General features: G+C 54.4%; 48 protein-coding genes and 5 pseudogenes (1 of these 53 only partly in view). 17 read left to right on the top strand and 36 right to left on the bottom strand.

From position 1 onward, the window contains the following. Nucleotides 1-1,223 precede the first annotated feature (1,223 nt). Nucleotides 1,224-1,508 carry a hypothetical protein gene (locus AC2TDA_RS20690; protein ID WP_480880666.1) on the bottom strand — a complete coding sequence of 95 codons (285 nt, stop codon included), beginning with the start codon at nt 1,506-1,508 and terminating at the stop codon, nt 1,224-1,226. 569 nt (nt 1,509-2,077) lie between these two features. On the opposite strand from AC2TDA_RS20690, the gene AC2TDA_RS20685 reads away from it, so the two are divergent. Continuing rightward, nucleotides 2,078-2,557, top strand: a complete 480-nt coding sequence (locus AC2TDA_RS20685) for a luciferase domain-containing protein (protein ID WP_480880665.1) — start codon at nt 2,078-2,080, stop codon at nt 2,555-2,557. On the opposite strand, the pseudogene AC2TDA_RS20680 reads toward AC2TDA_RS20685, so the two are convergent. From AC2TDA_RS20680 to AC2TDA_RS20655, 6 genes and pseudogenes are all read right to left on the bottom strand, one after another. Next, nucleotides 2,517-3,227, bottom strand: a pseudogene (locus AC2TDA_RS20680) (IS6 family transposase). The gene AC2TDA_RS20685 and the pseudogene AC2TDA_RS20680 sit on opposite strands and share 41 nt — an antisense overlap. A 146-nt stretch (nt 3,228-3,373) precedes the next feature. After that, nucleotides 3,374-3,892 carry a DUF3299 domain-containing protein gene (locus AC2TDA_RS20675; RefSeq protein ID WP_480880663.1) on the bottom strand — a complete coding sequence of 173 codons (519 nt, stop codon included), beginning with the start codon at nt 3,890-3,892 and terminating at the stop codon, nt 3,374-3,376. Further along, nucleotides 3,889-4,971: a hypothetical protein gene (locus AC2TDA_RS20670; protein WP_480880662.1), complete on the bottom strand. Its 1,083-nt coding sequence runs from the start codon at nt 4,969-4,971 to the stop codon at nt 3,889-3,891. Before AC2TDA_RS20670 ends, AC2TDA_RS20675 begins: the two co-directional genes overlap by 4 nt. A 35-nt stretch (nt 4,972-5,006) precedes the next feature. After that, nucleotides 5,007-6,260 carry an ABC transporter permease gene (locus AC2TDA_RS20665; protein WP_480880661.1) on the bottom strand — a complete coding sequence of 418 codons (1,254 nt, stop codon included), beginning with the start codon at nt 6,258-6,260 and terminating at the stop codon, nt 5,007-5,009. Continuing rightward, nucleotides 6,257-6,982 carry an ABC transporter ATP-binding protein gene (locus AC2TDA_RS20660; RefSeq protein ID WP_480880658.1) on the bottom strand — a complete coding sequence of 242 codons (726 nt, stop codon included), beginning with the start codon at nt 6,980-6,982 and terminating at the stop codon, nt 6,257-6,259. The genes AC2TDA_RS20665 and AC2TDA_RS20660 overlap by 4 nt, the downstream gene beginning before the upstream one ends. Nucleotides 6,983-6,984: 2 nt before the next feature. After that, nucleotides 6,985-7,551, bottom strand: a complete 567-nt coding sequence (locus AC2TDA_RS20655; RefSeq protein WP_480880657.1) for a DUF2796 domain-containing protein — start codon at nt 7,549-7,551, stop codon at nt 6,985-6,987. Nucleotides 7,552-8,168: 617 nt separating this feature from the next. Here AC2TDA_RS20655 and AC2TDA_RS20650 point away from each other — a divergent pair. The 3 genes and pseudogenes from AC2TDA_RS20650 (at nt 8,169) to AC2TDA_RS20640 (ending at nt 9,791) form a co-directional block, all read left to right on the top strand. Next, complete coding sequence (locus tag AC2TDA_RS20650; RefSeq protein ID WP_480880655.1) at nt 8,169-8,345, top strand: hypothetical protein; 177 nt, start codon at nt 8,169-8,171, stop codon at nt 8,343-8,345. 113 nt (nt 8,346-8,458) lie between these two features. After that, nucleotides 8,459-9,055, top strand: a complete 597-nt coding sequence (locus AC2TDA_RS20645) for a dienelactone hydrolase family protein (protein WP_480880653.1) — start codon at nt 8,459-8,461, stop codon at nt 9,053-9,055. Nucleotides 9,056-9,066: 11 nt separating this feature from the next. Beyond that, a pseudogene (locus AC2TDA_RS20640) lies at nt 9,067-9,791 on the top strand (DUF1194 domain-containing protein). Between the two features lie 386 nt (nt 9,792-10,177). Here the strand turns inward: AC2TDA_RS20640 and AC2TDA_RS20635 are convergent. Next, nucleotides 10,178-11,221 carry an AraC family transcriptional regulator gene (locus AC2TDA_RS20635; protein ID WP_480880651.1) on the bottom strand — a complete coding sequence of 348 codons (1,044 nt, stop codon included), beginning with the start codon at nt 11,219-11,221 and terminating at the stop codon, nt 10,178-10,180. A 419-nt stretch (nt 11,222-11,640) separates the two neighbouring features. On the opposite strand from AC2TDA_RS20635, the gene AC2TDA_RS20630 reads away from it, so the two are divergent. Continuing rightward, on the top strand, nt 11,641-16,992 hold the full coding sequence (locus tag AC2TDA_RS20630; protein ID WP_480880650.1) for a hypothetical protein: 5,352 nt from the start codon (nt 11,641-11,643) through the stop codon (nt 16,990-16,992). Nucleotides 16,993-17,357: 365 nt separating this feature from the next. Here AC2TDA_RS20630 and AC2TDA_RS20625 read toward each other — a convergent pair whose 3' ends face one another. From AC2TDA_RS20625 to AC2TDA_RS20605, 5 genes are all read right to left on the bottom strand, one after another. After that, nucleotides 17,358-17,801, bottom strand: coding sequence for a MaoC family dehydratase (locus AC2TDA_RS20625; protein ID WP_480880648.1), 444 nt, complete (start codon nt 17,799-17,801; stop codon nt 17,358-17,360). A gap of 10 nt (nt 17,802-17,811) precedes the next feature. Next, nucleotides 17,812-18,966 (bottom strand): NAD(P)/FAD-dependent oxidoreductase, encoded by a 1,155-nt coding sequence (locus tag AC2TDA_RS20620; protein WP_480880647.1) that lies wholly within the window; start codon nt 18,964-18,966, stop codon nt 17,812-17,814. A gap of 12 nt (nt 18,967-18,978) precedes the next feature. Next, on the bottom strand, nt 18,979-20,214 hold the full coding sequence (locus AC2TDA_RS20615) for an NAD(P)-binding domain-containing protein (protein WP_480880646.1): 1,236 nt from the start codon (nt 20,212-20,214) through the stop codon (nt 18,979-18,981). A 61-nt stretch (nt 20,215-20,275) separates the two neighbouring features. Next, nucleotides 20,276-20,467 carry a hypothetical protein gene (locus tag AC2TDA_RS20610; protein WP_480850459.1) on the bottom strand — a complete coding sequence of 64 codons (192 nt, stop codon included), beginning with the start codon at nt 20,465-20,467 and terminating at the stop codon, nt 20,276-20,278. Nucleotides 20,468-20,503: 36 nt separating this feature from the next. After that, nucleotides 20,504-21,070, bottom strand: coding sequence for an OsmC family protein (locus AC2TDA_RS20605; protein ID WP_480850461.1), 567 nt, complete (start codon nt 21,068-21,070; stop codon nt 20,504-20,506). Between the two features lie 182 nt (nt 21,071-21,252). Here AC2TDA_RS20605 and AC2TDA_RS20600 point away from each other — a divergent pair, with 182 nt between their 5' ends. From AC2TDA_RS20600 to AC2TDA_RS20590, 3 genes are all read left to right on the top strand, one after another. Beyond that, nucleotides 21,253-22,434: an alpha/beta hydrolase gene (locus tag AC2TDA_RS20600; protein ID WP_480880645.1), complete on the top strand. Its 1,182-nt coding sequence runs from the start codon at nt 21,253-21,255 to the stop codon at nt 22,432-22,434. Nucleotides 22,435-22,496: 62 nt separating this feature from the next. Further along, nucleotides 22,497-23,687, top strand: a complete 1,191-nt coding sequence (locus tag AC2TDA_RS20595) for an alpha/beta hydrolase (protein ID WP_480880643.1) — start codon at nt 22,497-22,499, stop codon at nt 23,685-23,687. An 862-nt stretch (nt 23,688-24,549) separates the two neighbouring features. After that, the gene (locus tag AC2TDA_RS20590; RefSeq protein ID WP_480880642.1) at nt 24,550-25,041 is read left to right on the top strand and encodes a hypothetical protein; all 492 of its coding nucleotides are present in this window, start codon (nt 24,550-24,552) and stop codon (nt 25,039-25,041) included. Nucleotides 25,042-25,246: 205 nt separating this feature from the next. On the opposite strand, the gene AC2TDA_RS20585 is transcribed toward AC2TDA_RS20590, so the two are convergent. The 5 genes from AC2TDA_RS20585 to AC2TDA_RS20565 all read right to left on the bottom strand — a co-directional run bounded on the left by AC2TDA_RS20585 (nt 25,247) and on the right by AC2TDA_RS20565 (nt 29,812). Beyond that, nucleotides 25,247-26,233: a zinc-dependent alcohol dehydrogenase family protein gene (locus AC2TDA_RS20585; RefSeq protein WP_480880641.1), complete on the bottom strand. Its 987-nt coding sequence runs from the start codon at nt 26,231-26,233 to the stop codon at nt 25,247-25,249. Nucleotides 26,234-26,316: 83 nt separating this feature from the next. Beyond that, on the bottom strand, nt 26,317-27,162 hold the full coding sequence (locus AC2TDA_RS20580; RefSeq protein WP_480880640.1) for an enoyl-CoA hydratase/isomerase family protein: 846 nt from the start codon (nt 27,160-27,162) through the stop codon (nt 26,317-26,319). 92 nt (nt 27,163-27,254) lie between these two features. Next, nucleotides 27,255-28,043 (bottom strand): SDR family NAD(P)-dependent oxidoreductase, encoded by a 789-nt coding sequence (locus tag AC2TDA_RS20575; protein ID WP_480850474.1) that lies wholly within the window; start codon nt 28,041-28,043, stop codon nt 27,255-27,257. 12 nt (nt 28,044-28,055) lie between these two features. Continuing rightward, a complete protein-coding gene (locus AC2TDA_RS20570) occupies nt 28,056-29,021 on the bottom strand; it encodes an LLM class oxidoreductase (RefSeq protein WP_480880638.1) in 966 nt (321 codons plus the stop codon). A gap of 14 nt (nt 29,022-29,035) precedes the next feature. Next, nucleotides 29,036-29,812, bottom strand: a complete 777-nt coding sequence (locus AC2TDA_RS20565) for a CmcJ/NvfI family oxidoreductase (RefSeq protein ID WP_480880636.1) — start codon at nt 29,810-29,812, stop codon at nt 29,036-29,038. A gap of 107 nt (nt 29,813-29,919) precedes the next feature. On the opposite strand from AC2TDA_RS20565, the gene AC2TDA_RS20560 reads away from it, so the two are divergent. Beyond that, a complete protein-coding gene (locus tag AC2TDA_RS20560) occupies nt 29,920-30,831 on the top strand; it encodes a LysR family transcriptional regulator (RefSeq protein WP_480880635.1) in 912 nt (303 codons plus the stop codon). 922 nt (nt 30,832-31,753) lie between these two features. Here AC2TDA_RS20560 and AC2TDA_RS20555 read toward each other — a convergent pair. The 8 genes and pseudogenes from AC2TDA_RS20555 to aptA all read right to left on the bottom strand — a co-directional run bounded on the left by AC2TDA_RS20555 (nt 31,754) and on the right by aptA (nt 40,214). After that, nucleotides 31,754-32,385 (bottom strand): annotated as a pseudogene (locus AC2TDA_RS20555) (tyrosine-type recombinase/integrase). A gap of 231 nt (nt 32,386-32,616) precedes the next feature. Beyond that, entirely contained in the window at nt 32,617-33,027 is a 411-nt protein-coding gene (locus AC2TDA_RS20550) for a universal stress protein (protein ID WP_171176310.1), read from the bottom strand. Nucleotides 33,028-33,168: 141 nt separating this feature from the next. Further along, nucleotides 33,169-34,461 (bottom strand): TRAP transporter large permease, encoded by a 1,293-nt coding sequence (locus tag AC2TDA_RS20545; RefSeq protein WP_480880634.1) that lies wholly within the window; start codon nt 34,459-34,461, stop codon nt 33,169-33,171. Continuing rightward, nucleotides 34,458-35,072, bottom strand: coding sequence for a TRAP transporter small permease (locus tag AC2TDA_RS20540; protein ID WP_480850485.1), 615 nt, complete (start codon nt 35,070-35,072; stop codon nt 34,458-34,460). The genes AC2TDA_RS20545 and AC2TDA_RS20540 overlap by 4 nt, the downstream gene beginning before the upstream one ends. A gap of 71 nt (nt 35,073-35,143) precedes the next feature. Continuing rightward, nucleotides 35,144-36,133, bottom strand: a complete 990-nt coding sequence (gene dctP, locus AC2TDA_RS20535) for a TRAP transporter substrate-binding protein DctP (protein ID WP_480850497.1) — start codon at nt 36,131-36,133, stop codon at nt 35,144-35,146. A 104-nt stretch (nt 36,134-36,237) separates the two neighbouring features. Continuing rightward, the gene (ald, locus tag AC2TDA_RS20530; RefSeq protein WP_480880633.1) at nt 36,238-37,347 is read right to left on the bottom strand and encodes an alanine dehydrogenase; all 1,110 of its coding nucleotides are present in this window, start codon (nt 37,345-37,347) and stop codon (nt 36,238-36,240) included. A gap of 25 nt (nt 37,348-37,372) precedes the next feature. Beyond that, a complete protein-coding gene (locus AC2TDA_RS20525; RefSeq protein ID WP_480880631.1) occupies nt 37,373-38,884 on the bottom strand; it encodes a CoA-acylating methylmalonate-semialdehyde dehydrogenase in 1,512 nt (503 codons plus the stop codon). Between the two features lie 34 nt (nt 38,885-38,918). Beyond that, nucleotides 38,919-40,214, bottom strand: coding sequence for an omega-aminotransferase AptA (aptA, locus tag AC2TDA_RS20520; RefSeq protein WP_480850499.1), 1,296 nt, complete (start codon nt 40,212-40,214; stop codon nt 38,919-38,921). A gap of 171 nt (nt 40,215-40,385) precedes the next feature. Here aptA and AC2TDA_RS20515 point away from each other — a divergent pair, with 171 nt between their 5' ends. Then, on the top strand, nt 40,386-40,952 hold the full coding sequence (locus AC2TDA_RS20515; RefSeq protein ID WP_480880630.1) for a cupin domain-containing protein: 567 nt from the start codon (nt 40,386-40,388) through the stop codon (nt 40,950-40,952). Nucleotides 40,953-41,214: 262 nt separating this feature from the next. Here AC2TDA_RS20515 and AC2TDA_RS20510 read toward each other — a convergent pair. Both AC2TDA_RS20510 and AC2TDA_RS20505 read right to left on the bottom strand, forming a co-directional pair. Further along, nucleotides 41,215-41,659: pseudogene (locus AC2TDA_RS20510) on the bottom strand (tyrosine-type recombinase/integrase). 332 nt (nt 41,660-41,991) lie between these two features. Continuing rightward, nucleotides 41,992-43,344 carry a serine hydrolase domain-containing protein gene (locus AC2TDA_RS20505; RefSeq protein WP_480880629.1) on the bottom strand — a complete coding sequence of 451 codons (1,353 nt, stop codon included), beginning with the start codon at nt 43,342-43,344 and terminating at the stop codon, nt 41,992-41,994. A gap of 690 nt (nt 43,345-44,034) precedes the next feature. On the opposite strand from AC2TDA_RS20505, the gene AC2TDA_RS20500 reads away from it, so the two are divergent. From AC2TDA_RS20500 to AC2TDA_RS20480, 5 genes are read left to right on the top strand one after another with little or no spacing between them, the layout of a single operon-like run. Then, nucleotides 44,035-44,958: a hypothetical protein gene (locus AC2TDA_RS20500; RefSeq protein WP_480880627.1), complete on the top strand. Its 924-nt coding sequence runs from the start codon at nt 44,035-44,037 to the stop codon at nt 44,956-44,958. Next, nucleotides 44,955-45,830 (top strand): ThiF family adenylyltransferase, encoded by an 876-nt coding sequence (locus AC2TDA_RS20495; RefSeq protein WP_480850506.1) that lies wholly within the window; start codon nt 44,955-44,957, stop codon nt 45,828-45,830. Before AC2TDA_RS20500 ends, AC2TDA_RS20495 begins: the two co-directional genes overlap by 4 nt. Next, complete coding sequence (locus AC2TDA_RS20490; protein ID WP_480880625.1) at nt 45,827-47,011, top strand: hypothetical protein; 1,185 nt, start codon at nt 45,827-45,829, stop codon at nt 47,009-47,011. The genes AC2TDA_RS20495 and AC2TDA_RS20490 overlap by 4 nt, the downstream gene beginning before the upstream one ends. Continuing rightward, the gene (locus AC2TDA_RS20485) at nt 47,008-48,114 is read left to right on the top strand and encodes a hypothetical protein (protein ID WP_480880623.1); all 1,107 of its coding nucleotides are present in this window, start codon (nt 47,008-47,010) and stop codon (nt 48,112-48,114) included. The genes AC2TDA_RS20490 and AC2TDA_RS20485 overlap by 4 nt, the downstream gene beginning before the upstream one ends. Then, nucleotides 48,114-49,088 (top strand): hypothetical protein, encoded by a 975-nt coding sequence (locus AC2TDA_RS20480; RefSeq protein WP_480880622.1) that lies wholly within the window; start codon nt 48,114-48,116, stop codon nt 49,086-49,088. The genes AC2TDA_RS20485 and AC2TDA_RS20480 overlap by 1 nt, the downstream gene beginning before the upstream one ends. Here AC2TDA_RS20480 and AC2TDA_RS20475 read toward each other — a convergent pair. Both AC2TDA_RS20475 and AC2TDA_RS20470 read right to left on the bottom strand, forming a co-directional pair. Next, nucleotides 49,085-49,375 (bottom strand): YiaA/YiaB family inner membrane protein, encoded by a 291-nt coding sequence (locus AC2TDA_RS20475; protein ID WP_170327328.1) that lies wholly within the window; start codon nt 49,373-49,375, stop codon nt 49,085-49,087. The genes AC2TDA_RS20480 and AC2TDA_RS20475 overlap by 4 nt on opposite strands. Before the next feature lie 46 nt (nt 49,376-49,421). Beyond that, complete coding sequence (locus AC2TDA_RS20470; protein ID WP_480850514.1) at nt 49,422-50,123, bottom strand: PspA/IM30 family protein; 702 nt, start codon at nt 50,121-50,123, stop codon at nt 49,422-49,424. A gap of 113 nt (nt 50,124-50,236) precedes the next feature. Between AC2TDA_RS20470 and AC2TDA_RS20465 the strand changes: the two genes are divergently transcribed. Further along, nucleotides 50,237-50,821 carry a TetR/AcrR family transcriptional regulator gene (locus AC2TDA_RS20465; RefSeq protein ID WP_480880621.1) on the top strand — a complete coding sequence of 195 codons (585 nt, stop codon included), beginning with the start codon at nt 50,237-50,239 and terminating at the stop codon, nt 50,819-50,821. Between the two features lie 105 nt (nt 50,822-50,926). Here the strand turns inward: AC2TDA_RS20465 and AC2TDA_RS20460 are convergent. Next, nucleotides 50,927-51,130: pseudogene (locus AC2TDA_RS20460) on the bottom strand (IS5/IS1182 family transposase); the annotation flags it as partial. A 120-nt stretch (nt 51,131-51,250) separates the two neighbouring features. Continuing rightward, nucleotides 51,251-52,147 (bottom strand): LysR substrate-binding domain-containing protein, encoded by an 897-nt coding sequence (locus AC2TDA_RS20455; protein WP_480880619.1) that lies wholly within the window; start codon nt 52,145-52,147, stop codon nt 51,251-51,253. A gap of 72 nt (nt 52,148-52,219) precedes the next feature. On the opposite strand from AC2TDA_RS20455, the gene AC2TDA_RS20450 reads away from it, so the two are divergent. Beyond that, entirely contained in the window at nt 52,220-53,275 is a 1,056-nt protein-coding gene (locus AC2TDA_RS20450; RefSeq protein WP_480880618.1) for a LysR family transcriptional regulator, read from the top strand. A gap of 399 nt (nt 53,276-53,674) precedes the next feature. Here AC2TDA_RS20450 and yghX read toward each other — a convergent pair whose 3' ends face one another. From yghX to AC2TDA_RS20430, 4 genes are all read right to left on the bottom strand, one after another. After that, a complete protein-coding gene (gene yghX / locus AC2TDA_RS20445; protein ID WP_480880617.1) occupies nt 53,675-54,562 on the bottom strand; it encodes a YghX family hydrolase in 888 nt (295 codons plus the stop codon). A gap of 89 nt (nt 54,563-54,651) precedes the next feature. Next, complete coding sequence (locus AC2TDA_RS20440; RefSeq protein WP_480880616.1) at nt 54,652-56,175, bottom strand: malonate--CoA ligase; 1,524 nt, start codon at nt 56,173-56,175, stop codon at nt 54,652-54,654. Beyond that, on the bottom strand, nt 56,172-57,470 hold the full coding sequence (locus AC2TDA_RS20435) for a malonyl-CoA decarboxylase domain-containing protein (protein WP_480850528.1): 1,299 nt from the start codon (nt 57,468-57,470) through the stop codon (nt 56,172-56,174). Before AC2TDA_RS20435 ends, AC2TDA_RS20440 begins: the two co-directional genes overlap by 4 nt. 1 nt (nt 57,471) lies before the next feature. After that, nucleotides 57,472-57,671: the end of a GntR family transcriptional regulator gene (locus tag AC2TDA_RS20430; protein WP_480880615.1), read on the bottom strand. The gene runs 466 nt beyond the window's last position; 200 of the gene's 666 nt are visible here — the last part of the coding sequence; its start codon lies off the right edge, out of view; its stop codon occupies nt 57,472-57,474.

Genomic DNA, 57,671 nt, shown 5'->3' with positions numbered 1-57,671 from the left:
TGGAGCAATTCAGGTTAGGCAGTCAGCGCTTCCACCATGCCTTCAAGCGCGGACAACTTGAGAGAGCGAGGCAGGTGCCACGAGCTTTGATAGTGTGAGATGAGGTGTAACTTTTTCGAAGGGGCTTAAGAGGAGCTACTTGTTAAAATTACAAGAAGGCAGGATTTGTGCTTGACGCCAATTGGTGCTTGGAAGTTAGATATTTGGGTGATGTAAGTCATTGTGTTTATTTGCGCATTGAGTTTGTCCAAATCGACAATAAGATATTGAAAAATAACAAAAGTAGCAATCCTCCTCGGTCCGCCACTTGGTAAATCTGTGTCAGGCGACACATAGTTCTGCCAACAGCGACAGAACCTTGCCATTTTCGCCTTACTTCCTTCATCCAGCACCTAGACCGATTTCAATGATCCTGACTTCCCTTTTGGGAAAATCTGGGCTGATTTGCAGATCAGACGCCGAAGGCGCCTGTTCCTGCTGATCTGCCACGTGGCGAACGCGGATGGAGGCTCTTCCTGAATGAACATATCGGTTTGTGGCCGTAGATGTAGAAACAGCAAATCGACAACACAGCAGTATTTGCCAAGTAGGATTGGCAATGGTGTCACCTGACGGAGATGTTGAGACGATCGATAATCCCATGCAGGTTGACGTTTGGACTTTCGAAGCCTTGTTCAGGGTCGACTAGTATATGCGAATAGATCATAGGTGACGGATCCACGCCCATTTCAATGAGAAACTCCAGAGTTTCGCCCTGGCTCATTTGTATGTCCGAGACTGCAAACGACGGGCATGTACCGCGGTTGGTCGTAATAGTGCTGATGCATACCGACGATGCTTCGTGCAGAGACGATCCGGTTTTCACCGCCAGCGAAGATGTAAGGGCAGCTTGAGACGCAAAACCCACCAGCAAGCACGGCCGTGGGCAGACCGGCGTCGCGAATGCTGCGGCCGATGTCCTGGGCCTCGCCGACTATCCCTCCTGGGCTGTGCAGGGCAATCAGGTCTGGAGCCCAATGAAACCGCCAGCACTACGCATCGACGGCAAGAGGCGCAGCATGTAACTCCAAAAAAATTTCGACTGAAACAGCGATTGAATATGCAACCGCGGCAAAGAACGAGACCGAGCCACTGGCTTCAAGCAAGGACGAAACATCAAGATAGGTATAAATGCCAGACGCGATGGCCAGCACGCCGAGCGCCGCCGGTGTAAAAGTACCAAGCTACGCAAGATGCCCTTCGAGCTCCTTCGCCGTGCGGAGCCCTTTTGCTTCTTCTGCAGTCAGTCGTCCGTTTTTCTCTACCCTAACCGTCCCCATAGTTTCAAAACAACATGTGAGCTCAACGCGTTGCATCCGCTTCTTGTATCCGGCTAAAGGCTTATGATCTTGCGCCAAATCAAGTTTCCATGGCGGCAACGTACGCGCGCCGTGGATATTCCTGCCTTTTCCAAAACAGAGGTGACACATGGACAAAATCTTCACATTGATAAACGCTAAACCTGTCATTCCTGCTTTTGATCCTGCTGTCCAGCCGACCTCAAACTGACGATAACCCTTGACACTTGATGTCTATGCCAATGCAGCGAATGTCGGGAAAGCAGGCTGCGATTGCAGCATCGGAACCCTCGGTTCAACGGCAGGAAAGGGCCGTTCGCTAAACTTTGCAAATTCCGCCATCTGGGCTTCGGCGTCTCCGAGGCAAATTGCAAACCAGTATGACTCCGCGAACATCCATATTGTGATGGGGCGGCGATCTTGTTGGGACACTGATGGCGATTGGTTGAGAATATGCGCCTTTTAAACAGGGCTTTGCCCTCTGCGAGCAGAGCGCGCATTCACCCACGGATTCATCTGCAAAAGGACACACCTTATAGGCCAACCTGGCAAATACTGTTCCTATGCCACCGTGCCATGCCTGCCGATACAAATGGGCGACGGTTGTTGCGGACAGAGTGAGTGGCGGCGAGCCCGCTGAGTTGCCAAACGCCCGAACGAACCGAACGCTCAGGAGGGTAAGGCAGGTCGTCGATTGTGGTTGCTTGCGGTGCTTCAACTTGTGAAAAAGGAAAACACATATGCAGACTTCCCAGAAAATTGCCGCCGTGCTTTTGCTGGGATGCATAGGCGTTTCCTCATTTGCGCAAAGCACGTCATTCCCGGAAAAAAATGCGCTGAGACCGCAAACCACAAATGGTGTTCCCCATGTTCAAATCGGCATTGAGGTCAATTCCGAGATTACCGAAGAACTGCTGCGGCGGGTGGGAGAATTTCCCGGCGTCACATTGGGTGCGACACGGGTCTCATTGCCAGGTGCAACTGGGTTTCATTTGAACCGGGACGTCAAGTTAGCGCGACCCGAGGCTATTGTCGGTGGCCGAGAGTTCGCACATGTACATCCAGATGGAAGTTTGCACGCATCGCTAGACCCGAATATTGCCCGATCAGCCATACAGGCCGGCTGGGGGTATCGCCAAATTGTTGAATGTCCGCCGTGGAAGCCTCTATTTCTTTGGATCAGGCGGTCATTTCTACTGCGTAATCCGCCCACAGGCTGAAGGCGTCGGATCGGGTTTGGCGGTATTGAGCGGCGGAGAGTTTGTGGCGATGTGGACGAAAGATTAGATTGATCTGGCCATGGGCGGAGAGGAATCTCTGAGCTTGTCGGGGCGATTTGAAGCGTCCGGCAATCTTTTCGCGCTGCCGAGTTGGTCTGTGCGAAACTTCAATTGAGTTATTGAGACCCTTATGTGCTCGATGATCCGCGTCTGGCACCAAAGCCTTTATCGGTTTGATGTAACTGCACAATTTGTCGGTGATCACAACGCGAGGTTGACCGAACCGCGCAATTAGCCGGTTCAGAAAACGCTTTGCCGCTCTGGCACTTCGTCTCGGTTGAACAAGAATATCCAGCACGTTCCCGTCCGCATCGATGGCTCGCCAAAGCCTGTGTTTCACGCCGCGGATTGAAATAACGACTTCATCAAGATGCCATTTATCTCGCGGTACCGGTCAGTCGCGCCTGATGCAGGTAGCGAAATGCCGGTCGAAACGATTGACCCAGAGCCGGATTGCTTCCCTGCTTACAAAAACACCCCGCTCCGCAAGCAAGTCTTCGACGTCCGAGGTGCTGAGGTTGAAACGATGATAGGCCCAGACAGCGTATGCGATGATTTCATGAGGGAAGCGAAAGCCTTTCAAACGGGGCATGCAAGTCACTTTGCTCATCGGCAACCGCTATCGCAACAGTGGTGCTGAATCAATTTGGTGATACCCGTCATTATCTTGACGTAACATGCCTCAAATCTGAGATCGCAAACTACGCGATGATCTCTCATATTTCTGGGCTCTATTTGGACCAATCTCCAAACAAGCTAGGAATATGGGTCAATCTTCTCAGCAACCAGCGAGTAGCCTACTTCGGCGAGTTGCGTGCTGGTTGCTGCTGTTCCAAACGTACCGACAACCCAAACCGGTTCAAACATGGATCGGTATTCGTACGGAGTTTCGGTGGTGATGAAAATCAGCTGGTTCGGCGGCGGTGGTGGCACATGTATACAAGCCCCGACATATGGTACCAGAAGCGCCGACTTTATTACTCGGTCTTCAACATCGAGCGGAACAAGGTAGCCGGGGATTCGCACGAGCTTGCCGTTGTATTCTGTGGTCAACTCGGCGGCTGTCTCCTGATCAAAGGGGGTGTTCAATTCACCGTGTTGAACTATGCCTTGCTTGCGCAGCCTTTCCATCGTCGCTCCGCCTGAGCCTGGCACAAGGTCGTCCCAGCCCAATTCGATTGGAGTAGTTTCCGCATGTATCGGGGTCGACATGACAGATAGAAATCCTGCAATTGTTGCCGATTGATACAGGAAATTCCTGCGTGTCTGTGTCATTTGAATACTCCGGTATCCGGTTTTTTACTTTCGATAACGTCCAATGATCCGGCCAAATCATCTGCCAAAGCGACGTATTGGCTCACTACCAGAACATCCAGCGGTGACGCCAACGCCCCATTACGGACAAGGTCCGAAAGAGCGTCGCGTTGTGACCAAACTCCGCGGGCCCCAAACTGCCGCGCAATCGCAGGAGCAAGTTGCGGTGACTGGCGCAAAACCTCCGCGACCGCATCCGCAATTGCTTCACGCATCGACGGGCCGCCAACCTGGCTGTGCAAGGCCAACGCTTCCACCACCGCTTCCTTTGAGGACTCTGGCAATTCCGGGTTGGTCAGATATGTCTGCGCCAGCGAATTTACCTGATCCGTTCCTTCCAATTCGATCAAAGCCGTTGCGTAGGCGCCCGTCAGACTGTTTTCGAACCAAACAGTTTGCTCCAACCCAAACGCCAGTCGCTCGCGAACATCATCTCCACCGCCCAAGCCCAAAAGTAGAATTCGGATTGCTCGAAGGTCACGCTGCGCAGGGTTGTCGAAGTCAGACAGTATCTTGGCCGTTTCAATCCGAAGTTCATGGGAGACCAGGAATCCGTAATCTGCTCGGTCCAACTCTCGAAGTGCAAGCCGCCGGACACCGCTGTCTGGATGGTTGAGATAGGCGGTAAAGGTCTGTAACCTGCTCAGGTCGTCACCAAGTTCCCAATCGGGTAAATGCGTCATGACAGAATTAAGAACAGGGCGCATGTCGTCATCGATAAAGGCAACCCGCAGCCAAGGACCATATGTGCCCTCTCGCGCAAAAAGGACATGCGCGTTGGGATCGACCTGGAGCCGCCTTCGGCTAAGACTATCTACTAAATGAGGTAACTCTATGCCTTCAGCACTTCCTTCGAGGGTTGTGACCACATTGTATCGAAACGGATCGTCCGGATGTTGCCGCGCGAGCACGACTTGTTCGCTTTCGATCAATCGATCAACCATAGTTGGTTGCGGGACGTAGTTGTGAAATCCGCAGGCCCCGGCACCTGAGGCGGCTCCGGCCACAATTACGGAAATCAGTGCGGCTATTCGAGTCATGAGCCCAATTTAGCCGCTTTCGGACTCGTACCAAATCACATTTTTACGGTCATGCCATCTGCCAAGGACATATGGTAAGCCCGTATTGCTGGCAGGAGGCTAACCACGGCAGAAGCTACTACAACCGCGCCCAAAATCAGCAACTCACGAGGAGACAAAAAGGTGATTGGGATGAAAAGGCCAAACGCACTGTCCAACCAAGGCTGCAAAACGGCAAGCCCCAGATAGAGCAGCAACACACCCAGAGCAGTCCCCTGGCAGGCCATCAAGACAGCCTCGATCATCAGCAATCCCATCACCGCCATAGGGCCAGCGCCCATTGCTCGCAGAATAGCCATTTCCCTACGGCGTGCATTCAGTCCGGAAAGAACCATCACCGCCATTCCCAGCAATGCGGTCACGACAACCATCGCTGACACGCCGATCAACGCACGCTCCGCTATGCCTACAATGCCCCAAAGCTCTTGCAGAGCCACACCAGGGAGAATGGCAAGCAGAGGTTCTTCTGGATACTCGTTGATGGCGCGCTGAACCGTGAATATCTGAAGTTTGGAATTTACGCCCAGCATGGCGGCTGTAATCGCCTTTGGCTGCAGATCCATATTCCGGATCACATCGACTGGCGTTGGACTTCCAGGTTTTTGCCCACCGCTTTGCCAGTCAACGTGGATGGCTTCGATAGCCTCCAAGCCCACAATCACAGTGCGATCGACCGGAGTTCCAGTCTTCTCCAAAATGCCTGATATTCGAAAAGGCGTATCCTCGTGTTCGCTGAAAGACGCGATCCCGTGCGCGACAACAATTGGGTCGCCGACCGCATAACCCAACTGTAGGGCTACGTCTGCGCCGACGACGGCGTCGAACAAATCGTTCATTTGCTCGCCTTTGTCGAAAGCAAGTGCGCGGTCGCCTCGGTATCTGTAACGCTCGAAATAATCTGGCGTCGTTCCCATGACGCGAAATTGACGGTGACTGTCACCCAGAGAAATCGGCACCGACCAGGCGATTTCGGGCCGCGAGGCGATATCCTGATAACTTTCCCAAGTCACATTGTTGGTGGCATTGCCAATGCGAAAGACCGAATAAAGAAGCAACTGAACGCCGCCCGAACGCGCTCCCATAATCAGATCGGTGCCCGATATCGTATCCGCGAAACTTGCCCGCGCTCCGGTTCTCAGCTTCTCCACCCCAAGGAACAATACGACGGACAAAGCGATGGCAAAGACCGTCAACCCTACAGTCAGAGCTCGACTTTTCAACGACAGAAAGGCCAACCTGATCAGTGTCATGAAGCGGCCATCCTTCGGGTCGCCGCCACTTCTTCTAGCCGGACCACGCGATCAAATCTTCCCGCCAACCGTTCGTCATGACTGACCATAATCAGGGTGCTACCGCACTGAGACACTTGACCGAAAAGCAAACTCAGAAACTCGTCTTGCGATCCCGCGTCCAACGCCGAAGTCGGCTCGTCTGCAACGATAATTTCAGGATGGCCGATCATTGCCCGCGCCACCGCAACACGCTGCTGCTGCCCCACGGACAAGGCGGAGGCTGGCATACTTGAAATAAGTTCCCCCGGCAGACCCAAAGTCGAGCACAGGGTCGTGGCGTCCTCGCGTGGATGGGCACATCTCTGTCGCCGCTTGGGAGAGAACCGGAGGGGGACCAATATATTGTCCAGTGCGCTGGCATAGGGCAGCAGATTGAACATCTGGAAAATGACACCGATCTGGTCTGCCCGCACACGGTCTCGCTGAGACGAACTCAAAGACGTCAAATCACGTCCCGCAATCCGAACAACCCCTTTCTGCGGCAGCGACACGCCGCATATCAGGCTGAGAAGAGTGGATTTTCCGGCACCGCTTTCTCCTAACAGCAGGATTTTTTCCGCTGTCTCAACACGGAAGTTTTCCACGGACATAGAAAACGTATCTTTGGGCCAGGAGAACGCGACATCCTTCAGACAAACGGCGCAATCGGCAGGTTCCTCTGCATCGGCACCGTTCTTCATGGTCAGAACATGCCCTTCAAATCGAGTGCAGGTGCCTTCCGCTCCACTTCGTGGGCGCTTGCTCCCTTGTCGGTGACGATCTGAACATTCAGTTCGCGGGCGTTGGGGAAACGTTCGAAATAGGCGAATTCGATACGATCGATTTCTTGCGGTGCCGCGCAGGTCAGGGTGTACTCGGCCCGGAATTCCGTGTGCTCCGCGCCTACTTCTTCGGCGTGTTCCTCGGTGCCATGATCGTCTTCGGCATGCTCATCAAGATGATCGCCTATCAAGGAAACATTGGCCGCCGTTACAGAGCACCCAGCACTTTCAGAAAGGACGAACAACTCCAACGGACGCGCCAAATCTGAAACAGCGGTTTCCACCGCCGTGCGATCTTCGGCGCTGTGAGCATGGTGTTCAAATCCAACAATGTCGGCACCCGGTGCTTCCAGCGATATGGCGACTTCGGAGCCCGAAACCGCGATCCCTAAGGTTCCAGCACCATGTTCATGAGCCTCCAGTGAGCGCTGTCGTTCAGCGGATACAGACATGGGAAGACAGGCGGCAACAATAAGCAAGCGTTTCAACGTTCAAGCTCCCATACGTCTGAGATATTGAGGCAATGATCATAAACAAGCGAGCTAACCGGTGCATGTCAAGAAAAGAGGGCTGTGACTACCTTCGCCACAAAAGTCGATTATATTGACAACCTGCTTAATACGGAAGCGGACGTTGACCTTTGGGCGTCTAACGGAAGGTTTGTTGGGTGTCTCGGTTTTCGAAGCCGACAGCAGGGAAGGGGCGGTATGAAATCTCACACGATAATCACGAGTGAATGAACGGTCTGGGCAATCCGCTGTATTGCCGAATATTTCACGCTGCATCCGCGAGGGTTTTCTGCGGTAGTAATAGCCGCGCGGGCAAAAGGCGGCTCCGTTGCGCACAGTGTGACTTCGACCCACCGCATATTTCGCGGACGCAGCGAACGGCAGGAATACGGACTGCAATCGCAGCATTCGTGCATGTGCTGGATGGCGGCATTGGGCCGTCCGCTGTTCCCGAAACAACAAAGATGCTCAACCGCTCAACCGTTGTATTCTGACGCTTTGACAGGATTCAGCGCATCGCAATCGCGTGAAGAATTAATTGGACAAAACACCGGACAGTCGTTGCAATTGAGCCCATTGAAGCCTGGGAGGACGCTATGAACCGTATGACCGCAAAAGACTTTGATCAGGAACTTTTGGATCTCTACGATTTCTACGCGCACGGTAAGATCACGAAACGCGAGTTCCTTGATAAAGCGGGCAAGTTTGCCGTGGGCGGCGTCACGGGGATGGCACTGCTGAGCATGCTCAGTCCGAACTACGCGATGGCGTAACAAGTTTCGTTCAACGATCCAGATATTCTTGCCGATTACATCATGTATCCGTCGCCGAACGGGACAGGAGATGTTCGTGGGTACCTCGTACGCCTTCAAATGCTGAAGGCCGTTTGCCTGCCGTTTTGGTTATCCATGAGTATCGCGGGCTGAATCCGTATATCGAGGACTTAGCTCGACGCTTGGCCAAGGCTGGGTTCATGGCGCTCGCACCTGACGGGCTTACCTCGGACGGCGGATATTCCGGAAACGATGCGGATGGTCGTGAATTGCAGCGGACGGTCGATCGTACTGAGCTCATGAACGACTTCTTCGCTGGATTCGAGCACTTGCTGAACCGCGATGACAGCACTGGCAAAGTGGGTGCGGTCGGATTCTGCTATGGCGGTGGCGTTGTGGGCGCGATCTCGGTTGCCTATCCTGAGCTTGCCTCCGGCGTTCCATTTTATGGCCGTCAACCAGCATCAGCGGATGTGCCCAAGATCCAAGCGCCACTATTGGTGCAAAAGGGCGAGCTGGATGAGCGCATCAACGCGGGTTGGCCGGATTTTGAAGCTGCCCTCAAGGCGAACGACAAAACCTTTGAGTCCTACATCTACCAAGGAGCCAATCACGGGTTCCACAATGATAGCACGCCCAGATATGACGAAGCGCAAGCCGCCCTTGCGTGGGAGCGTACTTTGGGATGGTTCAACGCTTACTTGACGTAGGTAGCGTTTAGATGGTCCAGGTGAGGCGTTGGCTTGGAGCAAGTGCGTTTCTTGCGCTCGTAGGAAATTTCGCTCTTGCTCAGGAAGTTGAACTTGAGCTGGTTCTCTTGGCGGATGCTTCGGGTTCCATCAGCGAAGCTGAGATTGCATTCCAAAGGGACGGCTATGCACAAGCGATTACTGATCCCCGCGTGCTGTCGGCGATAGCAAACTCTGCCTATGGGGCCATAGCAGTGACCTATGTTGAATGGGCCGCAAACTCAGCTGTAGTCGTGGATTGGATGAAGACTGATGGCCCTGAGAGCGCGTCCGAATTTGCCACCGCGCTTGCTGGGACAGGCCGCAATGCCTTTGGTCGAAACGCCATCGCGCGGCTCTGCTCGATGGTAAACAGTTGATCGAGAACAATTCCTTTGATGGCTGGCGCAAAGTCATCGACTTCTCCGGAGATAGCCCAAATAACTTTTCTGGCCCACCTGTAGAAGTGGCTCGGCAAAAAGTGATCGCAGCAGGCATCACGATCAACGCGTTGCCCATCCTGTGCCGCTTTTGCGATACGCCTGTGCGATACCCGGACCTTGGTGCGATCTATGAAGACCTAATTATCGGTGGGTGCGGCGCATTTGTTGTGACCGCAGAGAGCGAAGTAGACCTGGCCCAGGCGATCCGGATCCGGCGTAAACTTATCCTAGAGATTTCCGGAGGCTTTCCAGGTACGAACCTGGCAAGGAAATGACTTCGTGTTCTCAATTCGTGGCCCTTGCGCGTTCAGTGAATGTTGGCAATGCGGGCTGCGACCGCAGCATTGGGCTCCCCAAGCGCAAGGCAGCTTTGGGCCGTCTGCTTAGTTAGTATTTAGCCAGGCTGGGGCATTGCTGCGGCTGCCCCGAAGTCTTTAATGAGCCCTCTTTGACCAATGCTGCGGTATGCCCGAATGGCTGTTTTACCTGTAGCGGCCTGATCTAAGGAAGGGTTTGGCTCATTCTGTTGGTTTAATAAACCGAAATTGCTTGAGCGAAGGTTCTGCACGCATCACATTTTTTCGTTGGCGTCTATTCAAGCTCAATCCTGTGAGCACCCATTAGACTAAGTTATTGCATCACGGTTGCAATGAACTCGCGCTCAAGTGGTATTGTCTTCGAGCGTGTCCCTATATTGCGATGGAGATTGGTTGGTCCAACGTTTGAAGGATCGCCGGAACGCTCTGCCGTCCGAGTACCCCAACAACTGTGCAATTGCATCGAAACTCAGGTCAGGATTGGCGAGAAGCCGTTTGGCGTTTGCTTCACGAACTTCCTCAAGCATTGCCCGTAGTTCTTTGCCGTGCTGGCTGACGAGTCTTTGCAGAGATCTCAGACTGAGGTGCAGGTTTTTTGCAAGAGCCGCGGCGCCATATTCTCCAACGGCGGCGTTCTCGCAAATTGCGTCATGTACTTTCTGCAGGTTCTGGATGCCCAGGTTGGAGAGGCCATTTTCCATATGTACACGCTCCAAATGCAAACGCGCGTATTCATACAAAGGTTTGCTGGAAAGACGGCTTGGCCTGTCCAGCGCGTCACGGGCGATCACCAGTGTATTTCTCGGTTGTTCAAACGTTACTTTTGTGCCGAAAAAATCTTCGTATAGCCCATGCTCCAGCAATGGCTTATGTGCAAATTGGACATCGGTAATTGCGTCGCCAAGGTCAAACCACTCGCACATTGTCCGATACAACAAGGCACAACCGAACTCTCCGGTTGCGCCGTTATCAAGCTCGTCCATCGGGTGATATATCCCGAGGCGAGCATGCGTTGGCGTCTCTTCGAGGGTCAGATGCAAGCGATCCGACAAAACAGATCGAAACTGAACCAGCATTTCCAATGCATCGCGGACCGTTGGAGCGAACTCGACCGCAGAGCTCACATAGCCAAAGATCGAAAATGGCGTAACCCTGGCCAGGTCCAGTGTAAACGGTTCACCCGGCAAAGAGGCCGCCATCATGTTCATAATCTTGGGGAAATCGTCTTCGTTAATCCTGGCATTCGGATTGAGAAATTGAGCCGGGTCTATGCCCAACTCTTCAACGATTTCGGTGACCGGAACTCCGCGCGAAATGGCATAGCCCACCATGTTGGCTGCAGCGGCAGCGATAGTCTTGTGGTTTAGCGGATTGTCTGCTTGCGGCACTTTGAGGGTCTCATTTTTTGAGCAGCACATGCGCTGCGTCGCGTTTTTTTGGATTAGTTGGGGGTCGTTGCCACGACAGGCCAAGGATCGTCTAGAGGCCGGTTTGCGGAATGACAATCATTTGAGCCGAAATTTGGCGCCGTGTGACCCTTCGGTCAACTCGTTCGCCCGAGAGTAACAAATTGGCGCAAACTGTCCGCGTGTTTGCGTGAACTGTCCTTGATACGAAGGGGTTTTGTAAGTCTTACTGCGCGTCAACTCCGAAACGAGTTCACTGAAAAAATAAACTCAAGGGTTGAGGGTGCAGTGCCAATTCAAGGCGAGAAAACGTCATATCCCAATTGTCAGGCGGACCCACAACCGGCGCAAAATGCCGAATTTGAGGCTGTTCAGTAAGCTCAAAATTTAAAAGGTCTTCTGTGAACAACTATAAAAGTAAGCTCGATCCAAAGGTCGTGGCACGTGGCGGGCGTCTTGTGAAATGGAAGGGAAGGGTCGCCAGTATTGCACCATCCCTGTTTCTGACATCAATGTCCCTCAGCATTCTGGATGCGGATTGGGTTGGCGCGGAAGAGATCACGGCGTCGCAAACATCGCAGGCCGTATTTGCCATTGACGAGGACAACAGCGTCACAGCGACAGGCGCGGTCACCGTAACTGCCGGGGCAGTGAGCACGACAGGCGCCGCCGCGCCTGCCGTAATGATCGACACCGACTATTCCAGTGTATTCACAAATGACGGTACGATTTCGATTGCAGGGGGGGCAGAGACAACCCTTTACGGTCTGTTTCTGAACGGCGCATTAGGGTCGACAGGCCAGATCGTGAACAACAGCACGATCACCGTTGACACAAGCAGATCGCCCTTTGCGCGGGCTTTTGGATTTCGATTTGACCAGTCGTTTGGCGGTCAGTTCACAAATTCCGGTACCGTAACTGCGTCTGCTACTTCCACGTCAGCGTACGTGCATGCCTTTGGTGCCTATTTCGATGAAGATGTTCTGGCGACCGGTTTCATCGAAAACACGGGTACTCTCGATGTGTCGGCAAGTGCCGAAACTCAGGCGTTGGCTGCCGGTTTCTTCTTCTTTGAAGAAATGTATGGCGATTTCCTGAATACAAACACGATTTCGGTCAGCGCGAATTCCGCTACTTCCCGGGGAACGGCCTATGGTGTCCGATACAGGCGGGCCGCATTGGGTAACTGGACGAACACGGGCGAAATTATCGCGCAGGCTGAAGGAGCCTCAGGCGCGTTTGCATATGGCGCTTATGTACCGGGACTTTTGACCGGAGATCTGACAAATGCAGGCACAATCACAGCAACTGCCACGGAAAACGTCAGTGAAGAAGCCAAGGCTTACGGTATATATGCCTATAGTGGTGTAACCGGGGACATTGTGAACAGCGGAATTATCGATGTCCGCGCCAACGGTTTCTCCTCGGCCACTGCTGCAGGCTACTTTGCGCTGGGTGTACTGACGGGAGATTTCACCAACTCCGGCACAATTAATGTGGTCGCGCAGGACCAAATTGCCAACGCGGAAGCTTTCGGGTTTTTCACTGGAAACAATGTCGACGGAAACCTCACGAATAGCGGCAACATCAATGTCCGTGGCGATGGGGCTACATCGGCATCCGCCATGGGCTTATATGTTGGGGATTATGTAGCCGGGACTGTCGAAAACAGCGGAACTATCACCGTGAGAGCGACCGATCAATCGAGGGCTGCATCCGCTTTTGGCCTGAATATCGATGGTGACCTCAGAGGAAAGGTGTCAAACAGTGGGGCTATTCAGGTCACTGCCATCTCTGAGGGGGATGGGCGTGCCGTCGGGATCTTAGCTGCTGCCGATCTTAAGGATGGCTTTGAAAATACCAACTCGATTAGCGTAGTCGCAAAATCAAAAGGTGGCCCTGCTACGGCCAATGGCCTTGAGGTCGATGGCGATGCCAGCGGGAACATAACGAACCGTGGAATTATCGGCGCGCAGGCCGATGGAGTGGGCTTTGCATCAGCCAGCGCGGTTAGAATTTCTGACAACTTGAACGGTGATTTCAACAACTCGCGTACGCTTAGTACCATAGCGCTCGGTCAAACCTCCGAAGCGGATGCATATGGTCTGCGTGTCGACGAAGACATGACCGGAAATATCACCAACAGCGGCACCGTATTGGCCTATGCTGATGGTGGATCATCCGCCACGGCAGCTGGTTTCAATATTCGCGGCAGCTTGGATGGCAGCGTCAATAATTCCGGCACAGTCTCAGTTGTTGCGAGAGCAGCATCCGCGGACGCCGATGCTTACGGTCTTTATGTACGACAAGGCGTGGACGGTGGTTTCACGAACAGCGGAACCTTAAGTGCAACTGCAGATGGGTTTTCGTCGGCAGAGGCATACGGGTTGTACATCTTACGCGGTTTTGACGGGAACTTCACAAATTCCGGAGTGATTCAAGTGTCGGCAGCTTCTCAGGCGGACGAAGCCTACGCTTACGGCCTGTATGCAGGCGGCAGCAGCATGGTTGGAGACATTTTGAACGAAGGTGCGATCCACGTCACCGCCAATGGGTTTACGGGTGTGTCCGCTGTCGGCATTCACGTGCCGAATGGGTTGAACGGAGATTTCACTAACTCCGGAACGCTCATCGTCAGCGGGAATGACCAATCGTCAAATGTGAATGCATACGGGCTCCAACTTGATCGTGGGATGACCGGAAACATTGAAAATAGCGGCACGATCGACATAACGGCGAACGCGGCAACCGATGCAGACGCAAGAGCCTTTTTCATCAAGGATAATTTGGATGGCAGTTTCACAAACTCCAACTTGATAACGGTCGACGCGACGGCGACAGGCAGCGAAGCCGAAGCATTTGGTCTTTATGTCGGCGATGAAATGAATGGCAACATCGCGAATAGCGGGGTCATTGATATTCAGGCCGATGGTTACTCTTCCGCAATCGCTGCGGGTATCAGTGCCTTTGACAGGCTGACGGGCGATTTCAGCAACTCGGGTACGATCACTGCGTCTGCCACGGCAGAGGACTCGGAAGCAGATGCTTATGGTCTATGGGCCGACCAAGGCATGACTGGCAATATCGTAAATCAGGGGTCAATTAGCGCTCAGGTGGACGGGTACACATCCTCGACCGCTGCAGGGGTTTTCATTTCTCGCGGTCTTGCAGGGAATTTCGATAACTCCGGCACGATTTCTGCCTCTGCAAATTCGGAGAGTTCTGAGGCCGTATCTTACGGGCTGTTTGTCTCGGACGGCATGACCGGAGATATCTCAAACAGTGGGACAATCGCAGCTCAGGGCACCGGGAGCGAGACAGCCGCCGTTCACGGTGTGTTTGTTGCAGGCGGCCTTGATGGAGCAGTGCAAAATTCCGGAACTGTTGACGTGTCCGCGCAGGGTACAAAGGGTGATGCGTTCGGAATCGGTTTTGCCATCGTCGATGGGGACGCCACCGGAAATGTCGACAATCTCGGCGCCATTTCCGTCTCGGCACGCGGCGGCGACGACGCAACGGCGGCAGGATTTTATTTTGACGACACCCTGATCGGCGATTTAAGGAATTCCGGCCTTATCGCCGTCACAGCCAATGCCGAAACAGACGACGCCGAAGCTTTTGGCGCTTATGTCGGCATCGACCTCGTTGGCAATGTGAATAATAGTGGAAGTATCACGGCCACGGCGTCCGGCGATGAGGATGTCACCGCAGGTGGAATTTACGTCGACAATGATCTTAGCGGAAGGTTCTCCAATTCGGGATCAATCGCTGCAGAAGCCGTTTCCAATGCCGACGATGCCGCAGCCAACGCGCTTTACGTCGGCAGCAATTTTGCAGGCGACGTAATCAATACAGGTTCCATGATTGCTCAGGCAACCGGGGCGCAAAGTGTAGAGGCAAACACAGTATACCTTCGTGGCGAAGTCAAAGGCGTTGTGTCCAATAGCGGATATGTAAACGCGACGGCCAGTTTGAACAATGCCACAAGCAGCGCCATGGCAACTGCGGCGGCGTTCAACATCGAGGATTTGCAAGGCGAATTTACCAACAGTGGAACAATTGCCGCGTCCACAACCGGTGCAGGTAAAGCAAATGCCTATGGGATATATATAAAAAACCGTGACGGGTTCGCTGGGGATACTTCGAACTCTGGCTCGATTTCTGCGCAGGCAGTATCGAGAAACGGAGATGTAAGTGCCAATGCACTGCACCTGAGCGGCGATTTTACCGGTGATTTTGATAATGCTGGCTCGATGACGGCCCGGGCGACCGGGACGCAAAACGTTGTAGCAAACGCCGTCCACCTTGGCGGCGAAGCTTCCGGTGTTGTGTCCAATGCAGGATATTTGAGTGCGCGCGTTGATTTGGACAATGCCACAAGCAGCGCCAGCGCTACTGCCTCAGCAATCCGTATCAACAATTTGCAGGGCGAGTTTGCAAATAGCGGAACGATCGAAGCGACAGCGTCCGGCGGGGCTGGTGCAAGCGCCTATGGTCTCTACATCGAGAACCATGACGGGGTGATTTCGGATGTGGGTGCAATCTCGGCCGCGTCAGACAATGGCGAAGCCTACGCTATCTACCTGGAGACGGGCTCCGGTTCGGTAAATCTGGACACCAATGACACAGTTACAGGTACAATCCGGGTTGCGGATCACGATGTGAATCTGGATGCACAGGGTAGAAGTGCGGCGTTCTATTTCGAGGATGCGGCCCCTGAGAATGGAACGTTCTCCACAACGGTTTCAGACGACCGTTCCGTTTGGTTTGTGCAGGATGAAGGTGGCACAGATCCGGTTTATGCCGCCGTCGATTCCAGCGGGCTGTTCACTTCGCGCGATGTCATTGCGACTTACGGCGAGGCCATCGGCAGCGTTCGTGACGCACTGAGCTACAGTGCAGTGCCGGAAGTTGGCCGAGCCTTGTCTTTCAGTGACACAGAACCCCTCTCTAAGTCCGGTTTCAAGCCCTTTGCTATGATAGACGCCCAAGGGAAACGATTTGAGGATAGTGCCGGGGACAGAACCGACCTTAGTCTGATCAATAGCAGCGCCGGAATTACGGGGCAGCTGGAGAACGGAGTATCCTTGGCGCTAGGACTGGGGGTGTTCTACGCCGATGGCGACAGTGATAATTCAACCTTTGACACAAACACTGTTTACCTGAGCGTAGCCGCCGGACGTCAATTCGGAGACTATCTGGTCGAAGCTGATCTGGGTTTTGGACTTCTTTCAACTGACAGAACTCGAACTATCCTGGGCAGCCCGGACGCGGATGGAGAGTACGACAGCACTCTGCTGACCGTACGCGTCGGCATTGAGCGGGCAATCAATCTTGACGCCGGTGTTGATCTGCTAGGGTTTGGTAATGTTCGATATACCCGACAGGACGATAACAGCTATACCGAAACCGGTTCTGACGTGAATGCTACAGTGGGTGAAGTCACGACAGAAGTGTTGGAGGCGCGGCTTGGGCTAGAAGCTAAGAAGACCATCGCCGGTGCTGGTTCGCTCATTGGTCAAATTGGCGGTGTGCTCCGCCGTGATATGGGGGACTCGACGGCGGACGTTACTGTATTCTCAGATACAAATTCACTGACTTTTGCTGCATCGGATTTTACTGGGGGCAGTCTATTGCTCGGCTACGAAAAGGAGTTTTCGTCTGGAGCAAAATTGGAGCTGACTGCAGAGCAGGAGTTCGGTGACGGAGCTCAAGGACCCCAAGTAAAAGCAGGCTTAAACTGGCAATTCTGAGCGACTCAAAACATGCAGCTAAGCTGATGTCAATTGTTACCGGGAATTCGAAGTAAACCGTGGAGTGTCTGGTTCGTTGCGCAATCTGTGATTTCGCACAGGCCAAAATTTCGCATCCGCGGCGAATGTCTGGAAAGCGGGCTGCGATTGCAGCAATGTAGTCAGCCGCCAGATGTCTCCTTTGGGCCGAATTCGCTGAACCCTACAAACGACACAGCGTTGTTTTATTGTTGAATTTGAGGTTATCGCTGAGCCCTAACTTTCTGTTTTCTGCCATGCACCCAAAAACCCGGTTCGCACAAAAACGACGCAGCTTTTCTGCTAAGCTTCGTTGTTCATGTAACATCCTTTAGAAAATCAACAAATTACCTGCCTTCGCAAATTGCGAGAGTGTACGTCACTGCGGTACCGTCAACACAAGTGTCGCCCAGTGAATCCACTATACAGGTGTTCAACGTGCAAATCGGTTTGTCATCACGTACTTCGATGACTTCGACCCGTGCCTCTATCGTTTCTCCTACGCGCACAGCCTTTTTGAACCGCCAGTTGGTTTCAAGGAACACTGTTCCTGGGCCGGGAAGATTTTCTGCGACAACAGCATTGAGCAGCCCGGTGGTCACACCGCCCTGAACGACCAATCCACCAAGAACGGTCTTTGCAGCTATTTCGCTGTCATAGTGGATTGGGTTCTTGTCGCCGGTCATCTTGGTAAACGCTTCGACATCGCGCATTGAGGTTGTTCTTGCTCTGCCGGTACGTTGCCCCCGTTCAGGCTTACCGTTCATTGTGCCTTTCCATCCGTTCTCCATGATTTTCTCCTCAAGCTGCCTGAGCTGATGGTGTGAGCGACTGTTGCAAGTGGGAAAACTCCGCTTTCATCTCGTCGTTCAAACGCATGTGCAGGCCCTTCAAATGGGCCAGCGTCCAATCGAAGGACGCAATCTCCGCAGTAATCTGAAAAAGGTTAGCAGAAAGTTGGTTGCGCGTGTGTTGGTAATCAGACAGGTCGCCAAAACCATTTGTCACGGCAGTTTCAACAAGGAAATGCGCATCCCGCAACGCATCGGTTATTCCGTGTGCAGTCAACGGGTCTTTGAAGTATCCAGCATCTCCGACCAGTGCCCAACCTGGGCCTGCGCATTGCCGCATGTGTCCCGGCGCGCCCAGGAACCGTTTGGGTTTCTCGACCAACGAACGGTGATCCAACTGTTCCGCCACGTCGGTGTCCCACCGCCGTAATTGGTCGCGAAGACGGGAGAATACGTCAGAACCAAATCTGGCTTTAAAAGCTTGGGGAGGACAGGCAGCAAACAGGCAATGCTGATCATCGGTCGTCGGGATCAATCCTGCCGCTGCATTCACGTCATAAAACCACCGGTAGCCGGAGTTGGGGATGCCATCCACGTATGCGTAGACACAAGCGGAGCGAATGTCCGAGCGGACGGTTTCCTTGGCTCCGACCAGTTTCGCGACGGTCGAGTTTCTGCCGTCCGCGCCAATAACCAGGTCAGCGTTGACCTGATATGTGTTGCCTTCGCGGTCCATCAGAACGACGCCGGTCACACGGTTATCAGGCTTCCTGATAACATCACAGCAGGTGACTGCTGTCCTCAGCTCAACACCCGCTTCTTGTGCGGCATCGCCCAAAACTTTGTCCAGCAGCCAACGACGGGGGGCAAAAAGTCCCTTGTAACCAACATCCGGTTTAAGCGGGATATCGAAGACCTCGTCGCAATAGACGAACTGAGTTGCGTTGACCGCAGGGGTGGACGCCTTGATAGGTCCCAATACCCCCCAATGCGCCATCAGATGGATCGCAGGACGCATAAGGGCATGGGTCGAAAGCGTGTCCTGGATATCAGCTTCCCGGTCCACAAGTAGCACACGCGCTCCTCTACGCGCCAACAGCATTGCGGTCGCGGCTCCTGCCACGCGGGCACCGATTACAATTGCGTCAAAACTCTGCGTTTGCATGACGGTTTCCTTTCACGCGGCCAAAGGTTGATTGAGTTGAATGGAAATCTGTCGCGCCAGCGCTTTTGCGTCTCGTGCCGCGCCGTCGATATGTACCGAACGGCTGGTCCGCAGAAACGGCAGCCCCATAACATACAATCCGTGTTCGACGACGCCGCCTTGGTGTTGGATACGGCCCTTGCGATCGAAAACGGGAAATTGAACAAATCGATGATCAGGGTTGAATCCTGTCGCCCAGATCACGGTGTCGAATTCAGACAGATCGATGGTCAATCTGGGATCAGACGGCACGGTGGTCGGTGCAAAACGCTGAGGTGGCGCGACTATATCGTCGAATCCCCGATCCGAAATCCAGGTATCAATCCTGTCTAAAAGGCGGTTCATTTTCAGATCCGCGGAAGACACGGAATTGAACAATCCACCGGAGAATTGTGCCTTGTTGTCTCGGATATCCATCATGCGCCCGACTAGTTCGACGCCCCGAGCCTGTAGGATATCCAGGTTCAGATCGTTGCGCTCCGGCGTTCCGATCAACGGCAGCGACGGTGTCCTCCGAACTCGGTCGAGATCGTCCACCTTGGTAAAGGGCTCATCAAAAACACGAGCCAGATGCATCCACTGCAGAATGTCGGCGCCGCGATAGGTGCGCGGCAAACGCCCGTGGCTTCCGACGGCCAGGGTTACCTTGCGACCGGACCACGCGAGTTCCTGCGCGATTTGAAGCCCAGATGCCGAAGCCCCCACGACCAAAACGCCACCTGAACGCACCTCGAGCGGACTGCGATAGGTGATCGGGGAAAACTGTTCGATACGATGGGGCAGGGCGCTGGCAAAGGCAGGGACCTTGGGCCGCGCGCAGGCACCGGTCGCGATAACCACGGACTGGCAGCGGATTGGGCCGCGGTTGGTTTCGGTAATGTACCCTTGACCCAGCCGCGACAGGGATTTCACCGATGTGTCTGTAAAAAGCGGCGGCGCATGTCGTGTGACCCAATTGTCGATCTCGGCTGCGAACCGTCGGGCGGTGGCGAATCCGTCGGGATCATCGGGCCCGTGCGCCTGACCGGCGAGGGTATTCATCCAGTTGGGGGTCAACAGGCGTAACGAGTCCCAGCGACGGCTGTGCCAGCTTTCGCCGGCGCGTCCGGCATCCAGAACAAGGTGGTCGATCGAGCGTTTGCTGAGTTCAAAGCTCATGGCAAGGCCGCACTGGCCCGCCCCGATGATCAGGGTGGTTGTCGAATACATTTGGGACCTCACAATGAAGAGGGTTGTGCGAACCCCGGAGCGCGGGGTTCGCTTGAGGGCCTTAAAGAGGGAAACGACCGTCGCGATGACTTAGCGTTGTTGTGGCTTCGCGCAGTTCGCGGAACTGGTGTTGCCCGATATCGTTCAGCATTCGGTCACACAGTACACTTGCAGGGCTGTAGGCCATGGGCGAGCTGGACTGGGTGCCGCTGAATGCAGCAAAGAGGGTTTTCAATGCGGCGATCGTTTTCATTTTAAAATTCCTTTTGAGTATGTGCGGGCACACGTGTCAGGTGACAGATACGCGCACGTTTCCTGGATTTGTGATGATGTCGAACACGGCGGATCGCTTCTGGCTTTGCGCCACGACCGCAGCGATCTCATCCATTGTCGCATCAGCATCGATATCGAAGGCCACTCGGATGCCTTTGAACCCGTTGCGCACCTCAGGGTCTATGCCGAGAATGCCGTAGAGGCTCATGTCGCCCTCCACCTTTGCGACCACTGATCGCAGTTGGATATCCCTGTTCTGGGCAACGGACGCCACACCTGCGCACAGGCAGCTTGCCAGGGCGGACAGAACGATTTCGACCGGGGTTGCGCCCTTGTCTTCGGCGGCAAAACAGGCCGGGTGGTCGGCGTCAAAGGTAAAAGTCTCGGCGTGTTCGTGTTCTTCACCAAGGCCAAAGAACCCCTTGACGGATGATCGGCTATGGACCCCGTTCAGCCATTCGCATTCCGCACGCCATGTGAACTCTGCCGCTGCAGGCATCTCTGTAAGCGCTTCGCGTGCGCTCATCAGTGCCTCGACGTTCACGCCGTTGTTGGCGGCGGGCATTTGTGTTGTCATGTTCATCTTGTTCTCCAATTTGGTTTGGGCCTCATCGCCCTGTGACCACAGACTTACAGACGTGCCGGTTGCGAAGCTTGAGGGGGAGCTTGGGATTTCTTGGGGATTTCTTGGAGAAACCGCCGAGATAAAGGAAATGCGGGGTTTGACGGCCTGACAGACGCGGGCCTTCGCGGTACTGTGGCCGTATGAAACATGTGTTTGACCACTTCATCGCAGACACAGCGACACGGGAATTGTCCGCCGATGGCGAGGCGGTTCCGGTCGAGCCGAAGGTTTTTGACCTGCTGTCTTACCTGATTGCAAACAATGATCGGGTCGTTTCCAAAGACGAGTTGGTCGCCGAGATATGGGAGGGTCGGGCTATCTCGGACGCGGCGGTGTCGAGCGCGCTTTCTGCTGCGCGTCGCGCGCTTGGGGATGACGGGCAGGGGCAAAAATTCCTGAAAACCGTACGCGGTCGCGGGGTTCGGTTTGTCGCTCCGGTCACACAGGTTCCGGGTGAGGCACGCGAACGTGAGGCTGTACCGCCGCAAGAGATAAGGATGTGCCGCAGTAACGATGGTACGCGCATTGCCTATGCTGAAGCCGGCGATGGATCGACTCTGGTCAAGGCGTCAAACTGGCTGACGCATCTTGAGCACGACTGGGAAAGCCCTGTCTGGCGACATTTCTACACTGCACTGACGCAAAACCGTCGCCTCGTTCGTTACGACTCCCGTGGTAATGGCTTGTCCGACCGCGATGTCGCCGACCATTCCTTTGACCGGCAGGTTGAAGACCTAGAGGCGGTCGCCGAAGCGGCGGGCGGTGATCGATTTTCACTGATTGGACTGTGTCAGGGGTGCACATCCGCTGTGGCCTTTGCCGCCAAATATCCGGACAAGGTGGATCGGCTGATCCTGATTGGCGGTTACGTCAAAGGCTGGCGCGCGCGGGGTGATACAGAAGGCTTTGTTCTGCGTAAGTCGGCACATGAGGCGCTGCCGCTATGGTGGGGCAAGGACACTACCGCGCTGAGGGACCTGTTCACGGGTATCTACATGCCCGATGCTCCGTGGGAAAGCCAACGCTGGTTTTCAGACCTTCAGCGCAAAACCGCATCGGCAGAGAGTGCCGCGGCGATGATGTTCTCCGACTGTGATAACGATATCTCTGGCTTGCTGGAACGGGTTAAGGCGCCAACTTTGGTCATTCACGCGGTAGGCGATCTTGCAGCGCCGTATGAGCAAGGTCAGGAGTTGGCAGCCGGTATATCGGGCGCGCGGTTTGTGTCTCTGGAGAGTGCCAACCATATCCTTCCCGAAACAGACGATGAATGGCCGCGCGCTGCTCAGCTTATTGATGACTTTTTGAGTAACCGAACCTGAGCACCCCGGTTTAAAACCCCGGATCAGATGACAAAATAGACCGATGAAGCTAGGGTTTATGCATGAACTACAGCTTCGAAGAATTCACGCTTGATACCGCCGGGCTTGAATTGCGGGTGCGCGGCACGCCGGTATCCATAGAGCCTAAGGTTCTGGAAATCCTAATCTATCTTGTTGAAAACCGGGATCATGTCGTTACGCGGGATGAGCTTGTTGCCTATGTCTGGAACGGGCGCATTGTGTCAGATGCAGCGATATCCAGCGGGATCAGCGCCGCGCGTCGGGCCCTGGGAGACAGTGGAAACGAGCAACGGTTTATTCGCACCTTTCACGGGCGCGGTTTTCGTTTTGCCTATAACGAAGTGTGCGAAGCTACCGGTGAGACGATAACTCGAAACGAACAGCCCGGTACTCAGACAAGTCAGAAGATTCAATTTTGTCATAGTTCCGACGGTACACGCATCGCGTATGCTACAGCGGGCTCCGGCCCTCCGCTGGTCAAGGCAGCCAACTGGCTGAGCCACCTGGAATTTGATTGGGACAGCCCTATCTGGCGACACTTGTTCCAGTTGCTATCACGCGGCAATTCATTTGTTCGATATGATGCGCGTGGCAATGGGCTTTCAGATTGGAATGTTAGCGATCACTCGCTTGAGAGGCAGTTGGAGGACTTCGAAGCCGTTGTTGATGCGGCAAATCTCGACCAGTTTTCCCTGATTGGCTTATCTCAGGGTTCCATTCGAAGCGTCGCCTATGCAGCACGATACCCTGATCGCGTGGATAAACTGATCCTGATTGGGGGATATGCTCAAGGATGGAAGTTACGCGACGATCCTAGTGGCCTTGCCTACAGGCATGCGGCACTTGATATGATCAAGCACTGGTGGGACAAGGAAAATATTGCAATCCGTCAGATGTTTACGAACATGTACATACCTGACGCCCCTCCGGATCTTCAGCAATTGTTCTCGGAAATGCAGCGCCGAATTATTTCCAAAGAAAACGCTGAAATCATGATGAAAGCGATGGCGGATGAAGATATCCGTCCACTTCTTCCAAAAGTTACGGCACCCACTTTGGTAATTCATGCCCGCAATGACACAGCGGCCCCCTATAGTCAGGGATTGGAGCTAGCTGCCGGTATTAGAGGAGCCGAATTTGTTACTCTGGAAACCGCGAACCATCACTTGTTGGCCAGTGACCCCGTTTGGAGACGATGTGAAACTCTAATCAGGGATTTCCTCGATGCATGAATGGTTCGGTGGCCGGTTGGCGATAACTTTGATGCAAAGTTTTGAACGCGACGCTTTTTATCAGCGACTGCATCTGTGCTTAAGCAGCCAGTTCCGCGAATTGACAAAACGGACTGAGCGCATCCATTGCATTCGGAGTTAGGAACGGCAGTTTTTGTACCGCACTGCGTGAGTTCACGGCCATCTCGTTCGCACAGCCGCGGCGAATGGCCGGTGTTGTAAAGCTGAGCCGCGGCAATAACCAGTGCGAAGAATGACAGCTATGGGCCGGGACCGTTTGCCGGCCCAATCGAAGATTGAGAAGTTGCTGCACCGTATCTGATGGCGGCAATGAGCCCAAACTGACTCGCTAACGGCCCAGACTACCCGGTCGTTTTTCGTTTCTGTACTCGGTAACAATCTTGTATCGAGAGACACCGCGCTATTAATATTGGAAATAAGTTATGAAATCGCGAACTACGTTATCCTTAACCAAGAATGGGCAGTTCGAATTGTGGCTCAACGAAGCAGGCCGAGACGAGTTAATTGAACTTCTCCAATCGCTTGACCGAGATGATGAACACTTTCACATAGCGCCAGAAGGTTATGATGGGGACTGTGTTGTTTCAGAAATCCCTTATCGCGATTCAGACCAAGTTCTTTCTTGGGGAAAGGTGTTGTTTCGCCCAGATGAATGGGACCGAGAGTATTTTCCGCACGTAATGGGAGAAAATACCTGAATGGCAGTTTCGTCCGCACAGCAGGCTTTGGGCTGTTAGAACCGGGTCAATGTCCTACTGAATATGTCAGATGACCGCTCTGAGCCCAACCGGTACTCCATTACTACTTCAAGACCGTTGGCTCTCGTATTAGGATGAATTTCATGACAGCAGAAACTGCCCGGACTATCTCGACAAACGTGGATCTTCTCTGCGTTTTGTGTGCGCTAAATGATAGCGGCTATTGGACAGAGAAAGATTTTTCGAACTGGGCGACTAAGGTGTTGATGCGGTCCAAGGACCCTGACTCGTGGCTCATGGATTTCGTCGTGGTTGAGCGCTCGGGCGAGATCGAACTAATATTCCATAAGGCCTTCCTTGATGCCCAAATACTTCTACCCCAATGGGCACATGACTTGTCAGCAGGTTTTGTCATGATGCGGTATGGTAATGGCGACCTTTCCGAAAAACAGGTCAGAGATTTAATCGCCGGCCTGACCGATCCCGTCCCAATTTGCAAGATAACTATTGAGGAAGTCGCCGACATTTGTCTTGAAGACGGTAGACTGCTTTGGCTTCGTGACGAAGCCTCAGCTCTGCTGGGCCAGGTTGAGGCAAGTCTAATTTCGCCTCCCATCCTTACCGTGGTTTCCTAATAACACAGATACCACTCGGAAAGGCAGCAATGTCCGTAAGGCAGACGCTCAGCCAGTTTTGGCGAAGGTCCACCCCGAGCCCAAAGTAACCTATGCTGCAATTAGCACGAAAGTCAGCTAAGCACTGATAGACGGCATCAATTTCAGCTCAAACTGAGTTGGTGCGCATGGTCATTATGCGCGCACCAATCCCAGCCGATTCTTATCACAGCTCCACAACGACTTTTCCGACCGCAGGTCCATTCGTCAGGTGAGCATGAGCTGCGCTGACATCGGCCCAACCAAACCTTTGCTCGTCAACAATTGGTTTAAGCCCGCCCGCATCTACAATGTCGGCCAGTATCCTCAGGATGTCACCATGGCTTTGCCGTCCGACATTGTGCATCATCGGGATCAACATGAAGACGACGTGCAGAGACAGACCTTTGAAATGCACAGGCGTCAAATCAATCTCGACCATCGCGACCGTTGAGGCGACATGGCCATTGAGCTTGGTGGCTTCGAACGAGTTCGTCATGTTCGGCCCACCTACGCTGTCGAAAACCACGTCGAAGCCTACACCAGCGGTATGCTCAGCCACATAGTCCTGGACCTTTTGCGTTGTGAAATCCAGTGGACGCGCCCCGAGGCTCTCGATCATGGCCATCTGATCTGCACCGCGCCCTGTTGCTGACACTTTGGCTCCAAAGTGACGGGCGATTTGGATGGCAATATGACCAACGCCACCAGCACCGCCTTGCACCAGCACGGTCTGCCCTTCGCCAACACCGGCGCGGGTCAGCCCTTCGTAGGCGGTGATGCCGACGAGAGGCAGCGCTGCGGCTTCTGGCATGCTCAGCGTCTTGGGTTTGCGTGCAATCAGACGGGCGTCCGCCTTGATGTACTCTGCCAGAGCACCCGGCAGGTTCATCAATCCGCCGGCGCAGCCGTATACCTCATCGCCTATAGCAAAATCGGTTACACCTTCGCCAATTGCGACGACCGTACCGGCAAAGTCCATGCCAAGCACAGCGGGCAATGTGGGGGACAGGGGCAAGTCTGCGCCCATGCTTCGGATCATAGTGTCGACGGTATTGACACTGGTCGCGGCTACTTTGACGACCACATGTCCTGATGTTGCGACCGGGTCGGGCATTTCGGCAAGCTCGAACGGCGTGTCGGGGCCGAAAGACTTTAGAACCATTGCTTTCATTGGGGTATTCCTTTTTTTGACGAAGTGTCAGGCGCACATCGCAATAGCGCATGCCTGACGAGATCATGGTGTTGGAGCGCGGGTCAGTTTATGTTCTGAACTTGCATCACCAGGTCGCCCCATTTGCGCTGGTTTTCGATGTCGTGTTCCAGGCGCTGTTCATCCGCGATGGCGAAACGTTTGACAGCCGGGGTCTTGCTAGTGGCCTGATAAAGCCAATAGGCTTCGGCCTTCAGCGCCTCATCAATGGGTTTGTCGATGGATTCATAGACCATCTGCTTACAAGCATTGATCGACTCTGCCGGAAATTGTGCTATCCGCTCGGCCAGCGCGGTCACATACGGGCCAATTTCATCCGGCTCCAAAGCCTTGTTGATGGTACCCAAACGCTCTGCATCATCTGCGTCATAGTCTTGCGCGCTCAGAATGATTTCAAGCGCTTTGCCAAGGCCGGTCTGACGCGCCATGCGCGAGGCGCCGCCACCGCAGGGCAGGATGCCCATTCCGACCTCCATCTGCATGAACTTGTACTTTCCCCGCGCAGCAAACCGCATATCGAGCGCCAAGGCCAACTCATGCCCGCCACCGCGTGCAAACCCTTCCAGTTTTGCTATGGTGGCCTGCGGCACCTTGCTGATCCGCTCGCAAACCGACTGCAGATCTAAAAGCTGCGCCTCCTCACGGGATACCGCCTCAGTCGACATGTCCTTCAGCAGTTCGGTGTCGTAGTGGCAGACCCAGATTTCCGGGTTGGCGGATTGAAAGATCACTACCTTGGTGTCGCGATCGCGTTCCAGCCGCATGGCCAGACTGTTGAGGTCGGCCAGCATTTCCTGACCTTGCACGTTCACGGAGCCAAAGTTGAAAGTCACTGTGGCGATGCCGTTTCCAACGGCTACGTCAAAGGATTGAAAGTTCTCGTATTTCATCAGGCAGTCCTTTCTTGGGCCTCGACGCGGCATGCTCGAGGGGTAAGGGAGTGTTAAAGGTGGAAGTGCGTGGCGCTTTAGCGCCGCGCGGGTCAGTTGGTCTGGTTAATCAAACCTCTGATGGTGTTCATGACGCCGGCAGCGTGGCCATTGTCGAGTGCCGCCGCGTGCGGATCTGAGAACGTCCCGCTGTCATTGTCAAAATAGGCTCCCGAAGCATCAGCGAACCGCTCGCCCAGGGCCGCATCAATCAGGATATCAGCGCCTATGTTCATGTCGTTCCCAGCTAAGCCAAAGCCTTCTTTCACCATCTTTGAGGCCAAAAGTGATCCCGGATTCACAGCGAGCATGACCGGCGCATCGGATAGCGATTTGGCCCATTCCCGGGTCCAGATGGTGATTGCCAGCTTGCTTTGTGCGTAGGCTTCCATATCAGCCAGCGGGACATTGCCTTGCATGGCCTTGATGTTTACCGGGGCCTGTGCCGCCGATGAAAGGTTCACGACGCGTCCGTCAGCGGGAATGATGGGAAGTAGCAATTCGGTCAGCAGATATGGCGCAAGCGTGTTCACGACAAAGCGGATGTCCTGCCCATTCGCAAGAACGGTTTGAGGGGCTTTCAGCACACCTGCGTTGTTGATCAACACATCCAGTTTGTCATGTTTGGCCAGTACACTTTCGGCCAGTTCTTGCACCGCATTCAGATCGCTCAGATCAGCAGCATAAGATTCGACATCACCGCCGACTGCGGCCGTTGCAGCCTCCAGTTTGGGCGCACTTCGACCATGCAAGAGCACCTTGTGGCCGTCGGCTGCCAGTTTTTTTGCCGTGAGCAAGCCAATGCCGTCGGTTGATCCTGTGATAAGAATAGTCTTGGTCATTGGTTTAATCCTTTAGGAAAAGTCAGGCAGCAAAGTTTCTGCCAATTGTTCGAGGGTTTCGTCGATGTGTGCTTGATTGAACCTTAGGTTCAGTGCGACGTGATTGACCCCGAGCGTTTTTATTTCACTTAGATAGCTTCGAATAAAATCAGTGCCAGACTGAAAGCCAAGGTGGATCGGGCGCGGAGGCGCGGCGGGATCGGCAACGACATCGACATAAAGCGATTGCATGACAGGCTTATCTGGTTGGCCCGCTGCCTTCACACGCCTCCGGTAGTCCGCGATGACCTGCCCCTGAGCCGCTGCATTGCGCGGATAGGTCATCCAACCGTCTCCGTTCTGCGCCACCCAATCGGGTGTTTGCTGGCTACCGCCGGTAATGAGCATCGGTAGACGGGTACCTTGCGGCTTTGGCAATAGGTCAATTCCGCCAGACAGCGCGCCATGCCCGCTTTCATGCGTGGGATAGTCAGATCCAACCGCGCGGATGTATTCCAAGCTATCGCGGAAACGTGCCCCACGGTCATCATACCTCTGGTTCATCGCAGGGTACTCCTCGGGACGGTCACCGGAAGCAATGCCCAACAGTAGCCGCCCACCCGAGAGCACATCTGCGGTCGATGCGGCCTTGGCGACATGTGCGGGGTGACGCAATGGCAGGATCACACTCGATGTTCCAAGCGCAATCCGATCCGTCGCCGTTGCCAGTGCGCCCAGATAGACAAATGGATCGAAAACTTGCCCGGGGTCACCGAAGCTTGGAACAATGAAGGGTACGTCGCGCAGCCATAGTGCTGCAAACCCGAGATCTTCTGCTCTCCGAGCCGCTTCCAGATGACCACGCAGCGTCGGCTCTGTACCGACTGCGTATGCTTCGAGCGGCAACACAAGGCCAACGCTCAGCCGCCCAGGGCGAAACACCCGGTTGTAGGCCAAATTGATTTGGGCAAAATCAGTAGGCTGCATTTCATCCAACATGTCTCAGGCCCCCTTTAATAACGCACCAAAGTGCGGCTCTCGATGCTTTTGCGAATGGTAGTGACGTTTGGATCCTCGACCATATCGAGCGCGCTGTGCGCAATCGACGGTAGTCCTTGATTGTCATAGATATTGAAGATCGCCACTTCACCCGGCGTCATTTTGGACTGATAGACCCACTTATGGTCGGGATTTCCCACCAGCCCCATGATTTGTCCCTTGCGGTCGGGATAGATCAGGTCCAGTAGAATCCAGTCAGAGGGGTCAACCGATGACGGGCGAACAAAGCCAAGTGGCGCTGAATTGATAGGGTGATCCACAGGCCGCCACACATTAACAAAAGCATAGTGACCTTGCGCCCATTCCGCTGCGGCCTCGGCTCCCAGCAGATCGGTAAGGCGCTGTTCGGCTCCGCCCTTGCTGTAGTCACTGTGGACATTACGCGCGGGTGCGCGCGTTGCATCGGGGTCGTCCATGCGAACTGTGTGATCAAAAACTACAACCTCTCGCGCACCCAGCTTCTCCACAAGCATCGCCGTCAGCTCCGCATCGTATATTGGTTGCCAGACGCTTCCCACAAAGTTTCGGACCTGCGTTTTCAGTGGCGTAAATTCAATGGCATCAGACGCAAATGAGACTGAAGTAGTCGTCGCGCGGTTGTCAGCCAACGCAACAGATGTCGGTGCCAGCTCGGGGGAAATCAGGTTTCCCGCAATCCCACCTGCATCTAGTTCAAAGGCTTGCCGATAGGGCTTGTGAACGTGGTAGTTGACTGTGGCTGTTCGTGTCATTAGCGCCTCCCGCCTAAGCTCTGTTGCGTCCATGAAAAGGATTTAACGCTGACGAAATTGCAGATAAACTGCCGACTTGCGGATTAATAATTCGGGTTTTGAATATAATGGGTCTCGACACAGACGCGCTCCGATTGTTTGTAAAGGCGGCAGAAATGCTGAACATCAGTGCTGCGGGGCGCGCGTTGGGCATGGCCCCAGCCGTTTCCAGCGCAAAACTCGCAAAGTTGGAACAGAGCCTGGGGTCCGAGCTTCTGCACCGCACGACGCGAAAAGTGTCGCTGTCGCTCGAGGGTGCCGATTTCCTGCCCTTCGCCCGCGAGATCATCGCGCAGGAAGAGGCCGCACTTGCTGCACTAGGCAAGCAGAGAACAACCATCAAGGGCACGTTGCGTTTCGCTGCGCCAAGCAGTTTTGCACAGCTCTACATCGCGCCAATCTTGCCTAAGTTCCTTGAACAGCACCCCGACCTCACCCTTGATTTGCGCCTGTCGGATGTGCAGTTCGACTTGATCGAAGGAAGCTATGATTTAGCACTTAGGAACGCGCCACTTGTCGACACCAGCCTGAAGGGCCGCAAACTGGCTGATGACCAGCGTATTCTTTGTGCCGCGCCACACTACTTCGACACGCACGGTGTTCCCGATACACCAGCCGATTTGACAAACCACCATCTGATCGCTTTTCAAGACCGCCAACCGCGGCCACTTACAGGACCGGCAGGCGAGAACGCCATTTTCGATCCCGCATCAGCCAAAGGTCAATTGATTATCGATGACGGTCAATGCCAGGTCCGCGCCACACTAGCCGGGGCCGGTATTTCCTTGAACGCTCTGTGGAGTGTGCATGACCAACTGAAGTCAGGCCGTTTGATACGGGTTCTTCCAAACTTTGAGGCCAGTGAAGACAATGTCTTGTGGCTGATATATCCCAAGTCCAACGTACTGTCCCCCAAAGTGCGGGTGTTCATGGACTTTCTGGTCGCTGAGATTGGCGCAAAGCCTCCTTGGGAAATATGAGCGCAAAGTATAGGTCAAGCGCGCTTTCAGACATCCTGACGCCAAGGTCGGAGACCAGGCGCTAAGCGGACATGCCTTGTCCAATCGCATTAGCCTGGTTTGTCCGCGATCTGAGTTCGCTGACGACAAAACCGTGCACTCGCGGCGAATGTCGGGAAAGCGGGCTGCGACCGCAGAATCTTGACAGTGGGGCGAAGGTCCGGAATGGGCCGTCCTCATCGTAGCTAGGCGGTTCTAACCAACAGGTGCTGCGTTTCTCTCCGATGTCAGCATCGAGCCCCTAGCTGACGCAGCCAAAGGCGCTAAGATCGAGGCAAATTCGATATGAGCACAGAATCGATGTTGTTGAGCTGGAAAACTATATCTGAAATCTATGAGTGTGTGATCAGCGGCAGTTGTTCGTTGGAAGATGCCGACAGATGGGGCTGTTCAGTCATGAACGCCAACGACTTAGGAGACTTAGAGTTTGAACCAGAGAAAGACAAAGCTGACCTGTGGGAAGCTGCAATATTCCTCTTTGGCATTGATCTGCAGTACGCTCCGGGAGAGTATCTCCACTCCGTGGAGCAGGTGTCGCACGTATACGAGCAAAGGTGGAAGTCTAGGTTCGCTTAGTCCGCATAGCTACGTCCATGGCTCCAAAACACTGCATCTCTGATTAATAAAGTCCGCTTCCGGTGCATTGCCGCCGTCACTGAGGCCTAGTGATGCGCTAGCAGCGAAGGTCTGCTTGGTGGCCTCTCTTGCCTTGCCCAACAGATTGCAGGCCCAGCGAATGTCGGCAAGGTCCGCGAACTGTAAACTCGTCGCTTCTGGGATTTTGCACACGCGGCGAATGTCTCCTCTGACGGGCCGCACCGCGGCATTGAATCTCTCCTACGGATGACCGCAATGGGCCGCCAACGAAAGCGGCCCGTAGTATTCAGATTTCAATTGCCTCTGCTATGGCAAGTGCATCCTCAAGCTCAACACCGAGATACCGAACGGTACTGTCCATCTTTGTGTGCTCGAGTAAGAGCTGCACCGCGCGCAGATTGCTCGTCTTTTTGTAAACTTGGGTGACCTTGGTCCGCCGCATTGAATGTGTGCCATAAGCGCTTGCTTCCAAACCTATAGACGTGACCCAATCACGTACGATCCGAGCATACTGGCGCGTTGAAATGTGTAAGCGCTCATGAAAACGCCCTCGCCAAAGGTACTCAGACCCGACCAGGAGCTCGTCTTCCATCCACCTCTCGACTGAGCTCCGAGTTCCTTCAGAAATCTTGAAGCGGACCGGTTTCTGAGTTTTGTTTTGCAGCACCGAAGCCCGCTCTTTGTCTGACCAGAAGCCACGATGTCAATGACTTTCATATTCACCAAGTCACAGCCGCGCAACTTACTGTCGACGGCCATATTGAAGAGAGCGAGGTCGCGATGGTTTTCTGCGAGCTCTAATCTTACTCGAATTGCCCAGACGTGTTTGGGTTTTAACAGCCGTTTCTGACCGACGATGCGTCCCTTATTCCAAGCTGGGCGAAGCGCGCGAATGGCAAGTAAGTTTGGTGTTTCCATAACTGATCCTCCGATCCGCCATGCCCGCCCACAACGACAACCCGACGTTGACGAAAGAGGATATCACAGGATGCCGCGTTGCCGCCGAGGTCGGCTGTGAGCCCTACCTCTCAAATGCCGCAAAGTGAAACTCTTTAAGGTACGCCAAAATTAGACCTAGGTCGCCGTGAGACGTGCTTATCACCGCAGATTTCACAGGGCAAAGTTGCTAACATGTTGCGGGTGCCAGCGTCACAGACGTAGTACATGCACCGAACACTGAGCATGGCGAACAACGAGAGCAGCCGTGGAACCCAAAAAGAACTCTTTCATCCCAGGTTTATGTGAAGCGAGGACGATACAGTCGATGCCATGTTTGTTGGCGTATTCGGTGATTGCGCGACCTGCCGATTGGCTCTCGAGCAGGATAGACGACACGTCGGTCTCACTTGTTAGGCGCTCGGCCAAGCGCGCCTTTGCTTTTTGGAGCGATTTTTCTGCGATCCCTTCATCCATATAGTACATTATCTGTCTATTTGGGGGCTCATGGATATGCGCGGCAGTGATTTTTCCACCTTCGGATACAAGGGCATGTGCCGCCGCAAGCGCGTGTTCACTGATGCCATGCTCCAGAGACAGCGCGACTAGAATATTTTTGTACATTTTAAACCTCCGTATTTAGGTTTTCAGTTTTCTTCTGCGAACTGGCCTCTCCCACTTCATCTTTAGGAGGGCGCTCAGGCACCCCAGCCGTAAGGTTGGGGTGCGTGCTATTTCGTCTTGAGCTTTTGCGCTTTCTTGCCACTACCGGCTGAGCAGGAGATCAGGCAGGAAGAGAGCCAACTCTGGGACAAAAGTCGTCAGCATCAGCGTCGGAAGCCAGGCAAACACTATGAAGATCAAAGTCGGCCACAGCATGCGCGAAACCGGCTCATCGCAGACCTGAGCGCCAAGATAGAGCAGCGGCGCTGTCGGAGGCGTAATGTTTGCCATCCCCAGGTTCACGCCAATCACAGCCGCAAAATGGATCGGATCCATGCCAGTGCTCTGAGCGATAGGCAGCAAGATTGGTGTAGCCAGAAGCAGACCCGAGATGTCGTCCATCAGCATTCCGATCAGGATCATCACGACGTTGATCATCAACAGGATCACAATTGGGTTGTCCGACACGGAATAGACCAAATCCTTGGCCAGCTGGGGGGCGCCCTGCGAAATCAAGTTATCCGACACGATCAGAACCATGAAAATCATGACCATGACCACGCCAATCGTAACGCCTGAGTTCTGGATGGTCTGAGCCAGCGTTTTCCACGTCAGTCCACGATAGAAGTAAATCGCGATCGGGATCGAGTAGACCACGGCGATCCCGGCGGCCTCGGTTGGAGTCATGATGCCGCCATAGATCCCACCCAGAATGATGAGTGGCATCATCAGCGCTGGCCCGGCCAAGCGCGCCTGAACTCCGAACGTCGGCAGAAACGGTTTAGGGCGTTCCGTTAGGTTGATTTCGTCATATTTCCGCAGCATGAACTGATTGACCACAATCAGAAGTGTGATCAGGATGATCGCGGGAATGACCGTGGACAAGAAGCACTTAAGTACGTGCTGTTGCGCCACCCAGCCATACAGGATGTGCGACGAACTCGGTGGGATCAACAGACCTAGTGGACTTGCCGCCACGATCAGAGCCGCTGATTGCCCGCCCGGATAGTTGGCCTTTTTCAGGTGGGGCATCATGATACCGCCGATACAGGTCAGCGTTGCATTTGCACTACCGGAAATGGAGCCGAACACACCGCAGGCCAGCACCCCAGCAGCGCTCAATCCTCCTTTGATATGGCCAATGAACATTTCAGCCAGCGAGACAAGAGGGGCCGCGATTTTACCTTTTTCCATGATGCCACCGGCGATCATGAAGAGTGGGATCGCCAGAAGTACAAGTGAGCGGATACCCGTAGAGCCGGTGGGCAAGTAGCCGGTGATGGATTGATCTCCGACAAGGGCGATGAAAATCAGTACAGATCCGAATGCTACATAAACGCTGACGCCCAACAGGAGCATAAAGCAGACAATAAGGAGACTTCCTCCGATGATCATTGGGTTTCTCCTTTTTGCATTTCTGATCTCAAGGGAAGACCAAGCCCTTTGCGGATATGCACGTACAAATATGCCGCCGTGAACGTTGCCATGAGGCCAAAGGCAATCATGATTGCAATCCGCCAGGTCACAAATGGAATGCGCAGCACCGGCGTTGCGCGCAGTCGCGGGAATGAGAAGTCATCAAGCAGCGAAACGTAGCACGCATACATGAGAAACAGGATCACCAGGACCTCGACGGTCAGGACGACAAAGCCGCGCCACCAGATCAACCGAGGGTTTTGGATCACAATGCCCAGAATGTCCGCGTTGATATGCAGGTTGCGGGCAGAGGCCAGAACAGCGCCTGCAAAAAAACCGATGATGCTGATGCCCAGAAGCCATTCTTCGTAGGCGAAGAGATCGCCACCAAATCCGTACCGGATGACAACAACGGCCCCAAATGTGAAGGCCATCAGAAAGCCGGCAAACATGACGATCTGTCTCATGACAAAGGCCACTGCTTTCAACGGATACCCAATTACAACCGGCAACTCGTCGGTGATTTTTTGCGAGCTCTTCTTCTCTGCGCTTTCTACGATTAGTAGATGCTCAGCTTCTGAAGCAGACATCTTTCTCCCTCCCTTTGTTGAGCCAAAGACCAAAAAAGGGCCAACTGCTTTGCTGGCCCTTCTCTTGGTGTTTATTGTTGCTCTTTCGCGGCCAGCAGGCGGTCAATGATGTCCTGACCGACATTTTGCGCCATCGCGGGCCAAACCGTTTCTTGAACATGAGTGGCCATTGCAGCCTGTTCTTCGTCGCTCAGGCGCAGGATGGTGTAGCCTTTGTCGAGCAGTTTCTGACCGAATACTTCGTCGTTCTCACGGTTGTAGGCAAAGAAGTCCTCGGACGCCTTGGTCATTGCGGCCTGCAACGCGGCACGCTGTTCGTCGTTCAACTTGTCGAGTGTCCGCTGCGACGCATAGAACGTTGTCAGTTCCGAGATCGAGTTGTACTCGACAAAATGGGTGCCAACATCCGACTTGGCGAAGATCGAGTAGGTCGCGGTCTTGGTGCAGCAGATTGCCCCATCGACAATGCCGGCCTGAAGTGCGGGGAAGATGTCGCCCCATGCCATGGTGGTCGCCTGGTAACCCAGTTCTTCGACCATCGACTTCACGACGCTGGAAGACCAGACGCGAATGTTCATGCCTTTGTCGTCAAAAGTATTCCAGTTCTCGGGCTCTTGCGACGAAACGATGCCGATGAACCCTTCAGGATTCTGCGCCATGACGCGGACGCCGTATTCGTCCGTGATCTCCTGAAGGATGGTGTTGAACTCGGAATCCATGTTGAGAAGCGTGCTTTCCATGTCATCCCAGCCGCCTAGCAGGAACGGCATTGACAGGAATTCCAGGCGCGGATCGGTGTCGGCATAGATGAACGCTGATGCCAGGTCGATATTGCCGCGTGCAACATCTTCGAACAGAGCTTCACCAGAACCCAACTGGTTTGCCGGAAAGACTTCTACCGTCAGTCCAACATCCGCAGCTGCAACATCCGCTGCGACCTGTTCCATCATTTTTGTGCCTTGGTGATCGATCGGGAACACGCCAGCAAAGCGCAGTGTCATGTCTTCCGCTGCAGCGGTCGTTGAGAGTGTGGTTGCAGCAAGCAAAGCCGCGCCACCCATCGCGCCGAGAGCGCGGCGGTTAATCTTCGTAATCATAAAGGTTTCCTCCTCAGTGGTGGGGGTCCCGCCGCATTACGCACGGCGGGACATTTCTTTGCTTCAATTCAGCAAAGTTCCGGGGCGATGAACTCGTATCCAAGATCATCGGCCACAGCCTTGTACGTCACCTTCCCGTGAGCCACGTTCAGGCCGTTCATCAGGTGACGATTGTCTGCGAGCGCTTGCTTCCACCCATTGTTGGCAATAGCCAGAGCGTGCGGCAGCGTGACGTTATTGAGCGCATAGGTTGATGTACGGGCGACTGCGCCCGGCATGTTGGCGACACAGTAATGAACAACATCGTCGACAACGTAGGTGGGCTCTGCGTGAGTGGTGGCTTTGGATGTTTCAAAGCAGCCGCCCTGATCGATCGCCACGTCCACGACGACCGCACCGGGTTTCATTTTCGAGATCAACTCGCGCGAGACCAGCTTGGGCGCAGCAGCGCCCGGGATCAGAACCGCGCCAACAACCAGATCCGCATTGGTGACTTCTTCCTCCAGTGCAGCTTTGGTCGAATAGACAACCTTGGCCGAGGCCTCGAAATGGTTTTCCAGCTTCTCCAGAACCGCAGGGTTACGGTCCAGAATGGTCACGTCCGCGTGCAGGCCGACAGCCATCTGAGCCGCGTTGAAACCAACGACGCCACCGCCGATGACAACAACTTTGCCCGGCTTCACGCCGGGCACGCCGCCCAGCAATACGCCCAGACCACCTTTGGCCTTTTCCAACGCGCTGGCCCCGGCCTGGATCGACATGCGACCGGCAACCTGGCTCATCGGTTTTAGCAGGGGCAGACCGCCATTGTCGTCGGTGACGGTCTCATAGGCGATGCAGACCGCGCCCGAATTGACCAGATCTTTGGTCTGCTCTGGATCGGGAGCCAGATGTAAATAGGTATAAAGGATCTGGCCTTCGCGCAGCATGGCGCGCTCAACGGCCTGAGGTTCCTTCACCTTCACGATCATCTCTGCATTGGCAAAGATATCGGCCGCAGTTTCCGCAATCTCGGCGCCCGCCGCACGATAGGCGTCGTCATCTGCGCCAATGCCAGACCCGGCATTGGTTTCAACGATGACGTTGTGGCCATGTGAAACCAGTTCCGCAACGCTTTCGGGGGTCAGGCCGACCCGATATTCATGGTTCTTGATTTCCTTGGGAACACCAATGAACATGTTCTTCACTCCTTGGATCGGATGATCATTTTGCCGTTGGCATGACGAACTCGGCACCTTCGGAGATGCTTTCAGGCCAGCGCTGCATGATGGATTTCTGCTTGGTGTAGAAACGCACACCCTCTTCGCCGTAGGCGTGCATGTCTCCGAACAGGCTCTTCTTCCAGCCGCCAAAGCCGTGCCAGGCCATTGGAACCGGGATCGGAACATTGACGCCGACCATGCCGACCTGAACCTGCTTGCCGAACTCACGCGCTACATTGCCGTCGCGGGTGAACAGCGACACGCCGTTGCCGAACTCGTGGTCGTTGATCAGTTGCAGGCCTTCCGCGAAACTCGAGACGCGGACGCAGGACAGAACCGGGCCGAAGATCTCTTCCTTGTAGATCTTCATGTCGGGGGTGACGTTGTCGAACAGGGTGCCGCCAAGGAAATAGCCTTCCTCGTGGCCTTCGACGGTATAGTCGCGGCCATCGACCAGAAGGTCCGCACCTTCCTCGACGCCAGAGTCGATGTACCCCTTGATCCGGTCCCGCGCGGCGGCGGTGACAATCGGGCCCATCTCGGCGTCCAGCTCAAGACCGTTTTTGACCTTCAAGGTTTCGGCGCGTTCTTTCAGGACCGGCATCAGCTTGTCAGCGGCATCGCCGACCAGCAGGGCAACCGAGATCGCCATGCAGCGCTCTCCGGCCGAGCCATAGGCCGCGCCGATCAGTGCGTCGGCTGCCTTGTTCATGTCGGCGTCCGGCATCACCAGCATGTGGTTCTTTGCGCCACCCAGCGCCTGAACGCGCTTACCGTGCCGCGCACCGACTTCGTAGATGTAGTTGGCAATCGGCGTCGAGCCGACGAAGGAAATGGCTTTGACGTCGTCGTTCTCCAACAGCGCATCCACGGCGACCTTGTCACCCTGAACGACGTTGAACACACCGTCTGGAAAACCGGCCTTCTGCATCAGATCCGCGTACAGCAGGGCGGCTGAGGGATCGGTCGGCGACGGCTTCAGGATAAAGGTATTGCCTGCGGCGATGGCGATCGGGAACATCCACATCGGCACCATGACCGGGAAGTTGAAGGGAGTGATCCCAGCGACAACACCCAACGCCTGACGCGTGGTCCAGTTGTCCATTCCGGTGGAGACTTGCTCCGTGTAATCGCCTTTGAGGAGTTGCGGAATACCGCAGGCAAACTCGATGATATCAATACCGCGCTCAACTTCGCCTTGGGCGTCGGTGAACACCTTGCCGTGCTCGACCGTGATGGCGCGGGCCAACTCGTCCTTATGTTCGCGCACCAAGGCCAGGAAGTTGTTCATCAGACGTGCGCGGCGGATCGGTGGGGTATTTGACCACTTGGGGAACGCGGCTTTGGCAGCGGTCACCGCATCGTTTACTGTCTGTACAGTCGCCAGCGACACCTCGCCGGTTTGCGCTCCGGTTGCCGGGTTGAAAACTGGCTGGGTTTTCTCGCCGGATGTAACTGTGATTTGGCCATTAATGTAGTGGCCGATCAAAGCGATCGGGGATGCATCTTTCATGATGTCAGTCCTTTTTGGGGTTAGTGGTCAGAGGTCATGGCAGGTCAGCCAATACCTCTCCAAGCGTTTGACAGAGGGTCGCTATCTCAGGTTCAGAGATGATCAGCGGTGGCGACAGGGCAATGATGTCGCCAGTGACACGGATCATGATTCCAGCGTCCCAGGCGCGCTTCATGGCGTCATAGCCCCGCGCGCCCGGAGCGCCGTCACGTGGCGCGAGTTCGATAGCTCCGACAAGGCCCAGATTGCGAATATCAATGACATTCGGCAGGCCTTTGAGGCTGTGAAGCTGATCTTCCCAAGGCTGAGAAAGCAGCGCGGCGCGGCGGAACAAATCATTCTGTTTGTAGCTTTCCAGAGTCGCCAGCGCTGCGGCACAAGATACCGGGTTGGCGGAATAGGTGTAGCCATGGAACAGTTCAATCGGCGCATCGGCGTTTTCCATAGCCGATGCATAGATTTTGTCAGAAACGATCACGGCACCCATCGGAATAACGCCGTTGGTCAGGCCTTTGGCGGTGGTGATGATGTCGGGCTTCACATCGAAATACTCCGATGCAGTCGCGGCCCCCAAACGACCAAAGGCGGTGATGACCTCGTCGAAAATCAGCAGAATGCCATGGCGGTCGCAGATTTCTCGTAGCCGCTTCAGATATCCTTTTGGCGGCAGGAGAACACCTGTAGACCCGGCCATCGGCTCAACGATCACGGCTGCAATCGTCGACGCATCGTGAAGCGCAACCAGTCGTTCCAGATCATCCGCCAGTTCCGCACCGTATTCCGGGCAACCGCGTGAGAATGCGTTTTTCTCCAGATCATGTGTGTGACGCAGGTGATCAACGCCAGTCAGAAGCGTGCCGAAATGCATGCGATTCTTGACGATACCGCCAACCGAGATGCCACCAAACCCTGTGCCATGATACCCGCGCTCGCGCCCGATCAGGCGGGTGCGCGCTCCATCGCCGCGCATCCGGTGGTAATGCAGCGCTATCTTGAGCGCCGTATCAACGGACTCGGATCCTGAGTTGGTGAAGAAAGCGTGGTTCATTCCCTCAGGCATCATCGCGGTCAGCTTTGCCGACAACTCAAACGCCTGAGGGTGGGAGAATTGGAAGTTCGGTGCATAATCCAATTCGTGCACCTGTTTCTGCACCGCTTCAACGATCAGCGGATCACGGTGACCTGCGTTGACGCACCATAGCCCAGCGGTACCATCCATGACCTTACGGCCATCGGAACTGGCGTAGTACATCCCTTCGGCCGACTGGATCATTCGGGGTTCGCGAAGGAAATCACGATTGGCCGAAAACGGCATCCAAAACGATGACATTGTGTTGGGTTGATCGAGCACGTCTATTCCTCGTGAAGCAGATTTTCATTTGATGTAAGATACTTGCAGAGTTCACGCTCTCCGCACACCCGGCTTTATGGGAATCTGTAAGTTGTTGAAAAACAGACAGTGCCCGCCTAAAGTGCTTTCGATCAAAAGCAGGAAATCGCGATGGCTGAATCTTCGACATCTGACCTGGAAACTGCTCGACGACTAAGATTGATTCGAACCTCAAAGGGCCTCAGCCAGCGCGAAATGGCCAAGCGCGCTGGAGTAGGTAGCGGGACGATTTCTCAAATTGAAAGCGGTTCGACCCAACCTTCTGTAGCGTTGCTCAAGAAGATTCTCGCGGGCGTTGATATCAATCTTGGATTCTTTTTCAGCTTCGAGCTGAAGAACGAGGACAGCTTCTATTTCCCTCAAAGCAGCATGCGAGATTTGGGATCGCCCGGTGTTTCCTATTTGTTGGTTGCAGGAGAGCGTAGAAACCGAAAGCTGCAGATGCTGATTGAGGAGTACGATGTCGGCGCTGACTCGGGCCGAGCTGAACTGTCGCACGATGGGGAGGAATGTGCGGTTGTGATTGAAGGCCGTCTTGAAGTGACGGTAGATGGCCAGTCCAGGGTGCTAGGCCCCGGAGACGCATACTATTTCTCGAGTATACTGCCACATAAGTTTCGGAATGCTGGAGACACGCCTTGCAAAGTTGTTAGCGCATGTACTCCTTCATCGTTCTGATGATTAGAAAGATCCCTATTCATGTTGTGTCTTTTGGACCGCGGGACAGACCCAGCTGATGATCGTTTCAGACTGAGTTAATCGAATCGACATTCACAAGCTTGTACTAAATGTCGACTTTTTTGCGCTAATTCAGACGCAGGCGGGCCCATTTTAGGTTTCGCGCCCGTAGGGAATGTCTCCTTTGACGGGCCGCACCGCGGCGATGACGCTTGTCGTCCAGTGGCAGCAATGGGCCGCCCGTGAAGGCGGCCCGGAGGCATTAGATTTCAATAGCTTCCGCTATGGCCAAGGCGTCCTCAAGCTCAACACCAAGATACCGAACCGTTCTGTCCATCTCAGTATGACCGTGCAAGAGTTGTACTGCGCGCAGGTTGCCCGTCTTCTTGTAAATCTGGTTGACCTTAGTTCTCCGCATTCCCAATAGACGTCACCCAATCACGTACGATCCGAGCGTACTGGCGGGTGGAGATATGCAGGCGCTCATGAAACCGCCCGGGCCACAGGTATTCTGAACCGATCATGGGTTTGTCTTCCATCCACTTCTCGACAGAGGCGCGCGTCCCTTCAGATATTTCGAAGCGCACGGGTTTCCGCGTTTTGCTTTGCAACACCGTCGCCCGTTCCTTGATCTGGCCAAGGGCCATTACGTCGGCCACTTTCATCGTCACCAAATCACAGCCGCGTAACTTGCTGTCGATTGCCATGTTGAACAACGCGAGATCACGTTGGTTCTCGACCAGCTCTAATCGAACGCGGATCACACAGGCATGCTTTGGTTTCAGCGGTCGCTTCTGACCGATGATACGTCCCTTGTTTCAACCTGGACGAAGCGCACGAATGGCAGGCAAGTTTGGTGTTTCCATGGCTGATCCTCCGATCCGACATGCCCTCCCACAACGGCAACCCGACGTCGCCGAGGGGCGATATCACAGGATGCTGCGTCGCCTCTGAGGTCTGCAAGGAGCCCCAACTTGCCAGTTTTCTGCTCAACGGCGAATGTCGGCTTCCTACGTCCCATCTCACCTTTTGAACCAACTCATCTGAACAGCTGTTGAACGATTTCGCGGGCGTAGGCGTGAACCCAAACCTCTGCTTGGTAAGAGGACGAGTAATAGACCACTACCGTGTCAGTCTCAGGGGACACATAGAGGCACTGACCAGTTCTCCCTGATTTGTACATGTCTCCATCCGGGAAAACAGCATCCCACTGGTAGGAAGCGCCAAAGCCGTCTTCGCCAAAGTCGTTGAGGAGGCGCTTGCTCATGTAGTCTTCGCCATAGATGGCGGGGTCGGCGGCGGCTTGGATCTTTGCGAAGTAGTCCTCTGAGACCACTTGTTCTTCTGCGACAACGTCCCAGCTCGGGGTGAAAAGCATTCCGAAGCGGGCCAGATCACGAAGTCTGGCGGCGAACGCCCCTGGAGAAGAAGGTTCTCCACTGACGGTAAGGCCGAGGACGCCATCACCCTCCATGCCTGCTTGGCTCCAGATGTGTTCGGTTGCGAGATCTTCGAACGGCTTCCCTGTGACCTTCTGCAAGATCAACGTCGTGACGTAGGTGTTGAGAGACGCGTACTCAAAACGACTGCCGGGTTCTACATCAACCTCGACGCGCTTCAGCGCTTCCATGAGTGACAGACCCTCTGGGATATTGGGGTCACCAAAGCCAATGGCGTAAAACAGATTGACTGGGTGGTCCGGAGCGCTACCCAACCGACTTTCGCTGATATCAAGACCGGATCGCTGGTGGAGGACATCAGCCACCTTGATATTAGCCCAAGGTGTGTCTCCGAGTTCAGGTACATATTGGGAAACTGTTTCATCAAGGTTGATGAGACCTTGCTCGTTGGCGATGTGTGCCAGGGTCCCGACCAGTATCTTGGTTGCAGAGGCCCAGAGGTGATTGTCCCAATCGCGTATGCCGACATACTTTTCGAATACGATCTGTCCCTTGTGAACAACGGCGATTGCTTTGAGCCGAGACCTTTCGTCTTGGATCATCTCGTTCAATGTCATCGTGCCGAGAATGGTCGTCGCTCTGACCTCACCAACTTCAGGCATCAGCTGGTAGCTGAGTTCTGAAACCGGTCCATAACGATGCACGATTGCTGTTGGCAGGCTTTCACTAAGGCGAGACGCTGCATAGCTGCCGGCATCGCCGGAGGTGGTCAGAGTTTCTCCGTCATAGGCTTGTCGGTAGGACTGGCTCTGCTTAGCAGAAAAGCCGTCTCGGCCTTCTGTGACAGACTTTAAGTCGGCAGGGATTGTGAAGTCGGAACGCTGCGGCTCGGCTTCTTGCGCGGCTGTAGGGCTAGCTAAGATAGTTAGCCCGAAGAGCAAGGCCAGAAGGGGCCTTACAGGAGAGTGGCGATGACCATTTTGGGTTCTCATAAATGAAGTATCTCCCTCGCAAACCGTCCGTCAAGAAAGCTCTTTCCCACCAGATCGCATAATAAACCAAAGCGGCCATTTGTAGATCACCATTCAACGGCAGCAGTGTCCGCGATCTGAGTTCGCTGACGACAAAACCGTGCACTCGCGGCGAATGTCGGGAAAGCGGGCTGCGACCGCAGAATCTTGACAGAGGGGCGAAGGTCCGGAATGGGTCGTCCTCGATGCTTAATCTCCCGTCACAGGTTTGCATTCTCCACTTTCGCTGATCATCGCGAAGAACCCTGAGCGGAAGTGTCGAAATCTAGCTGCGCCGCACCATGGACTTTCCTGACCGTCGCGGACTACACATTTTTGGCAAATCTTGAAGTATCCAGAACCTAGGGTCAGGACTCGTTCTTATTTCATTGCCAAAACATGACGGTTGCGGCGAGGGCGATTGCGGACAGAAAGTCCTTGGGGCAGCGGATAAAAAAGAACTTGGCGAGCGACAGAAAAGTTAAATGCTGCTGGAATTCACGACTTGCGCTGAAAAGAAAAAAACCTGTTGATGGCGAAGCTATGCGACTTCAGGAAAATTGATCTCAAGTAGTGGCCTCGCCGAAACTTCGTTCGGATCCGTAGATGAGTAGAAATTAACGGGAACAGGAATTGTTTAGCGCAATTATCAACGCGGCTTCGCAGCGTTACATGGATATTCGTTTAGGTATCCCGGGCGGCTATCGCGTACGTATTCTCGAACGCCCTGGCCTGTGGATGCCAAGCAATGAGCTGGACAATCTGGTCGCGGAGCTGCGGAGTGTGGCGTCAAAAACGCTGCCGGCCGGGGAACTGAAATACGGCGTGTTTGCTGGAGATCGCGATCGGCTTGCACATTCGGTGATTACTCTGATTTCGCGCAGGGATGACAATACCCCTGTTGCCTTTAATGCCTTGGCGTTGATGGATGTAAATTTGGGCCATCGATCCGAAGAGGTCTTGCACCTAGGATTGGTGATGGTTGATCCAGACCTTCGCAGCCAGGGCTTCAGCTGGGTTCTCTATGGTCTGACATGTGTGTTGATCCTGTTTCGAAACGGTATGCGTCCGCTCTGGGTCTCGAATGTGACGCAAGTCCCGGCGGTGGTGGGGCTGGTCGGGCAGGGCTTTGCTCGGGTTTTTCCTGCGGCACCGCCCGAACCTCAAAACCGGCGTAGCCTTTTGCATCTACACTTGGCGCGGAGCATCATGCGGCATCACCGTCATGTGTTTGGCGTCGGTCCTGATGCGGGGTTTGACGAAGATCGCTTTGTGATCACCAACGCCTACACGGGCGGGTCGGATCATTTGAAGAAATCCTTCGAAGATGCGCCGAAACATCGCGATCAGGTCGTTAATGAGTTCTGCGAGAACCAGCTTGACTATGACCGGGGCGATGATGTCCTGCAGTTGGGGCAAATGGATATGCCGACAGCGCTGTCCTATGTCGGTCGCGAAGTTCCGCGCGGATCAGTAGCTGCCCTCACCCTTGCTGTCTTCGCGGCGGTATTGCAGCGATTGGCGATGCCACTCTGGCAATGGGCCGATACGCGACACGAATTTGGCATCCTCAGACCACTTGAGCAGAAAAAATGACAGTCTTTACCTATCAGGAGTTCACCACCCGCAATCTCGGATTTGTTTCCGAAAATGAACAAACCAGTTTGCGCAACGCCAGCGTGTTCGTCTGTGGAGCCGGAGGAATGGGGGGTAGTGCAATCATGACCCTGATCCGTGCCGGCGTGGGTCGATTGATCTTGGCTGATCTGGACGCGTTCGAAGTGTCCAATCTGAACCGTCAGCTTTTTGCGACGCTGAAAACCGTCGATCAAGATAAAGCTCAGGCAACCCGTGATCAGTGTCTGCAAATAAACCCTGAGGCTGATATAGAAGTACTTGGGGCGGATTGGACCGACCATGTGGAGCGTTTGGTTCAAAGCGCGGATGTGGTGGTCAATGGCACGGACGATCTTGGCGCCAGCTTGCTGCTGTATCGGACTGCGCGGGCCAAAGACCGCGCAGTAATTGACGCGTATGCGTCTCCGTTGCCGTCAGTTTATGTCACAGTGCCGGGCGATCCGATGCCCGAGGAGCGTTTGAATTACACCACACGCGGCACCAAGTGGAATGAGCTGACCTCGGGGATGCGAGATGCGGCAGCAATGGCCGAGGCGGAATACGTACTGACCCATTCGTCCTCCCGGCACCACGTTGATCTGGCTCTGGCAGGTGAGGTGATTGCCGGAGCCCGCAGCCGTATGTCCTTTGCGCCGATGGTGATCATGGCAGGGGCACTGATGGGAGGAGAGGCGCTTCAGGCTGTTCTGGGGCGGTCGCATGGCGCGGATTACCGAGGGTGGTTCTTGAACCCTCACACCGGTAGGGTCGAGCGGCCCTTGCCGAGCTTTATTGCCGCGTTGATGCGTCCACTGGTGCGACGACAGATGGAAAGGTTGCTGACTCCATGACAGATATGGCGACCTTTTTGGCGGATGCTTGGGTTTCACTATGTGCGGCATTGGGTGCAGCAACCGTATTGTTGCGTCTTAAGGACCTTGTGCAGAGGCAAGAAATTGCCAGACGGTTTCAATTCTGCCTGTGGGTGCTGATCGTCCTGATGCTGGCGCGGATCGGCCACTGGGGTGGCTGGGGGTGGCTTTTTTCAGCGATCACAAGCATCTGCGCGGCATTGATCCCTTTGACGGCACTTGTTCTGTCCGAGGGGTTTGTGCGCCGCCACGCGCCTGCGGTGCTGAAACAATTCTGTGCGTGGGGGGCTGTGACGTTCGGGCTGTTGGGTCTTTTCCAGTTTGGCAATATCGAATTTGGAAGACTTGCGGGGCTGATGCTGTTCCAACTGTTTGGATTAGGTGGCGTCGCTTTGTTCGTTTTGCGGCGCGATAGGGACAGCCTGTCACATGCGGAAAACAGAACCATCAATTGGATAAGCCTGTCATTCCTATTGATCCTGCCGTTTCTGGCAACGGATTTCATGCGTGGAACAACGCTTGACCTGCCGGTCAGGCTGGGCGGAGTGGCGGTGCTGGGGCTGTGCTGGTTGTCGATTGCGATGAACCGCTCCGGATTGCGACCGTGGGACACTTTGCGTGGTTTCGGGATCGTATTTGTCGTGGCCGCTCTGCTTTCGCTGATCACCTCGGGGATTGTGCCAATGGATATGCGGTCCAGCCTGCAGGAAATGGCGATTATTTTGGCCTCGCTCATGCTGTTGGCGATTTGGCAAGCAGCAATTGCCTTGCGGATTGAGGATCGCCAGTTGATCGCCCTTCGTGAGATTGCCGATGCGGACGGGCACGGCCCAAAGGTTAGCTTGGCATTGCTTCGACGGGCTGCCGGGTCTCCGGACGCGATTTTGGTGGACGATGCGGACTTGGCGGATATGAACCTGAATGAACTGCGCGCCAGCTTCACGACAACACCTGTTCAACAGTTGGGGGCCACTGATGACGAACAAGTCAATTGGCTATTCTCGCGTTTCGATGCAACCCATGCGGTTTTCTTGTCTGGCACCCCTCTGCAATTGATCATGCTCAACAGTCCCGAAATCGCGGCTTTGGACAGCACCGGTACCGCCTTGCGCGCGGTTCAGAGGATGGCGCAGGTTCTGGTGAGTGAGGGGCAAGCATGAGTGAGTTGCTGGAACGGGACTTTTCAAGTTTCTTCGCCGCCCCGTTTCACGCCTATGGCGCGGACACGCCATATGTTTCGCCGATGAAAGCGGATTTGAAACGCTTTTTGTCGATCGAGAACCCATTGTTCTCTGACGCATCAGATTTCACGTTTTTCTCGGTGAAAAGGTACGGCAAGCCGGCGGGTCGGATCACGGCTCACCTTCACCGGGGATCGAACAACCTGCACCACGAGGCGCGAGGATGTTTTGGCTACTTTGATTGCGCAAATGACCCCGAGGTCGCCACAGTTTTACTGCAAGCAGCAGAAAATTGGACCCGTGCCAAAGGCATGACCCGGCTGGTTGGTAACTTCAACCTGACTGCGATGCAACAAGCTGGAATCATGACGGGTGGTTTCAATCAGCAACCGTTTACCGACCAGATTTGGGGGCCTCCGCACTTGCCAGCGCTGCTGGAAGCGAATGGGTTTCAGCAGCACTTTCCCATGACCACCTTCGAGCGTCGCCTGGATACCAATCCGATCCCGGAAGTCTTGCCCGACGCGCAACGCTCGCAGTTACTGGATCAAGGGTTCTCTTTTGCACCCGTCACCCGCGCGACCATTGCTGAGAGGCTTGAGGATGCGCGTGCCATCCTGAACCGCAGCTTCAAAAACAATCCTATGTTTGTTCCAGTAACCGCCGAAGAATTCCACTTTCAGGCCAAAGACATGAAGTGGATCATGGACCCGCGAATTTCTAAGGTTGTGCACTATCGCGGCGCTCCAGCAGGTGCGGTGATTGCCATTCCTGATCTCAACCCGTTGCTTCGGCGGATTGGATCGATTATGCGTCTGTCCCTGCCGTATCACTATCTCCGCTACAAAGCTCGCCGTGATCGTGCAGTGGTCATTTTTCAGGGTGTAATGCCAGAGTTTCAAGGTCGTTCGGTCAACCCATTGATGCTGAGCGAGATGACACGAGACATGATTACCGCCGGATACAAAACCGTTGGCGGCACTTGGATCGCTGACGAGAATACGGCCAGCCTGCGACAAACCGAAAAAGCCGGGGCTGCGCCGCTTCACAGGCTGCATCTGTTTTCCAAGGAGTTGGTGTAGTGGACCGCACGAGTTTTGAAGCAATCGTTGCGCAAGCGATGCTTGCTCCTTCGGCGCATAACACGCAGCCAGCGCGATGGCGGTTGCGGGCGGGTTGTATTGAGATCCATGCTGAACTGTCACGGCGCCTGCCTGTTGGTGATCCGAATGATCGCGATTTGGAAGTCTCATGTGGTGCGGCGGTGGAAGGCACCGTACTGGCCCTGGCTGCGCACGGGGTTGGTGCAGAAGTAACCGTATCAGACGAGCCGGAGGAGGCAGGTTTGCGCAAGATTGCCTGCATTACTCCTAAGACGACGGCTGACGCAGAGGATGCAGAGCTGGCCGTGGAAACGTCGAAACGTCTGACACATCGCGGGGGCTTTGCGCCTCCTCCTCAAGGTGCTTTTGAGAACTGGAGAAGCGCTCACATGACATTGGTCGAAGATGCGGCCCAGATCGAGTGGCTTGCAAAGCAAATCGACACCGCGTCAGCCCGCGTTATGCGATCCAAAGCCTTTCGTTCCGAGTTGCTGAGTTGGATGCGTTTGCGTGAGGGCGATCCGAACTACCACACCGATGGTTTGAACCGAGAGGTGCTTGCCATGGATGCAACAACCGCAAGGTTCGCGCCATTCGTTCTGGGTGGCAGACTTTATGATCTGTTGACGGTGCTGGGTCTTGGCCCACACCTGTCGGGTGAGGCCGCGCGCAGCCGTGAAGCAGGGGCAATCGCACTATTCCACTGGCCTGAAAACGGGTCGATGGTCGAGGCAGGTCGGTCGTTTTATCGATCCTGGTTGCAAGCTACTGCACGTGGCTTGGTGGGATGGCCTGCAGCGGCGCTGGCAGATGATCCGGGCACATGCGCAGCCGTCTCGGATCGTTTTTCTGTGCCGACTGACAGGGTCTTGTTCAACGCGTTAAGATTGGGGGCAGCAAATGGTGCCACCCCCAGCCGAACGCGCCTGTCTATGCGCGAGGTTATTGTTTAGGCAGCGATATTCTCGCCCACCTCTTTCAGCAGTTTTTCGGTTTTTGCGTCTTCGATCCGGTTGTGCAGACGCTGTGATTCTTCACGGTCGCGCAGGGTCTTGGTGATCGAAACGGTGGTATGCACTAACATCAGCGCAGACATGGAGTAGAACCCTTTTGCTGCAAAGCTGGCTTCGAGGAAGTAGATGCCGCCGGCCATCATCGCTGCCGCGACAATGAACGAGCCAATAGTGAACATGTTCCAGGCGTTGGACTGCGGCAGGTTCAGGTTTTCTTCGGTATTCATGGATCAATTCCTTTCAGCTTTTTGTCGGTTAAATTCAGTTTGGTCGTCAGTTCGATTTCGTTTTGTCAGATTTCTTCACCTTTTTCTTCAGGCGATCGAGCACGTCATCAGTGCTTGATCGCAAAGGCTTACCGCACCCTGCTTCGGCCAACCTGTCGCGCATGTTCTCGGCCGAGCCAGTCGCTTCCAACTCGGTCATGGCGCGCGCTGTGGCATCAATTTCGCTTTGACGTTCTTGCAAACGCTGAAGGGTGTCCTCAGCCTCGCGCAAAGTGGATAAACCGCTGTCGGGTGCCACTTGTTGCAGGCGCTGCGTATTGTCGGTGGCCGTGGCAAGACGCTGACCACGCTGCAGCTGCCGCAACCGGGTTTCAGCCTCGCGCAGGACGGTGCGTAAGCGGGCGATCTCAGTATCAAACCGGGCCTGCGCCTGAGTTGATACATCACGCTCTGCTTCGAGATGTGCGATTGTCTCGGCCGCATCCCTTGCCAAATCCTCACGGTCTTTCAGCAGCGCATCCAAAGTGCGGCCTTCGAGATCCGCGATCTGTTGGGTCAGTCGTTCGTGCTGCTTAACCTCCTGTTCGTTCTGGGCCATCGCGACGGCAACAGCCTTGCGGGACATCTGGACAGCATGGGCGCAGTCCCGGATCTGCTGGCGCAAAATAGGCAGAGCATTGCGGTCGGTTACGACGGATGCCGCCTCAAAGGCCCGGCCTCTTATTAAAGTGGCAAACTGTTTGAACATCGTTGGCTCCTCATTTATGAACATTGTTCATGGAGTGACTATGAAATGATTCTGAACATTGTTCAATATTAAAAATGAACGTCGTTCATTATAATTGGAGCCAAGAGGATTAAGTGGCTAAAAGTAAAAGAGAAATACTGAAGGAGAAAATCCTGATTGCTGCGGAAAAGCGCATTGAAACGCAAGGTTTGGCTGCTTTGCGCGCCCGTGATGTCACAAAAGATGCCGGATGTGCTCTCGGCAGTCTTTACAACGCCTTCGAAGACCTGGACCTTCTGATCCTGGCGGTCAACTCTCGCACACTCGCACGCTTGCATGCGTCATTGCAGACCGCCTCTGCGTTGCAAACCGCGCCCCAGGACAAGCTTCTTGCGCTGGCGTTAGCTTATCTGGATTTCGGTACTGCGAGCCCGAACCTGTGGGCCGCATTGTTTGATCACCGTATGCAACCAGGAGTACCTGTCCCGCAATGGCACCTTGAAGAACACGCGGTGCTCATTGCCGAGATTATCGGCCCGTTATCGCAATTGAGCCCCAACTTAGATGAAGACACATTGGCTTTGCGTGCGCGAACCGTGTTTTCTGCTGTGCACGGCATCGTCAAGCTCTCGTTGGAGGGGCGGTTTGTCGCCTTGGAGCCGGATTTGGTCCGGGAGGAATTGACGGAGTTCGTTTCCCAGTACTTGCGGGAGTATTAGTCAGGGCAGAAGGTATAGGATGACCATCATGAGTAGATCAGGTATCGCACGTGATCCAAGCACCATTGTCGCCTAGGATTTCGACGGGGTTCTTAGGGTCAGGATTCATGACCAATAGATGGCGATGGCAGTGAGAGCGATAGCTGATAGAAAGACCTTTGGGCATCCTTCGTAGTGTGTGGCCACACACGGCCAGTCCTTGAGCCTGTCGAACATGATCTCAATCCGGTTACGCCGTTTGTATCGGCGTTTGTCGTAATTCACGGTTGTTTTGCGTTGCTTTCGACCCGGGATGCAGGCGTGTATAAGCGGATCTTTGATGTGGCCGTCGCCGATGGCCGAGAAATTGGAGAGGATGGTCGCGCACGCGAACCCAATGTGTCTCCATCTAAGTTGGGGCTCGACGGTAGACGTTGAAATTGCGAGGAACTATGCAATAGCGACCCCTTGACCGGATCGCGCCTCCTGCTGCAGCCACTTTCGCACAACACGGACGGCTCGCCGCCTTCCTGCGCGTTGGTTGGTGGCGAGGTAATATCCTCCAAAACGAATTTCCACGTCGTTGAGGCGCACCAACGCACCCGTATCAACCTCTGTTTGACAAAGGTGCTGATCCATCAGAACCGCCCCCAAGCCTGCCACGGCTGACTGGATTGATAGCAGCGCTCCTAATGGATGAGGCAGATCAAGAGTAGGAACCTCTTTCAAACCAGATTTTGAGAACCATTCTGGCCAAAGACGGAAGGTTGCCTCTTCAATCAATGGGCCGGATGCCAGAGCCTCAAGATCAGCCTTAGAGCTGGCATGTGGCGCAAAGTTTGGGGCGGCAAATGCTCTGACCAGAGATGGGAACAACAGGTCGTATCCTTCGTCTGGGTGGGTGCGAAGATATCTTAAGCCCAGATCGAATTCATGCGCTTCAATATCCATGACCTCAGTTGTGATCGAAAGTCGCAGGTCTATTTCCGGATGCGCATCTTTCAGTCGCGGTAGTCGCGGCACCAGCCATTTTTGCGCTACGGCACTCTCTGTCGTCATAGTAACGACGCCTTTGGGCACAGAGATCAGAGCGTCAGTTGCGATTGCAATTTGATCAAGAGCGGGTGTGATCTGACCCAAGTAGATTTGCCCTTGTTCTGTGAGGGCAACACCGGATTTTTGCGTCCGGAAGAGATGCACGTTTAGCCGCTTTTCCAACCCGCGAACGTGACGGGAAATTGCAGAGTGCGATACGTTCAATTCCTCCGCTGCACGGGTAAAGCTACCCAACCTTCCAGCAGCCTCAAAGGCGCGTAGCGGATTTAGGGGCGGTAAATTTCTTGGCATGATTGATTGTGACTTTTTGGAACAATTAATGTCAAGAAACGGCGCTTGTGAGATTCCTGGTTAACTCAGATTTTGGGTGTATTTCCAAAACAGGAGAGATCCGTGAAATACGCAGATCCTCGTGAATTTGTATCACATCGTAAAGCCACAGTCCCAAGCGCCGAAGGTTCGCTCACCTTCCTTGAAAAGATCAGGGAGTCGTTCCGTGCCCTGCTTACAAAGCGAAACGATCCTACGAGTATGAGCAAGGTTGAGCGGCAAGATTCCGGTATCTCTGCGGCCGCACGATCAATGGGGCAAACCCCATCGGCTGTGAGCAAGCAGATCAGTTTACTTGAAGGTCAGGTGCGCTATCGCCTTCTGAATCGCACCAGAACGGGTGTCTCCCCGACATTGGAAGGCCAAGCGTTCTACGAAAAATGCAAAGCGATGGCTGACAAATTCAAAGAGGCCGAGGCGATGATTCAAAACTTTGATGGTATCCCGCGCGGAGTACTCAGAGTCGCATCCACGGTTGCCTTTGGTAAGTCACAGCTAATCCCTGCTCTGCCTGAATTCATGGAAGAGAATCCTGAGGTTCAAGTATCGTTGGATCTGACCGACCGGGAGATTGATCTTCGGAATGAAGGGTTCGACGCGGCGATTTGCTTTGCTGAACAACGGAAGAACCCAGATATGGTCGTCAGGCGCATTATGCAGAGTCGTAGGGTGCTATGTGCCTCACCCGAATACCTTGAGAGGATAGGATCACCGTCGAGTTTTGCCGAGTTGGCCGAACACAATTGCCTGAGGGTTTCGGGGAGAAGCCAGCGGAACGCTTGGAATAGTATCGAACAGAAGGCAGGCGAAAGATTTGATGCAACGGGCAGTTTTGAGGGAAACAGCACCGATGTTGTCTTCAGAGCCGCGCTGGCTGGTATCGGGATCGCACGGCTACCCTGCTATATGGCAAACAGTAAATTTCGCTCCGGCGAACTTGTTCACGTGATGCCGGAGTATGCACCACCCAGCACAGATATCGTCGTATTGTTTGCCGAAAGGCGGAATCTGGCACCAAAAACCCGCGCGTTCGTGGATTATCTCGCGCGGCGGTTTCGGGATGCCGAAGTGAACCAAATGAACGGCTAACCACGCATAGAAACGATCGCAGTTGTCCAAGTTAATCCGATCCCATCCGCTGTGAGTGGTTAAAAGCCCAGCCGAAATTTAAAGAGAACTGACGGGGCACCTCGATCAAAAATCTGGCATTGGTTGGTAAATGCGGCATTGGTCAATTCGGTCTCAGAACAGCCCTTCTCCGAACACATGATCATGGCTGCTATCAGCGGCATTAAAGTGATAGCGCGTTTAATCCGTAGATGAGTTGAACACTTAACGATGGATCGCTTCACCTAAAACCACTTCGACAATATTCTCCCATCGTTTCGACTCTATAAAACATCCAATGGTTGGGATAGCAGGCCAAGACGAACCGTGGATTGCCACGAAGCGATATCAACGAATGACTGACTTCGTAGCTTACACCAATTACTTCAGATAGGTGTTGAACCAATCAATTGTGCGGTCCCACGCTAGGATTGCCATTTCCTCGTCGTAACGTGGCGTGCTGTCATTGTGGAAGCCGTGGTTGGCATTTTCGTAGATATAGGCCTCATAAATCTTATCGTTGGCCTGCAGGGCGGCCTCAAAATCTGGCCAGCCCGCGTTAATGCGTTCGTCAAGCTCTCCCATCTGAACAAGCAACGGCGCCTGAATTTTGGCCACATCCTCGGCCGCTGGCTGGCGCCCGTAGAACGGGACACCAGCAGCCAGTTCGGGATAGGCCACGGCAATTGCGCTGACCACACCGCCGCCGTAGCAGAAACCAACAGCGCCGACCTTTCCAGTGCAATCATCTCGGTTCAATAGGTATTCGAACCCATTGAAAAAATCGTTCATCAACTCGACCCGGTCCACTGTCTTTTGTAGTTCGCGCCCATCCGCGTCGTTGCCTGGGTATCCGCCCACAGAAGTCAGGCCGTCTGGAGCCAGTGCCATAAATCCGGCTTTCGCCAATCTGCGCGCCACGTCCTCGATGTAGGGATTCAAGCCTCGGTTTTCGTGGATTACCAGCACCGCGGGCAATGGCTCTTCAACGCCGGCGGGCCGAACTAGGTAGCCCCGGACATCACCGGTTCCGTTCGGTGAAGGATAAGTAATGTAGTCAGCGTGGATATCGGGATCGTTGAATGATACTTGCTGAGCCAGTGCATAATTTGGGCTGAGCATGTTCAGCAACGCGACCGTCGTCACGCCGCCGACCGCAAACTTGCCGGCGCGATCCAGAAATTGGCGCTTGGTGATCTTGCCGTGCGCGTAAAAGTCGTACAGGTCCAGAAGTTCCTGATCGAAGTCTTTTGCCGTCATGCGGGTCATTGTGGATCTCCTAATGAGTTTGGCAGTCTGAAGGGGCGGTATTATCCGATCTGACGGTTTTGATATGATTGAGCGTCTGGACAGGTTTTCTATGATGCGGCCGGCGACTGCTCCTTGTTCGCGTGCTGTTCGCGCAGCACGTTCTTTTGAACCTTTCCCATTGTGTTTCGTGGCAATTCCAGGACGAGTTCGTAGCGGCGCGGATGTTTGAAGCGTGACAGCTTGTTTCTGATGGTCTCCGCGATCTGATCCGTGTCAAGTTTTACGTCTGGCTCAGCAACCAGAGTGGCGATGATTGCTTCACCGAAATCGTTGTCGGGAATTCCGAAAACTGCCGATTCCCTAACACCATCTATGTCGTTCAGGGTGTCTTCAATTTCTTTGGGGTAGACGTTGTAGCCACCGGTAATGATCAGGTCTTTTGATCTGCCCACAATCGACAGATAGCCATCCTCACTGAATTGGCCCAAGTCGCCGGTGATGAAGAAACCGTTCTCTCGCAGCTCTGCGGCTGTTTTATCGGGCATTTTCCAATAGCCGCTGAATACGTTGGGGCCACGTATTTCGATCATTCCAACCTCGCCTTGGGCCGATGGCTCTCCGGTTTCAGGGTTGGTCAAGATCACCTCGATGCCCGGCAGCGCCATGCCGACGGTTCCTGCGCGACGCTCACCGCTATAGGGGTTCGAGGTGTTCATATTCGTCTCGGTCATGCCATAGCGCTCAAGGATGCGGTGGCCCGTGCGCGTTTCGAACGCCACATGGGTTTCGGCTAGAAGGGGGGCAGAACCAGAAACGAATAGGCGCATGGTCCCTGTGATTTCTTTCGTGAACCGGTCGTCCGCCAGCAGCCTTGTGTAGAAGGTTGGAACACCCATCAGTAGGGTTGACTGGGGCAACTCTTCCAAGATCGTGTCTATGTCGAACTTTTCCATCAGCCTGATTTGGGCACCGGCGAGTAGTGCCGTATTCATAGCCACGAAAAGCCCGTGCGTGTGAAAGACGGGCAACGCGTGAATCAAGCGATCAGTGTCGGTGATGCGCCACAAATCTACAAGGGTTTGGGCATTGGAAAGCAGGTTTCGGTGGCTGAGCATCGCGCCCTTGGACCGGCCGGTGGTGCCTGATGTGTAAAGAAGCGCTGCGAGGTCTTCTGGCGCGCGATTCACGGTTTCGAACACGCAAGGCTGTACGTCGGCCTCGTGGCTCAGGCTTGGATCTTTGCCACCCAATGTCAGCAGCTTTGCATCATACCGGGCTGCCAGTTTTTCGAATTCAACTTGGTCGATGCTGTCGCAGACGATTAATGCGGGTTGTGCATCAGAGATGAAATAGTCCAACTCTGCCAAGGTATAGGCAGTGTTAAGCGGCAAGTAGACGGCACCTGCCTGAACCGAAGCAGCGTAGAGCGCGATTGTATCGGCCAGCTTGGGGGCCTGCACAACGATGCGATCACCAGGGGAAACTCCGCTATTCTTCAGGACATGCGCGATCTGCGCTGCCCGCTTCTGAAACGCGTCATAAGAAACCACCTGGCCATCGTCGAGTTGCAGGAACGGAGTCGTGTTGCCCTCGTGGTGGGCAAACAAGTTGTCGTATAGAGTATTTGTCACGCTGTATTTTCCCTTGGCTTGACCGCAAGCGCTGCGGTTGAGGCCGCGCGAACAGAACGCGAGGCTTGGATCGTGGCACGTGTCGCGAATTCTTCGTGGTGACGTTCTGTTTTATTTAAATCGTAAAGATAATTGACCATCGCGCCTCCGGATTGGGCGCGTCCGTTTGGCGACAGATCTGCTTCAGCATGCAATTCATGAAGCTCGGCACCATTGCCCAAGTGAAAGCGGGCCACAGGGTCCTGTGGCATCCCGTCTTCGCGCTTGGCGAACATTAAGTATCGGGCAGCCATCGCACGTATGACCTGCGGCGTTGCTGTTTCTGCCAACACGGCCTGGGCCGCATGGCCGTGTTCCGGACGTTCTGTTTCCCCGGCCAGCCAACGCTTCAGCCCCGGTAACGGCGACAAGGTCACAAAGGTATCAAGCCCTCGAAGAGCTCGCGAAAGCTCGGTCACAACTTGCTTAATCAATAGATTACCAAAGCTGATGCCCGCTAAACCCTTTTGGCAGTTTGAAATGGAATAGAACGCCGCGACTTTTGCCTGCTCGGCTTCGATCGGTTCTCGAGCCTCGGAAAGAAGCGTGTCAATCGCAGCCGGGATTTCAGCGGTCAGAGCGACCTCAACAAATATCAGTGGCTCATCTGGCATCGCAGGGTGGAAGAACGCGAAACAACGACGATCTGGCGGGTAGAGCCTTCGCCGCAAATCGTCCAGATCGTTGATCTGGTGCACCGCCTCATAGGTGACGATCTTGTCTAGAACACGGGCAGGGGTATCCCAGCTGATTTGCTTGAGAACAAGAAAGCCCCGGTTGAACCAGCTGCGCAACAAATGGACGAAATCGATATCTGTTCGCTTGAGTTCCGGGTTGGATTTGAGAAAGCGCAGCAGGTCAACGCGCATGGCCACAAGTTCTTGCGTCGCACCAGACGGCTGGTTCAACCGGCGCAACAACTCTTGCCGCCTTGGCTCTGCAACTTCATTAAGTCTTTGATAAAGATCGACACTTCGATCACTGGCGTAGAGGCGCGCCGTTTGGGAAAGCTGATCCGCGTCTAGCTCTAGATGGTCATTCAAATAGGCAAAAAAGTCTAGTTTCTCGGGGTCATCCAGGGTGTGGTAGCGATCTAGAATCGTAGACGCGAGCGTGAAGCCCGATACTTCACCTTCTGCGGACAGAAGCGCCTCACATAGCTCGGCAATGGATCGTTTGTCATCCTTGCCACGCCTTTTGTCGGGACGGTCCAGCAAATGGTTTAATAGATCACCCAGAAACCAATTCCGCTGCATTTCAGGGCTCCATCTGGCTGCTTAGGTACTCGCCTGTTCGCCGGTAGTGATCGACCAGGTGCCGAGTTGCGCTGTCTGCGTCGTGGTCGAGTGCGGCATCTAGGATTTGCTGGTGTTCGGCAGCGATATCGCGCTTTTTGTAACTTGGCCCTCCCGCTGCCAGATAACGGTAGCGAATGTTGAGGTCATAAAGCTGGGAAC

This window comes from Ruegeria sp. HKCCD6426 (assembly GCF_057221115.1).
This window is presented reverse-complemented; position numbering and strand designations above follow the sequence as displayed.

Excerpts from the sequence above, each read along its gene's own strand:
- AC2TDA_RS20610 (WP_480850459.1), bottom strand. The coding sequence starts at position 20,467 with ATGAAAACGATCGCCGCATTGAAAACCCTCTTTGCTGCATTCAGCGGC.
- AC2TDA_RS20485 (WP_480880623.1), top strand. The coding sequence starts at position 47,008 with ATGAGTGAGTTGCTGGAACGGGACTTTTCAAGTTTCTTCGCCGCCCCG.
- AC2TDA_RS20585 (WP_480880641.1), bottom strand. The coding sequence starts at position 26,233 with ATGAAAGCAATGGTTCTAAAGTCTTTCGGCCCCGACACGCCGTTCGAG.
- AC2TDA_RS20470 (WP_480850514.1), bottom strand. The coding sequence starts at position 50,123 with ATGTTCAAACAGTTTGCCACTTTAATAAGAGGCCGGGCCTTTGAGGCG.
- AC2TDA_RS20560 (WP_480880635.1), top strand. The coding sequence starts at position 29,920 with ATGGGTCTCGACACAGACGCGCTCCGATTGTTTGTAAAGGCGGCAGAA.
- AC2TDA_RS20615 (WP_480880646.1), bottom strand. The coding sequence starts at position 20,214 with ATGTATTCGACAACCACCCTGATCATCGGGGCGGGCCAGTGCGGCCTT.
- AC2TDA_RS20675 (WP_480880663.1), bottom strand. The coding sequence starts at position 3,892 with ATGACACAGACACGCAGGAATTTCCTGTATCAATCGGCAACAATTGCA.
- AC2TDA_RS20620 (WP_480880647.1), bottom strand. The coding sequence starts at position 18,966 with ATGCAAACGCAGAGTTTTGACGCAATTGTAATCGGTGCCCGCGTGGCA.
- AC2TDA_RS20500 (WP_480880627.1), top strand. The coding sequence starts at position 44,035 with ATGGATATTCGTTTAGGTATCCCGGGCGGCTATCGCGTACGTATTCTC.
- dctP (WP_480850497.1), bottom strand. The coding sequence starts at position 36,133 with ATGGGTGGCGCGGCTTTGCTTGCTGCAACCACACTCTCAACGACCGCT.
- AC2TDA_RS20540 (WP_480850485.1), bottom strand. The coding sequence starts at position 35,072 with ATGTCTGCTTCAGAAGCTGAGCATCTACTAATCGTAGAAAGCGCAGAG.
- AC2TDA_RS20550 (WP_171176310.1), bottom strand. The coding sequence starts at position 33,027 with ATGTACAAAAATATTCTAGTCGCGCTGTCTCTGGAGCATGGCATCAGT.
- AC2TDA_RS20625 (WP_480880648.1), bottom strand. The coding sequence starts at position 17,801 with ATGGAGAACGGATGGAAAGGCACAATGAACGGTAAGCCTGAACGGGGG.
- AC2TDA_RS20565 (WP_480880636.1), bottom strand. The coding sequence starts at position 29,812 with ATGACACGAACAGCCACAGTCAACTACCACGTTCACAAGCCCTATCGG.
- AC2TDA_RS20545 (WP_480880634.1), bottom strand. The coding sequence starts at position 34,461 with ATGATCATCGGAGGAAGTCTCCTTATTGTCTGCTTTATGCTCCTGTTG.
- aptA (WP_480850499.1), bottom strand. The coding sequence starts at position 40,214 with ATGTCATCGTTTTGGATGCCGTTTTCGGCCAATCGTGATTTCCTTCGC.
- AC2TDA_RS20475 (WP_170327328.1), bottom strand. The coding sequence starts at position 49,375 with ATGAATACCGAAGAAAACCTGAACCTGCCGCAGTCCAACGCCTGGAAC.
- AC2TDA_RS20435 (WP_480850528.1), bottom strand. The coding sequence starts at position 57,470 with ATGCAGCGGAATTGGTTTCTGGGTGATCTATTAAACCATTTGCTGGAC.
- yghX (WP_480880617.1), bottom strand. The coding sequence starts at position 54,562 with ATGACCCGCATGACGGCAAAAGACTTCGATCAGGAACTTCTGGACCTG.
- AC2TDA_RS20650 (WP_480880655.1), top strand. The coding sequence starts at position 8,169 with ATGAACCGTATGACCGCAAAAGACTTTGATCAGGAACTTTTGGATCTC.
- AC2TDA_RS20660 (WP_480880658.1), bottom strand. The coding sequence starts at position 6,982 with ATGAAGAACGGTGCCGATGCAGAGGAACCTGCCGATTGCGCCGTTTGT.
- AC2TDA_RS20495 (WP_480850506.1), top strand. The coding sequence starts at position 44,955 with ATGACAGTCTTTACCTATCAGGAGTTCACCACCCGCAATCTCGGATTT.
- AC2TDA_RS20600 (WP_480880645.1), top strand. The coding sequence starts at position 21,253 with ATGAAACATGTGTTTGACCACTTCATCGCAGACACAGCGACACGGGAA.
- AC2TDA_RS20685 (WP_480880665.1), top strand. The coding sequence starts at position 2,078 with ATGCAGACTTCCCAGAAAATTGCCGCCGTGCTTTTGCTGGGATGCATA.
- AC2TDA_RS20575 (WP_480850474.1), bottom strand. The coding sequence starts at position 28,043 with ATGACCAAGACTATTCTTATCACAGGATCAACCGACGGCATTGGCTTG.
- AC2TDA_RS20605 (WP_480850461.1), bottom strand. The coding sequence starts at position 21,070 with ATGAACATGACAACACAAATGCCCGCCGCCAACAACGGCGTGAACGTC.
- AC2TDA_RS20670 (WP_480880662.1), bottom strand. The coding sequence starts at position 4,971 with ATGACTCGAATAGCCGCACTGATTTCCGTAATTGTGGCCGGAGCCGCC.
- AC2TDA_RS20515 (WP_480880630.1), top strand. The coding sequence starts at position 40,386 with ATGGCTGAATCTTCGACATCTGACCTGGAAACTGCTCGACGACTAAGA.
- AC2TDA_RS20525 (WP_480880631.1), bottom strand. The coding sequence starts at position 38,884 with ATGAAAGATGCATCCCCGATCGCTTTGATCGGCCACTACATTAATGGC.
- AC2TDA_RS20665 (WP_480880661.1), bottom strand. The coding sequence starts at position 6,260 with ATGACACTGATCAGGTTGGCCTTTCTGTCGTTGAAAAGTCGAGCTCTG.
- AC2TDA_RS20595 (WP_480880643.1), top strand. The coding sequence starts at position 22,497 with ATGAACTACAGCTTCGAAGAATTCACGCTTGATACCGCCGGGCTTGAA.
- AC2TDA_RS20580 (WP_480880640.1), bottom strand. The coding sequence starts at position 27,162 with ATGAAATACGAGAACTTTCAATCCTTTGACGTAGCCGTTGGAAACGGC.
- ald (WP_480880633.1), bottom strand. The coding sequence starts at position 37,347 with ATGTTCATTGGTGTTCCCAAGGAAATCAAGAACCATGAATATCGGGTC.
- AC2TDA_RS20505 (WP_480880629.1), bottom strand. The coding sequence starts at position 43,344 with ATGAGAACCCAAAATGGTCATCGCCACTCTCCTGTAAGGCCCCTTCTG.
- AC2TDA_RS20490 (WP_480880625.1), top strand. The coding sequence starts at position 45,827 with ATGACAGATATGGCGACCTTTTTGGCGGATGCTTGGGTTTCACTATGT.
- AC2TDA_RS20590 (WP_480880642.1), top strand. The coding sequence starts at position 24,550 with ATGACAGCAGAAACTGCCCGGACTATCTCGACAAACGTGGATCTTCTC.
- AC2TDA_RS20455 (WP_480880619.1), bottom strand. The coding sequence starts at position 52,147 with ATGCCAAGAAATTTACCGCCCCTAAATCCGCTACGCGCCTTTGAGGCT.
- AC2TDA_RS20690 (WP_480880666.1), bottom strand. The coding sequence starts at position 1,508 with ATGACAGGTTTAGCGTTTATCAATGTGAAGATTTTGTCCATGTGTCAC.
- AC2TDA_RS20570 (WP_480880638.1), bottom strand. The coding sequence starts at position 29,021 with ATGTTGGATGAAATGCAGCCTACTGATTTTGCCCAAATCAATTTGGCC.